The organism is Geodermatophilus sp. SYSU D00965 (assembly GCF_054050075.1).
This window is the reverse complement of record NZ_JBJGYQ010000006.1, coordinates 168,538-223,670: the sequence shown is the minus strand read 5'-3', so window position 1 is coordinate 223,670 and position 55,133 is coordinate 168,538. Positions and strand designations below refer to the sequence as shown.

At 75.8% G+C, this 55,133-nt stretch carries 60 protein-coding genes (2 of these 60 only partly in view); 22 read left to right on the top strand and 38 right to left on the bottom strand.

From position 1 onward, the window contains the following. Positions 1–1,181: the 5' portion of a hypothetical protein gene (locus ACI789_RS08190; protein ID WP_457007881.1), read on the bottom strand. The gene continues 727 nt to the left of window position 1, outside the view; only the first 1,181 of its 1,908 coding nucleotides appear in the window; it begins with the start codon at positions 1,179–1,181; its stop codon lies beyond the left edge, outside the window. A 25-nt stretch (positions 1,182–1,206) separates the two neighbouring features. Beyond that, a complete protein-coding gene (locus ACI789_RS08185; RefSeq protein ID WP_456918859.1) occupies positions 1,207–1,476 on the bottom strand; it encodes a hypothetical protein in 270 nt (89 codons plus the stop codon). 194 nt (positions 1,477–1,670) lie between these two features. Here ACI789_RS08185 and ACI789_RS08180 point away from each other — a divergent pair, with 194 nt between their 5' ends. The 3 genes from ACI789_RS08180 to ACI789_RS08170 all read left to right on the top strand — a co-directional run bounded on the left by ACI789_RS08180 (position 1,671) and on the right by ACI789_RS08170 (position 4,465). After that, positions 1,671–2,264 (top strand): hypothetical protein, encoded by a 594-nt coding sequence (locus ACI789_RS08180; RefSeq protein WP_457007879.1) that lies wholly within the window; start codon positions 1,671–1,673, stop codon positions 2,262–2,264. Then, positions 2,261–3,292 carry a M23 family metallopeptidase gene (locus ACI789_RS08175; protein ID WP_457007877.1) on the top strand — a complete coding sequence of 344 codons (1,032 nt, stop codon included), beginning with the start codon at positions 2,261–2,263 and terminating at the stop codon, positions 3,290–3,292. Before ACI789_RS08180 ends, ACI789_RS08175 begins: the two co-directional genes overlap by 4 nt. Before the next feature lie 75 nt (positions 3,293–3,367). Then, positions 3,368–4,465, top strand: coding sequence for a spore photoproduct lyase family protein (locus ACI789_RS08170; protein ID WP_457007875.1), 1,098 nt, complete (start codon positions 3,368–3,370; stop codon positions 4,463–4,465). Between the two features lie 87 nt (positions 4,466–4,552). Here the strand turns inward: ACI789_RS08170 and ACI789_RS08165 are convergent, their stop codons facing one another. After that, positions 4,553–5,242 carry a DUF6766 family protein gene (locus ACI789_RS08165; RefSeq protein WP_457007873.1) on the bottom strand — a complete coding sequence of 230 codons (690 nt, stop codon included), beginning with the start codon at positions 5,240–5,242 and terminating at the stop codon, positions 4,553–4,555. Positions 5,243–5,327: 85 nt separating this feature from the next. Further along, complete coding sequence (locus ACI789_RS08160; protein WP_457007871.1) at positions 5,328–5,726, bottom strand: hypothetical protein; 399 nt, start codon at positions 5,724–5,726, stop codon at positions 5,328–5,330. 162 nt (positions 5,727–5,888) lie between these two features. Between ACI789_RS08160 and ACI789_RS08155 the strand changes: the two genes are divergently transcribed. After that, positions 5,889–7,391 carry a phytoene desaturase family protein gene (locus ACI789_RS08155; protein ID WP_457007869.1) on the top strand — a complete coding sequence of 501 codons (1,503 nt, stop codon included), beginning with the start codon at positions 5,889–5,891 and terminating at the stop codon, positions 7,389–7,391. 72 nt (positions 7,392–7,463) lie between these two features. Here the strand turns inward: ACI789_RS08155 and ACI789_RS08150 are convergent, their stop codons facing one another. The 5 genes from ACI789_RS08150 to ACI789_RS08130 form a co-directional block, all read right to left on the bottom strand. Then, on the bottom strand, positions 7,464–8,054 hold the full coding sequence (locus ACI789_RS08150) for a carboxymuconolactone decarboxylase family protein (RefSeq protein WP_457007867.1): 591 nt from the start codon (positions 8,052–8,054) through the stop codon (positions 7,464–7,466). Positions 8,055–8,262: 208 nt separating this feature from the next. Next, positions 8,263–9,729 (bottom strand): hypothetical protein, encoded by a 1,467-nt coding sequence (locus ACI789_RS08145; RefSeq protein WP_457007865.1) that lies wholly within the window; start codon positions 9,727–9,729, stop codon positions 8,263–8,265. Continuing rightward, a complete protein-coding gene (locus ACI789_RS08140; protein WP_457007863.1) occupies positions 9,729–11,240 on the bottom strand; it encodes a leucyl aminopeptidase family protein in 1,512 nt (503 codons plus the stop codon). Before ACI789_RS08140 ends, ACI789_RS08145 begins: the two co-directional genes overlap by 1 nt. Positions 11,241–11,329: 89 nt before the next feature. Next, positions 11,330–11,497 (bottom strand): DUF3117 domain-containing protein, encoded by a 168-nt coding sequence (locus ACI789_RS08135; RefSeq protein ID WP_012947303.1) that lies wholly within the window; start codon positions 11,495–11,497, stop codon positions 11,330–11,332. A 164-nt stretch (positions 11,498–11,661) separates the two neighbouring features. Next, positions 11,662–12,198: a DNA-3-methyladenine glycosylase I gene (locus tag ACI789_RS08130; protein ID WP_457007861.1), complete on the bottom strand. Its 537-nt coding sequence runs from the start codon at positions 12,196–12,198 to the stop codon at positions 11,662–11,664. A gap of 77 nt (positions 12,199–12,275) precedes the next feature. On the opposite strand from ACI789_RS08130, the gene ACI789_RS08125 reads away from it, so the two are divergent. Beyond that, on the top strand, positions 12,276–13,772 hold the full coding sequence (locus ACI789_RS08125) for a glycosyltransferase family 39 protein (RefSeq protein ID WP_457007859.1): 1,497 nt from the start codon (positions 12,276–12,278) through the stop codon (positions 13,770–13,772). 16 nt (positions 13,773–13,788) lie between these two features. Here ACI789_RS08125 and ACI789_RS08120 read toward each other — a convergent pair whose 3' ends face one another. Beyond that, positions 13,789–14,718: a DMT family transporter gene (locus ACI789_RS08120; protein WP_457007857.1), complete on the bottom strand. Its 930-nt coding sequence runs from the start codon at positions 14,716–14,718 to the stop codon at positions 13,789–13,791. Positions 14,719–14,770: 52 nt separating this feature from the next. Between ACI789_RS08120 and ACI789_RS08115 the strand changes: the two genes are divergently transcribed. The 4 genes from ACI789_RS08115 to ACI789_RS08100 are packed head-to-tail and all read left to right on the top strand — an operon-like array spanning position 14,771 to position 16,957. Then, complete coding sequence (locus ACI789_RS08115) at positions 14,771–15,391, top strand: LysE family translocator (RefSeq protein WP_457007855.1); 621 nt, start codon at positions 14,771–14,773, stop codon at positions 15,389–15,391. Between the two features lie 42 nt (positions 15,392–15,433). Beyond that, positions 15,434–15,889 (top strand): DUF2243 domain-containing protein, encoded by a 456-nt coding sequence (locus ACI789_RS08110; protein WP_457007853.1) that lies wholly within the window; start codon positions 15,434–15,436, stop codon positions 15,887–15,889. Continuing rightward, entirely contained in the window at positions 15,886–16,623 is a 738-nt protein-coding gene (locus tag ACI789_RS08105; protein ID WP_457007851.1) for a cytochrome c oxidase assembly protein, read from the top strand. The genes ACI789_RS08110 and ACI789_RS08105 overlap by 4 nt, the downstream gene beginning before the upstream one ends. Before the next feature lie 4 nt (positions 16,624–16,627). Next, on the top strand, positions 16,628–16,957 hold the full coding sequence (locus ACI789_RS08100; protein ID WP_457007849.1) for a hypothetical protein: 330 nt from the start codon (positions 16,628–16,630) through the stop codon (positions 16,955–16,957). Between the two features lie 9 nt (positions 16,958–16,966). Here ACI789_RS08100 and ACI789_RS08095 read toward each other — a convergent pair whose 3' ends face one another. The 6 genes from ACI789_RS08095 to dapE are packed head-to-tail and all read right to left on the bottom strand — an operon-like array spanning position 16,967 to position 21,299. After that, positions 16,967–17,791 carry a MerR family transcriptional regulator gene (locus ACI789_RS08095; RefSeq protein ID WP_457007847.1) on the bottom strand — a complete coding sequence of 275 codons (825 nt, stop codon included), beginning with the start codon at positions 17,789–17,791 and terminating at the stop codon, positions 16,967–16,969. 46 nt (positions 17,792–17,837) lie between these two features. Then, on the bottom strand, positions 17,838–18,533 hold the full coding sequence (locus ACI789_RS08090; protein WP_457007845.1) for a DNA alkylation repair protein: 696 nt from the start codon (positions 18,531–18,533) through the stop codon (positions 17,838–17,840). After that, positions 18,530–18,988, bottom strand: coding sequence for an SRPBCC family protein (locus ACI789_RS08085; protein WP_457007843.1), 459 nt, complete (start codon positions 18,986–18,988; stop codon positions 18,530–18,532). The genes ACI789_RS08090 and ACI789_RS08085 overlap by 4 nt, the downstream gene beginning before the upstream one ends. Continuing rightward, a complete protein-coding gene (locus ACI789_RS08080) occupies positions 18,981–19,343 on the bottom strand; it encodes a DivIVA domain-containing protein (protein ID WP_457007841.1) in 363 nt (120 codons plus the stop codon). Before ACI789_RS08080 ends, ACI789_RS08085 begins: the two co-directional genes overlap by 8 nt. 11 nt (positions 19,344–19,354) lie before the next feature. Then, positions 19,355–20,188, bottom strand: a complete 834-nt coding sequence (locus tag ACI789_RS08075) for an LOG family protein (RefSeq protein ID WP_457007839.1) — start codon at positions 20,186–20,188, stop codon at positions 19,355–19,357. 10 nt (positions 20,189–20,198) lie between these two features. Next, positions 20,199–21,299, bottom strand: coding sequence for a succinyl-diaminopimelate desuccinylase (gene dapE / locus ACI789_RS08070; protein ID WP_457007837.1), 1,101 nt, complete (start codon positions 21,297–21,299; stop codon positions 20,199–20,201). Positions 21,300–21,438: 139 nt separating this feature from the next. Between dapE and dapD the strand changes: the two genes are divergently transcribed. After that, entirely contained in the window at positions 21,439–22,413 is a 975-nt protein-coding gene (gene dapD, locus ACI789_RS08065; RefSeq protein ID WP_457007835.1) for a 2,3,4,5-tetrahydropyridine-2,6-dicarboxylate N-succinyltransferase, read from the top strand. 74 nt (positions 22,414–22,487) lie between these two features. Here the strand turns inward: dapD and ACI789_RS08060 are convergent, their stop codons facing one another. Further along, positions 22,488–23,621 (bottom strand): alpha/beta fold hydrolase, encoded by a 1,134-nt coding sequence (locus ACI789_RS08060; protein ID WP_457007833.1) that lies wholly within the window; start codon positions 23,619–23,621, stop codon positions 22,488–22,490. A gap of 99 nt (positions 23,622–23,720) precedes the next feature. Between ACI789_RS08060 and ACI789_RS08055 the strand changes: the two genes are divergently transcribed. The 3 genes from ACI789_RS08055 to ACI789_RS08045 all read left to right on the top strand — a co-directional run bounded on the left by ACI789_RS08055 (position 23,721) and on the right by ACI789_RS08045 (position 25,699). After that, positions 23,721–24,398, top strand: coding sequence for a hypothetical protein (locus ACI789_RS08055; protein WP_457007831.1), 678 nt, complete (start codon positions 23,721–23,723; stop codon positions 24,396–24,398). Between the two features lie 62 nt (positions 24,399–24,460). Further along, complete coding sequence (locus ACI789_RS08050) at positions 24,461–24,919, top strand: DUF2231 domain-containing protein (RefSeq protein WP_457007829.1); 459 nt, start codon at positions 24,461–24,463, stop codon at positions 24,917–24,919. 9 nt (positions 24,920–24,928) lie between these two features. Beyond that, positions 24,929–25,699 carry an FkbM family methyltransferase gene (locus ACI789_RS08045; protein WP_457007827.1) on the top strand — a complete coding sequence of 257 codons (771 nt, stop codon included), beginning with the start codon at positions 24,929–24,931 and terminating at the stop codon, positions 25,697–25,699. Here ACI789_RS08045 and ribA read toward each other — a convergent pair. From ribA to ACI789_RS08015, 6 genes are read right to left on the bottom strand one after another with little or no spacing between them, the layout of a single operon-like run. Beyond that, complete coding sequence (ribA, locus tag ACI789_RS08040; RefSeq protein ID WP_457007825.1) at positions 25,660–27,006, bottom strand: GTP cyclohydrolase II; 1,347 nt, start codon at positions 27,004–27,006, stop codon at positions 25,660–25,662. The two genes, ACI789_RS08045 and ribA, sit on opposite strands and share 40 nt — an antisense overlap. Continuing rightward, positions 27,003–28,034 carry a lysylphosphatidylglycerol synthase domain-containing protein gene (locus ACI789_RS08035; RefSeq protein WP_457007823.1) on the bottom strand — a complete coding sequence of 344 codons (1,032 nt, stop codon included), beginning with the start codon at positions 28,032–28,034 and terminating at the stop codon, positions 27,003–27,005. Before ACI789_RS08035 ends, ribA begins: the two co-directional genes overlap by 4 nt. Continuing rightward, positions 28,034–28,837, bottom strand: a complete 804-nt coding sequence (locus ACI789_RS08030; protein ID WP_457007821.1) for a hypothetical protein — start codon at positions 28,835–28,837, stop codon at positions 28,034–28,036. The genes ACI789_RS08035 and ACI789_RS08030 overlap by 1 nt, the downstream gene beginning before the upstream one ends. Before the next feature lie 41 nt (positions 28,838–28,878). Further along, complete coding sequence (locus tag ACI789_RS08025; RefSeq protein ID WP_457007819.1) at positions 28,879–29,970, bottom strand: glycosyltransferase family 4 protein; 1,092 nt, start codon at positions 29,968–29,970, stop codon at positions 28,879–28,881. Further along, the gene (locus ACI789_RS08020; protein ID WP_457007817.1) at positions 29,967–30,371 is read right to left on the bottom strand and encodes a 6-pyruvoyl trahydropterin synthase family protein; all 405 of its coding nucleotides are present in this window, start codon (positions 30,369–30,371) and stop codon (positions 29,967–29,969) included. Before ACI789_RS08020 ends, ACI789_RS08025 begins: the two co-directional genes overlap by 4 nt. Then, positions 30,368–31,348 carry a zinc-dependent alcohol dehydrogenase gene (locus ACI789_RS08015; protein ID WP_457007815.1) on the bottom strand — a complete coding sequence of 327 codons (981 nt, stop codon included), beginning with the start codon at positions 31,346–31,348 and terminating at the stop codon, positions 30,368–30,370. The genes ACI789_RS08020 and ACI789_RS08015 overlap by 4 nt, the downstream gene beginning before the upstream one ends. Before the next feature lie 92 nt (positions 31,349–31,440). Here ACI789_RS08015 and ACI789_RS08010 point away from each other — a divergent pair, with 92 nt between their 5' ends. Continuing rightward, a complete protein-coding gene (locus ACI789_RS08010) occupies positions 31,441–33,774 on the top strand; it encodes a CDP-alcohol phosphatidyltransferase family protein (RefSeq protein ID WP_457007813.1) in 2,334 nt (777 codons plus the stop codon). Here ACI789_RS08010 and ACI789_RS08005 read toward each other — a convergent pair. From ACI789_RS08005 to fdxA, 3 genes are read right to left on the bottom strand one after another with little or no spacing between them, the layout of a single operon-like run. Continuing rightward, positions 33,771–34,730 carry an aminoglycoside phosphotransferase family protein gene (locus tag ACI789_RS08005; protein ID WP_457007811.1) on the bottom strand — a complete coding sequence of 320 codons (960 nt, stop codon included), beginning with the start codon at positions 34,728–34,730 and terminating at the stop codon, positions 33,771–33,773. The two genes, ACI789_RS08010 and ACI789_RS08005, sit on opposite strands and share 4 nt — an antisense overlap. 24 nt (positions 34,731–34,754) lie before the next feature. After that, a complete protein-coding gene (gene dapC, locus ACI789_RS08000) occupies positions 34,755–35,840 on the bottom strand; it encodes a succinyldiaminopimelate transaminase (RefSeq protein ID WP_457007891.1) in 1,086 nt (361 codons plus the stop codon). 32 nt (positions 35,841–35,872) lie between these two features. Next, positions 35,873–36,199 (bottom strand): ferredoxin, encoded by a 327-nt coding sequence (gene fdxA / locus ACI789_RS07995; protein ID WP_344689634.1) that lies wholly within the window; start codon positions 36,197–36,199, stop codon positions 35,873–35,875. Between the two features lie 158 nt (positions 36,200–36,357). Here fdxA and ACI789_RS07990 point away from each other — a divergent pair, with 158 nt between their 5' ends. Next, positions 36,358–37,110 (top strand): GNAT family N-acetyltransferase, encoded by a 753-nt coding sequence (locus ACI789_RS07990; protein ID WP_457007809.1) that lies wholly within the window; start codon positions 36,358–36,360, stop codon positions 37,108–37,110. Here the strand turns inward: ACI789_RS07990 and ACI789_RS07985 are convergent. The 7 genes from ACI789_RS07985 to ACI789_RS07955 all read right to left on the bottom strand — a co-directional run bounded on the left by ACI789_RS07985 (position 37,067) and on the right by ACI789_RS07955 (position 44,282). After that, positions 37,067–37,471 (bottom strand): hypothetical protein, encoded by a 405-nt coding sequence (locus tag ACI789_RS07985; RefSeq protein ID WP_456918821.1) that lies wholly within the window; start codon positions 37,469–37,471, stop codon positions 37,067–37,069. The two genes, ACI789_RS07990 and ACI789_RS07985, sit on opposite strands and share 44 nt — an antisense overlap. Beyond that, on the bottom strand, positions 37,468–38,358 hold the full coding sequence (mshB, locus tag ACI789_RS07980) for an N-acetyl-1-D-myo-inositol-2-amino-2-deoxy-alpha-D-glucopyranoside deacetylase (RefSeq protein WP_457007807.1): 891 nt from the start codon (positions 38,356–38,358) through the stop codon (positions 37,468–37,470). The genes ACI789_RS07985 and mshB overlap by 4 nt, the downstream gene beginning before the upstream one ends. A 101-nt stretch (positions 38,359–38,459) precedes the next feature. Continuing rightward, on the bottom strand, positions 38,460–39,590 hold the full coding sequence (locus tag ACI789_RS07975; RefSeq protein WP_457007805.1) for an ABC transporter ATP-binding protein: 1,131 nt from the start codon (positions 39,588–39,590) through the stop codon (positions 38,460–38,462). After that, on the bottom strand, positions 39,583–40,635 hold the full coding sequence (locus tag ACI789_RS07970) for an ABC transporter ATP-binding protein (protein WP_457007803.1): 1,053 nt from the start codon (positions 40,633–40,635) through the stop codon (positions 39,583–39,585). Before ACI789_RS07970 ends, ACI789_RS07975 begins: the two co-directional genes overlap by 8 nt. Then, complete coding sequence (locus ACI789_RS07965; RefSeq protein ID WP_457007801.1) at positions 40,632–41,603, bottom strand: ABC transporter permease; 972 nt, start codon at positions 41,601–41,603, stop codon at positions 40,632–40,634. The genes ACI789_RS07970 and ACI789_RS07965 overlap by 4 nt, the downstream gene beginning before the upstream one ends. Next, the gene (locus ACI789_RS07960; RefSeq protein ID WP_457007799.1) at positions 41,596–42,519 is read right to left on the bottom strand and encodes an ABC transporter permease; all 924 of its coding nucleotides are present in this window, start codon (positions 42,517–42,519) and stop codon (positions 41,596–41,598) included. Before ACI789_RS07960 ends, ACI789_RS07965 begins: the two co-directional genes overlap by 8 nt. 143 nt (positions 42,520–42,662) lie before the next feature. Beyond that, positions 42,663–44,282 (bottom strand): peptide ABC transporter substrate-binding protein, encoded by a 1,620-nt coding sequence (locus ACI789_RS07955; protein ID WP_457007797.1) that lies wholly within the window; start codon positions 44,280–44,282, stop codon positions 42,663–42,665. A 353-nt stretch (positions 44,283–44,635) separates the two neighbouring features. On the opposite strand from ACI789_RS07955, the gene ACI789_RS07950 reads away from it, so the two are divergent. After that, positions 44,636–44,806: a CsbD family protein gene (locus ACI789_RS07950; protein WP_456918814.1), complete on the top strand. Its 171-nt coding sequence runs from the start codon at positions 44,636–44,638 to the stop codon at positions 44,804–44,806. Positions 44,807–44,921: 115 nt separating this feature from the next. Here ACI789_RS07950 and ACI789_RS07945 read toward each other — a convergent pair whose 3' ends face one another. Then, a complete protein-coding gene (locus ACI789_RS07945) occupies positions 44,922–45,683 on the bottom strand; it encodes a (deoxy)nucleoside triphosphate pyrophosphohydrolase (RefSeq protein ID WP_457007795.1) in 762 nt (253 codons plus the stop codon). A gap of 26 nt (positions 45,684–45,709) precedes the next feature. On the opposite strand from ACI789_RS07945, the gene ACI789_RS07940 reads away from it, so the two are divergent. The 5 genes from ACI789_RS07940 (at position 45,710) to ACI789_RS07920 (ending at position 49,954) form a co-directional block, all read left to right on the top strand. Beyond that, on the top strand, positions 45,710–46,192 hold the full coding sequence (locus ACI789_RS07940; protein WP_457007793.1) for an RrF2 family transcriptional regulator: 483 nt from the start codon (positions 45,710–45,712) through the stop codon (positions 46,190–46,192). A 44-nt stretch (positions 46,193–46,236) separates the two neighbouring features. Further along, positions 46,237–46,788, top strand: coding sequence for an adenylyl-sulfate kinase (gene cysC, locus ACI789_RS07935; RefSeq protein ID WP_457007791.1), 552 nt, complete (start codon positions 46,237–46,239; stop codon positions 46,786–46,788). 236 nt (positions 46,789–47,024) lie between these two features. Continuing rightward, on the top strand, positions 47,025–48,695 hold the full coding sequence (locus tag ACI789_RS07930; RefSeq protein WP_457007789.1) for a nitrite/sulfite reductase: 1,671 nt from the start codon (positions 47,025–47,027) through the stop codon (positions 48,693–48,695). Positions 48,696–48,863: 168 nt separating this feature from the next. Beyond that, positions 48,864–49,574: a phosphoadenylyl-sulfate reductase gene (locus ACI789_RS07925; protein WP_457007787.1), complete on the top strand. Its 711-nt coding sequence runs from the start codon at positions 48,864–48,866 to the stop codon at positions 49,572–49,574. 86 nt (positions 49,575–49,660) lie between these two features. Beyond that, positions 49,661–49,954: a 4a-hydroxytetrahydrobiopterin dehydratase gene (locus tag ACI789_RS07920; protein WP_457007785.1), complete on the top strand. Its 294-nt coding sequence runs from the start codon at positions 49,661–49,663 to the stop codon at positions 49,952–49,954. A gap of 21 nt (positions 49,955–49,975) precedes the next feature. On the opposite strand, the gene ACI789_RS07915 is transcribed toward ACI789_RS07920, so the two are convergent. Next, positions 49,976–51,619, bottom strand: coding sequence for an endonuclease/exonuclease/phosphatase family protein (locus tag ACI789_RS07915; protein ID WP_457007783.1), 1,644 nt, complete (start codon positions 51,617–51,619; stop codon positions 49,976–49,978). Positions 51,620–52,071: 452 nt separating this feature from the next. On the opposite strand from ACI789_RS07915, the gene ACI789_RS07910 reads away from it, so the two are divergent. After that, positions 52,072–52,647 carry a hypothetical protein gene (locus tag ACI789_RS07910; RefSeq protein WP_457007781.1) on the top strand — a complete coding sequence of 192 codons (576 nt, stop codon included), beginning with the start codon at positions 52,072–52,074 and terminating at the stop codon, positions 52,645–52,647. Between the two features lie 8 nt (positions 52,648–52,655). On the opposite strand, the gene ACI789_RS07905 is transcribed toward ACI789_RS07910, so the two are convergent. The 3 genes in view from ACI789_RS07905 to ACI789_RS07895 are tightly spaced (at most 20 nt apart) and all read right to left on the bottom strand, a layout consistent with a single transcriptional unit that may run on beyond the window. Further along, positions 52,656–53,048: a DUF3037 domain-containing protein gene (locus tag ACI789_RS07905; RefSeq protein WP_457007779.1), complete on the bottom strand. Its 393-nt coding sequence runs from the start codon at positions 53,046–53,048 to the stop codon at positions 52,656–52,658. Next, positions 53,045–53,899: a HipA family kinase gene (locus tag ACI789_RS07900; RefSeq protein ID WP_457007777.1), complete on the bottom strand. Its 855-nt coding sequence runs from the start codon at positions 53,897–53,899 to the stop codon at positions 53,045–53,047. The genes ACI789_RS07905 and ACI789_RS07900 overlap by 4 nt, the downstream gene beginning before the upstream one ends. A 20-nt stretch (positions 53,900–53,919) precedes the next feature. Next, positions 53,920–55,133 carry the 3' portion of an ABC transporter permease gene (locus ACI789_RS07895; protein WP_457007775.1) on the bottom strand. Its footprint extends 409 nt past the window's final position, so only the last 1,214 of its 1,623 coding nucleotides appear in the window; its start codon lies off the right edge, out of view; it ends in the stop codon at positions 53,920–53,922.

The window sequence follows — 55,133 nt, the reverse complement described above, 5'->3', positions numbered from 1 at the left end:
TGCTGGAGCGCCAGCAGCTCGGTCAGCCCGCCCTCGACGTCGCCGGTCGCGCGTTGCAGCACCCACACCGAGAACGCGTCCGCCGCCGTGACCAGCAGCGTGACCCCGGTGAGGCTGGCGCCGCCGACGAGGACCAGGGTCAGCAGGCCCCGCAGCAGGTCGGCCACCGGCTGGCTGCGCCGCTGCCACACCATGCGCGCGGCCGCGATGAGCACGGCCACGACCGCGACCGCGGCCGAGTACCAGGCCAGCGACCCGGCCAGCAGTGAGGCCGCCTCGGACGGCGCCGCCGTCCCGCCGGGGCCGATCGAACCGATGCCGGGGGACGGCGGGTCGGCCCACAGTCGCGCCACGGCGCCCAGCGCGTCGCCGGCCGCCTCGACGATTTCCCGCGCCAGGTCACCCAAGGCGTCTCCTCCTCCACTCTGGTCGAGCACGCCGATCCCCGCGGCCGGGATGGCCGGGTCGAGGAAGGCGTCGCCCAAGGTCCCGGCGGCCGGGTCGACACCGCTGACGTCCGCGGTGGCGCTGATCGAGTCCCCCGGGCCGAAGCCGGCCAGGCCGCCGAGGTCCCTGGCGTCGGAGACGGTGTCGAGCGGGATCCGGTCGACCTCCACCGCCTGCTGGTCGGCGCCGGACAGCACCGGCACGACGGAGTCGTCGACGAAGGCGGCCGGGATCCGGTCGTCCGTGACGGCGACCTCCGCCGGTGTCGGCTCAGCCGGTGGCGTGGTCGGGGTCTGCTCCGCGGGGGCCTCGCCGCCCGCCGCGGGGGCCTCGCCGCCCGTCGTGGGGGCCTCGCCGCCCGTCGTGGGGGTCGGCGTGGCCGTGTCGGTCGGTGTGGGCGTCGCCGTCCCCGTCGGCGTCGGCGTCCCCGTCTCCGTCGGCGTCGCGGTCTCCGTCGGCGTCGCGGTCTCCGTCGGCGTCGCGGTCTCCGTCGGCGTCGCGGTCTGGGTCGGCGTGGCCGTCTCGGTCGGCGTGGCCGTCTCCGTCGGCGTGGCCGTCTCCGTCGGCGTGGCCGTCTCCGTCGGCGTCGCGGTCTGGGTCGGCGTGGCCGTCTCCGTCGGCGTCGCCGGCTGGGCCGGCGCCACCGTGGTCGCGGCGGGCGTCGCAGCAGGCGGCGTCGTCGTCGGGACGGCCGGGTCGGTGGTCACTCCCGCCGTCGGCGTCGCCTCGTCCACGTCCGCTCCCCCGCTGCCCGGTCGCTCAGACCAGGGCCGCGATCAGCCCGGACGCCGACCCGACGAGGACCGCACCACCCAGGACGTAGGCCAGGCTCACCGCGTGCTCGGCCCCCTCGCCGCGGCGGTGGGCCACCGCCATGCGCGCGCCGACGAGCAGCACCCCCAGGACGCAGACGGCGAGCACCGTCCAGGCGACCCACTGGACGATCGTGACGATCCCCTCCGCGCCCGGCGGGGCGACGCCCTGACCCGGGTCGACCACGGCCAGGGTCAGCGGGGAGGTGAGCGCCATCGGTTCCGTCCTCGGTCCGTCGTCCACGGCGAGGCGCTGACACCCCCGCCGTTCGTGTCGGCCTCCACGGTCGGTCGCGGCCCCGAGGTGCGGCAATGCCCGAGATTGGGGGGTCCCGCCTCCGCGGCAGCCGGGTTCTACTCGGGTCGCACCGGCGTGGCGGGGGTCCGGCCGGGTGACAGGAGGGCACGGGCATGTCCGGCTCGGGACGGCGCCTCGCGGCTGCGGCCGCGCTCGGCGCTGCCCTGGTGGCGGGCGGCTGCGCGGCGCCGACCGAGCAGGCGCAGCCCGAGCCGACAGCGCAGTCCGCGGCCCCTGCCCCCGAACCCGGCGACGCGGACGCAGCGCTGCCCGCGCCCCCTCCCCCGCCCACGGAGGACGACGCCTCGCAGCAGGCCGCCCTCGACGCCGCCACGGCCGCGGTCACCGCCTTCGCCCGGCCCGCCCTGGAGCCCGGGCAGTGGTGGGCCGAGCTCACCCCTCTACTCAGTCCCGCGGCCGCGGTGGCCTACGAGGGCACCGACCCGCAGGCGGTCCCGGCGACCGCCGTCACCGGACCGCCCCGGCCCACGCCGTCGGTGAGCGCCTACCTGTCCACCGTGCTGGTGCCGACCGACGCCGGGGAGTACGCCGTGCTGCTCGTGCGCGAGGGCGACGGCAGCCCCTGGCTGGTCGAGCGGTTCACGCCGGTCGACGCGACCGCCCCCTCCGCCCCCTCCGCGGCCCTGACCCCGCCTGCGGAGAGCACCACGGCGACCACGGCGACCCAGGCGGAGCCGGCACCGTGAGGCGGCTCGGCGTCCTCGCCGCGCTGGTGCCGGTGCTCGTCGCGGGCGGCCTGGTCACCGCGGCGCTGGTCACGGAGGAGGACCCGCAGGCCGGCGCGTGCTCGCCGGTGGGCGCCGCGGTGAGCGTCGCGGGGGTGCCCGACGGACCGGTCGCCGGCTGGTCCGGCGAGCAACTGGTCAACGCCGCACTGATCGTGGAGGCCGGCGAGGCGCTCGGCGTCGACGCCCGCGGCCAGGTCATCGGGGTGATGACGGCGATGGGCGAGTCCTCCCTGACCGTCGTCGACCACGGGGACGCCGTCGGCCCGGACAGCCGCGGGCTGTTCCAGCAGCGGGCCAACGGCGCGTGGGGCAGCTACGCGGACCGGATGGACCCGACCACCTCGGCCACCAACTTCTACCGGGCGCTGCTGCAGGTCGAGGGCTGGCAGACCCTGCCGCCGACGATCGCCGCGCACCGCACCCAGCGCAACGCCGACCCGTACCACTACGCCCGCTGGTGGGACGACGCCCTCGAGGTCACCGCCGCCCTCGCCGGCGCCACGGTCACCGGCCTGGCGCCGGGCACCGGATCGGTCTCCTGCACCGGCGCCAGCCCGTTGCTCCGCAGCGTCAGCGGCGACTGGGCGACGCCCACCGAGGGCCCGCTGACCAGCGGCTTCGGTCAGCGGGACGACCCGACCGGCGGAGGCGTCCGGCTGCACGCGGGGCTGGACCTCGCGCCGGGGTGCGACGCGCCGATCGTCGCGGCGTCGGCCGGGGTCGTCGTCCGGGCCGGGGTCTCGTCGGGCTACGGCAACCTCGTCGTCGTCGACCACGGCGGCGGGGTGGTCACCCGGTACGCGCACATGGAGGACGACGACCTGCTCGTCGTCGTCGGCCAGCCCGTGGTCGCCGGCCAGCAGATCGCGCGGGTCGGCACGAAGGGCGACTCGACCGGCTGCCACCTGCACTTCGAGGTGCTGCTGGACGGCACCCCCACCGACCCCCTCGCCTTCCTCGCCGACCGGGGCCTCGACCTGCGCTGACGGTGGGGCGGGCAGGGTGGTGCACGGCGCACCCGCAGGTGGAACAGGCAGCCGCCGCGGGCCGCTGTACCCGGCGTGGGAGCCGCCGCCTCGCCGTCCCCCGTCCCCCCCGACCTCGACCGTCTCCTCCGGGTCCGCGAGATCCACGCCGAGCCGGCCGCGCTGGAGTCGCCCCGCGGCCAGCAGGTGCTGGCCCGCTTCCCCGGCGCCGAGGTGGTGGAGGTCCCCTCGCACTGGCAGATCCCCGACCTGCACGGGAACGCGGGCAACGTGGAGCGCTGGGTGCGGGTGAAGACCGAGACGCTGGTGCTCGGCGTCAAGAAGTCGCTCACCGCCCGCCCGAACGGCCGCTCGGCGAACTGGATCGCCCCGTCGACGGCCAACGGGTGCGCGATGGCCTGCGCCTACTGCTACGTGCCGCGGCAGAAGGGCTACGCCAACCCGATCACCGTGTTCACCAACATCGAGCAGATCACCGGCTACCTGCGCCGGCACGTCGCCCGGCAGGGCCCCAAGACCGAGCCCGACCAGTGCGACCCGCACAGCTGGGTGTACGACATCGGCGAGAACAGCGACTGCTCGGTCGACGCGCTGGTCAGCGACAACGTGGCCGACCTGGTCGCCACCTTCCGCGAGCTGCCGACGGCGAAGGCGTCGTTCGCGACCAAGTACGTCAACCGGCAGCTGCTGGAGCTCGACCCGCGGGGCCGCACCCGGATCCGCTTCTCGCTGATGCCGGACGCCGACGCCCGGGTGCTCGACGTGCGCACCAGCCGCGTGCCGGAGCGGATCGCCGCCGTCGACGACTTCGTCGAGGCCGGCTACGAGGTGCACCTCAACCTCTCCCCCGTCGTCCTGCGCGAGGGCTGGGAGGCCGACTGGGCGCAGCTGCTGACCCGGCTGGACGACGAGCTCTCCCCCGCGGCCAAGGCGCAGGCGGCGGCCGAGGTGATCATGCTGACCCACAACCGCGACCTGCACGAGGTCAACCTCGGCTGGCACCCTAAGGCCGAGGAGCTGCTCTGGCGGCCGGACCTGCAGCAGCCCAAGCGCAGCCAGAACGGGCAGTGGAACGTGCGCTACCGCAACGACGTCAAGCGGCTCGGCGTCACCCGCCTGCAGGAGCTCATCGCGGCGCACGCGCCGTGGCTGCGCGTGCGGTACGCCTTCTGAAGGAGGACCCTCCTGCCCCCACCCCTCGCTGGCGCTCGGGGCGGGTCCCTGCAGGAGGGCCGTTCCAGGACCTCACCGAGGGGTCCGTCAACCGGTCTGACCGGTGTCGGCGTGCGCGGCGCCGACCGGCTTGGACTCCGGTGAGCCCCGCTGGCGGAGGTACACGGCGAAGATCGCCATCGAGCCGACGGCGAGCATCTCCGACTGCCAGTTCTGGAAGGACCGGTTCCAGAAGTCGGCCTCGCCGAGGTAGCCGACCCAGCTGACCGGGTCCTGCCTGTCGGCCAGCTGCTCGGAGTTGTAGGCCGCCCAGCCGGCCACCGAGGAGGCGGCCCAGGTCAGCAGGAACAGCGCCCCCATGAGCAGGCCGAGCGAGCGCGAGTACAGCGTCGTCCGCCAGTTCCCGGGGCTCGCCCACTTCGGCGCCCCGGGACCGGCGTGCCGGCCGACCTGCTGCTCCTCGTCGGACTCCGTGCCCTCCTGACCCGGTTCCTTCGACTCCGACGAGCCCCGCTGGATGAACCACACGGTGGCGAAGACGTAGAGGAAGAACTGCAGGTACTCCGACTGCCAGTTCTCCATGACGTCGACCCCGAAGGACGACGAGGTGACGTAGTCCAGGAACGACACCGTGGGCAGGCCGTTCGTGACCTGCTGGGCGTTGAAGTCCGCCGTGCCGGAGATCGCCTGGCCGACGAGGGTGACCAGGAACAGCGCGCCGAAGGCCAGGCTCAGTGCGTTGGCGCGGAGGAAGCCGTAGCGGTCAGGTGCGCTCATCGGCCCATCAACCCCAGCGCGGTGACGTAGACGATCCCCAGCAGGATCACGACCAGGAAACCGATGAAGACCCCTCGGACGCCGTTCACGGCCCGTCCACCTCGCAGTCGTAGGGGGCCTCGCCCCGGCGCTGGCACGCCGCGGCGGTGACCAGCCAGCCGGCGTCGCTCTCGGTGAGGAAGACGGTGTCCCCGCTGAGCCGGACCTGCGCGTCCCCACCCCAGACCTCGACGGACTCCACCGTGCCGCCCTGCAGCGGGATCTGCTCCAGCGCGTCGGCGCACGGAGCCGACTCGTCGGACTCGAGGGCCGCTCGCGTCGCGGGGGCCAGCAGCTCGCACCGCTGCGCCGGGTCTCCCGAGGCGTCCTCGAACACGCGGGCCACCGTGCCGACGTCGTCGGCCTCCAGGCCGGCGCAGCCGCCCAGCAGCGCCACGGCCGCGAGCCCGCCGGCCGCCACCACTCTCCTCGCCGAGGTCGGCACCGGCGCCCTCCTGTCTCCCCCCGTCCGTGTCCGGCGGTGCTGGCCGGACAACCCGCCTACCCCCGCGCGACGCCCCGCCAAACGATCACCACCCGCTCGGGGGAACGGGGGGTTGCCCTCGGCCGGGACGGCCCGCCCGTCGCGCCCGGTTACCGTGGCGGCGTGGCGCGGGTGGCGGTGGTCGGCGCCGGGCTCGGGGGGCTGGCGGCGGCGGCGCGGCTGGCCGGGCTCGGCCACGCGGTGACCGTGCTGGAGCAGGCGCCGCAGGTCGGCGGCAAGCTCGGCTGGTACGCCCGCGACGGGCACGGCTTCGACACCGGACCGAGCCTGGTCACGCTGCCCGGCCTCTACCGCGACCTGTTCGCCGCGACCGGCGGCCCGCTGGAGGACGCCGTCGACCTGGTGCGCCTCGACCCGGCGGTCGCCTACCGCTTCGCCGACGGGACCCCGCTGGTGGTGCCCGGCTCACTCGACACCGTGCCCGAGGCCCTCGACACGGCGCTCGGACCGGGCGCCGGCGCACAGTGGACGGCTCTCCTGACGCGGGCCGCGGCGATGTGGCGGGTGACCGAGGGGCCGTTCCTCCGCTCGCCACTGGCCGGGGCGGCCACCCTGGCGCGGCTGGCCCGCAGCGCCTCCGACGTCGGCACGGTGGCGCCGTGGCGCACCCTGCGCGGCCTGGGGACGACGCACCTGCGCGATCCGCGGCTGCGCACCCTGCTCGACCGCTACGCCACCTACTCCGGCTCGGACCCGCGGCGGGCGCCCGCGGTGCTGGCCACCGTCCCCTACGTGGAGCAGGCGTTCGGCTCCTGGTACGTGCGGGGCGGGCTGCGCCGGCTGGCCGAGGCGGTCGCGGCCCGGGCGGTCGAGCGAGGCGCCGTCGTGCGCACCGGGTGCGCCGTCGAGCGCGTGCTGGTGGAGAGCGGGCGCGCGGCGGGGGTGCGCCTGGCCGGCGGCGAGGTGCTGCGCGCCGACGTCGTCGTCTCCGGCGCCGACGCCGCGTCGCTCTACGCCGACCTGCTGCCGCCGGCGCCCGCCACCCGCCGGGTGCGGCGGGGGCTGACCCGCAGCACGCCGTCGCTGTCCGGCGTCGTGCTGCTGCTGGCGCTGCACGGGCGGACGCCGGGTCTGGCCCACCACACCGTGCTCTTCCCGGACGACTACGACGCCGAGTTCGACGCGGTCTTCGGGGTCGGCTCGTGCCGGGGGGTCCCGCAGCCGGTGGCCGACCCCACCGTCTACGTCAGCGCCCCCGACGACCCGGCCACCCGCCCGGACGACGACAGCGAGTCGTGGTTCGTCCTGGTCAACGCCCCGCGGCACGACCCCGCGGGCGGCGTCGACTGGGACGCACCCGGCCTGGCCGACCGCTACGCCGGACACGTGCTGGAGGTGATGGCGCGGCGCGGGCTCGACGTCCGCGACCGGGTGCGCTGGTGCGTCGTCCGGACGCCGGCCGACCTCGAGCGCGACACCCGCAGCGCGGGCGGCTCCATCTACGGGACCTCGAGCAACGGCGCGCGGGCCGCGTTCCTCCGGCCGGGCAACGCCTCGCCCGTCCCGGGACTGTTCCTGGTCGGCGGGTCCTCGCACCCGGGTGGCGGCCTGCCGCTCGTCGCGCTGTCGGCCGAGATCGTCGCGGGCCTGGTCGGGCCGGCCTGAGTCCGGGGTCCGGCTTCCGCGCTCGACCGCGCGGGGGCCCGGACGGGCCGGAGGAGCCGGGCCGACCGCGGCTCAGGACTCGGCGATGGGGCGGCCGACGGTCAGCGCGTCCCGGACGGCGGCGTCCAGGGACTGGAAGGCTGCGTCGGGCTCGGCGCCCACCGCGTCCAGCACGCTGCTGAAGAAGCAGCGGGCCGCCGCAGCCAGGACGACGTCGAAGATCTCCGTGTCGTCGACCCCGAGCGCACGCAGTTCGGCGAGGTCGTCCTGGGTCATGTGGGCTGCTCCGGCGGCCACCTTGTCCGCGAGCGCCATCACCGCCCGGTCGACCGGCGTCACCGGCGCCGCCGCGGGGTCGGTCGCGATGGCGGTGACGGCTGCCGAACCGTCGAACTGCTCGGCCAGCAGCTTGCCGTGGGCGAGCGAGCAGTAGCTCGACCGCAGCCGGAGGGCGGCAGCGACGGTGGCCAGCTCGTAGCGGCGCAGGTCCATCGATGCCTTGATCGCGCCGTTGAGGGCCCGCCAGGCCTCCAGCACGGCCGGCCGGTTGGCGAAGACCCGCGTGTAGTTGGCGACGTAGCCGAGAGTCTCCCGGTCACGGTCGTACGCGGCCGACACCGCGCCCGCTGCCCCCTCCTCCGACGGGGTCCGGATCCAGGTCACCGGCCGACCGTAGCCCCGGACCGCGGCGCCACGTACTGATCCGGCACCACGAGGTACGGGCCGCGCGAGCGCCCCGGCTTCCGCACGGCCTCGCGCACAGGTCAGCAGGGCGGCGGGTCGTCGTCCGGCGGCGGGGACTCGTCCGCCGGCGGTGCCGCCGTGGGGTCGGGGTTCGGGTCCCGGTTGCCGCAGGCCGGGCGGGCGGCCGTCAGCTGCGGGCGGCTCCGTAGCCGAGCAGCGCGGCCAGGCCCAGCGCGCTGCGCGGGGCGTAGGCGGTCCGCCAGAGGCCACCGTGGGCGGCGGCGCAGGCCTCGTCCTGCCACGGCTGCTCGTGCGCCGGGCCGCCGCCGGTGTGCAGGTCGTGGACCAGCAGCGCGGCCATCAGCACGTTGGACGTCGCCGGCTCGAACACCTCGACGCCGAACCGGTGCGCCCCGGCGTAGGCCGCCGCCAGCGCCCGGTTCTTGACCACCGAGCGGGTGCGGGTCGGGGGCGCGACGTTCATCGACACCGTGGTCCCCGCGGCCCGCGCCACCGTCGCGCGCCAGCGCTGCAGCCGCTTGGCCAGCGCGTAGTTCGGGCCCTGCTGGGCGACGAGGCTGTCGGCGATGCCGGGGGCCGTGCCCGGCACGTGGGCCCGCTGCAGCAGCCGGCCGGCCGACAGGGTGCGCAGCGGCCGGCCCAGCAGCTTCGCCGTCCGCGACCGGCCGGCGTAGGCGCGCACCGAGTGCTCCACCGCCTCGGCCGGGACGGCGAAGACGTCGGTCGGCGTGGCGAGGAAGGCCAGCGCCAGGTCGGGGCGGGCCGCGGCCAGCCGCACGGTGAGCGCGTCGACCGCCGTCGACACCCGCACGTTGGTGGCGCCGTCGGCGTACACGTAGTTGCCCAGCACCGGCCGGCCGGGCAGCCCGGCGACCCACTCGGCCACGGCCGGCACGTCGGCGATGAGGTCCGCGCCGGCCCGGGCGGCGTCGGCGGGGCCCTCCCCCTCGACCGGCAGCAGCAGGGTGCCCGCGCCGCGCCGGGCGGTGTCGAGCACCCGCTCCCACAGCGGTGCGCGCGGCAGGTCGACGCCGGCCACGCGGGCGCCCCAGCGCAGCAGCGCGGTCAGCGGCCCCATCTCCGCGCCGGCCCCGAGCACGACGACGGTGGTACCGGGCAGCGCCAGCCACCCGGGGTTGGCGGCCACCGTGCGCACCGCCTCGGCGCACGACGGCTCCACCACGCCGGCCGCGATCCAGCTGTCCAGCTGCGCCAGCAGCGCGTCCCCGCGCAGGCGGCGGCCGTGGAAGGGCAGGGAGAGCTCCCGTTCGGGCTCGGCGGTGCCGGTCACCTCGGCCGTGGCCAGGGCGCGCCCGGCCGGGGCGGTGAGCAGCGCGTCCAGGCCGGTCTCGGCGCCGTCGGCCCCGGCGACCCGCATGCGGGCGTGCAGCGAGGCCAGGCCGCACTCGGCGATGGTGAGCGCGGCCTGGCGCGAGGACAGCCCCGCCTCGACCAGCCGGCGGAAGTGGGTGAGGTAGCCGGCCCGCCAGTTGGTCTCCCGCTCCGCGGCCGCCGCGCCGGTGGGGTCGACCGGCCGCAGCGCGTCGGCGACCACGCCCCGCCCCAGCGCCGCGGTGCTGCGCCGCCCGTCCGGACCGGCCGGGAAGACGACGCCGCCGTCCTCGGCCGCCATCAGTCGGCGGTCATCGGGGCGTCGACCGGCGCACCGGCCTCCAGCCAGCGCAGCAGCGTGCGCGCACCGAAGCCGGTGCCGCCCTTGACGACCTCCGCGTCGTCCCCCTGCGCGCGGGCGGGGCCGGCGACGTCGAGGTGGGCCCAGGGCAGGTCGCCGGCGAACGGCCGCAGGAACAGCGCGGCGGTCGTCCCGCCCGGGTTGCCCGGCGCGTTGTTGGCGTCGGCGACGGTGCTCTCCAGCAGGTCGGCGTACTCCTCGGCCAGGGGCATCCGCCACACCGGCTCGCCGGCGTGGGCGGCGGCGGTGCGCAGCGCGTCGGCCAGGCCGTCGGTGGTGGCGTAGAGGCCGGCGGTGCGGGTGCCGAGCGCGACCTTCATCGCGCCGGTCAGCGTGGCGACGTCGACCAGCACGGTCGCGCCGAGGCGCAGCCGGGCGTGGGCCAGCCCGTCGGCGAGCACCATGCGGCCCTCGGCGTCGGTGTTCTGCACCTCCGTCGTCCGCCCGCCGACGTGCCGGACGACGTCGGCCGGCCGGTAGGAGGAGCCGGACACGGCGTTCTCCGCGGCCGGGACGACGGCGGTCACGGCGACCGGCAGCCCCAGCCGGGCGGCGGCGTCGAGCGTGGCGAGGACGGCGGCACCGCCGGCCATGTCGGTCTTCATCTCGCGCATGCCCGCGTTGGGCTTGATGGACAGGCCGCCGGTGTCGAAGGTGATGCCCTTGCCGACCAGCACCGGGTGCCCCACACCCGCGGACGGGGGGCGGTAGGAGGCCACGATGACGCACGGCGGCGTGGCCGAGCCCCCGCCGACGGCGAGCACGCCGCCGAAGCCGCCGGCCCGCAGGTCGTCGGTGTCGAGCACGTGCACGGTGACGTGGTCGAGCCCGGCCAGCCGCTCCCCCACCTCGGCGGCGAGCCAGGCCGGGTTCTTGGTGTTGCTGGGCGTGTTGACCAGGTCGCGCGCCCAGGCGACGGCGCGGCCGGTCACCTCCCCGGCACGGGCGGCGGCGGTGACGGCCGGGTCGGCGGCGTCGGTGGCCACGACGGTGACGGTGGCCAGCCGTGGCGGGTGGGGCTTGGAGGTCTCGCGGAAGCGGTAGCCGGCCAGCAGCGCGGCCTCAACAGCGGCGCGCACCTCCTCCGCCCCGGCGGGCGCGGCGGCGTCGTCCACCGGCAGCACCAGCCGGGTGGCGCCGTGCTCGGCGAGGGTCTGGCCGCGGCGGACGGCGACGCCGACGTAGCTGCGCAGGTCCGGCAGCGTCGCGTCGCCGACCCCGACGGCGACCACGCTGCGCGGGCGGCGGCCGGGCACCGGCAGGTTGGTGACCGCCCCGGGGCGGCCGGTGTTGCCGGTGTCGCGCAGTGCACCGGCCAGCAGGTCGGCGTCGACCGGCGCACCGGGGCCGGACAGCCAGCCGGGCAGCGCGCCGCCGGACCCGACCGGCACGGCCAGGACGTCGTCCTCCCCCAGCGCCGGGAGGGTGGACAGGACCTCGACCCGCGGCAACGGCGCGGCCCCGGTCGCCGGCGTGCTGCCGGCGGCCGGGGCCGCGTCGTCCTGCGCGGGGCTGCCCGGGGGCAGGCTCGCGGGGCTGTTCAGCTGGTCGCGCCCTTCAGTGCCTCGGAGAGAGCCGCGGCCTCGTCGGGCGACAGCTCGACGACCAGGCGTCCGCCGCCTTCGAGCGGTACGCGCATGACCAGGCCGCGCCCCTCCTTGGTGACCTCCAGGGGACCTTCACCCGTGCGCGGCTTCATGGCCGCCATGCGTGCCTCCTTCATCGGCCACCCACAACCTCTGCTGGCTGCGGTGTGACGTCTCGTCGATGCCGTGAGCTCTGCTCCCCATGATCCCGTATCCGGCGCTGAGGTCCAACACGAGCCCCCGTCCGTGGGAGGACGGGGCCCTGCACGAGGGCCGTTCCGGCACGTCACTGCGCCCGGAAGCAGTCGGCGACGTGGTCGTCGACCATCCCGGTGGCCTGCATGAGGGCGTAGGCGGTCGTCGGGCCCACGAAGACGAACCCGCGGCGCTTGAGCTCCTTGGCCATCGCGGTCGACTCCGGGCTGGTCGCCGGGACGTCGGCGAGCGTGGCCGGCCGGGGCCGCGGCGTGGGAGGCGCGAACGACCAGAGCAGCTGCGAGAGCCCCTCGGGGACCCGCTGGGCCGCCTGCGCGTTGGCGATCGCCGCCCGCACCTTGGCGCGGTTGCGCACGATGCCCGCGTCGGCCATCAGCCGCGCCTCGTCCTCGTCGGTGAAGGCGGCGACCGCGTCGATGGCGAACCCGGCGAACGCCGACCGGAACGCCGGGCGCTTGCGCAGGATGGTCAGCCACGACAGCCCGGACTGGAACGCCTCGAGGCAGAGCCGCTCGAACAGCGCGTCGTCCCCGTGCAGCGGGGTGCCCCACTCCTCGTCGTGGTAGGCGACGTACTCCGGGGCGCTGTCGCCCCACGCGCACCTCACCAACGGGGCGCCTCTGACCAACGGGTCCACGGCGCGGAACGGTAGCCCCGCCCACCGACAGCCCTACGGTCGTCGCCGTGGCGACCACGACGACCCGCTCCCCGGTCACGGCCCGGCCCGGCCTCGCGCTGCGGCCGCTCACCGGGCTGGCCGGCGCGCTGGTGCTGCTCCTGGTCGCCCTCGCCGGTCGCTACGGCTACCACCGCGACGAGCTGTACTTCCTGCGCGCCGGGCGGGAGGCGGCGTTCGGCTACGTCGACCAGCCGCCGCTGACCCCGCTGCTGGCCGCGGCGGTGGACGCGCTCGCCCCCGGCTCCCTGGTCGCCCTGCGGGTGCCGTCGGCGCTCGCGGCCGGGGCCGTCGTCGTCCTCACCGGCCTGCTCGCCCGGGAGTTCGGCGGCGGCCGGGCCGCCCAGCTGCTGGCCGCCGCGGCGATGGCGGTGTCGGCCCTGCTGCTGGCCGTCGGCCACCTGCTGTCGACGTCGACGCTGGACCTGCTCGCCTGGACGGCGCTGTCCTGGCTGCTGGTGCGGGCGCTGCGCGACGGCGGGCGGGTCTGGCTGGTCGCCGGCGCGGTCGCCGGCCTGGCGCTGCTCAACAAGGTGCAGCCGGCGTTCCTGCTGGCCGCCGTGCTGGTCGGCGTCCTCGCCGTGGGGCCGCGGTCGGTGCTGCGCAGCCAGTGGCCCTGGCTGGGCGGCGCCCTGGCGCTGGTCGTGTGGTCGCCGAACCTGGTCTGGCAGGCGGCGCACGGGTGGCCCCAGCTGGAGCTCGCGCAGGCGATCGCGGCGGGCAGCTCGGGCACCAGCGAGCCCTGGTACCTGTTCCTGCCCTTCCAGCTGGTGCTGGTCAGCCCGCTGCTCGTGCCCGTCTGGGCGGTCGGCTGGGTCCGGCTGGCGCGCGACCCGGCGCTGCGGCAGTGGCGGGCCTTCGCCGTCGCCTACGCCGTCCTCGCGGTCGTGTTCCTGGCCACCGGCGGCAAGCCCTACTACCTGGGCGGGCTGTACCCGCTGCTGCTGGCCGCCGGGGCGGGACCGGTGGTGGCGTGGGCCCGGGGCAGCCGGCCGCGGACCGCCGCCGTGGCGGGCGCCCTGGCACTGAGCCTGCTCGTCGACGCGTTCCTCATGCTGCCCGTGGTCCCGGTCGGCCGGCTGGCCGCCACCCCCGTGGTCGACGTCAACTACGACGCCGGGGAGACCGTCGGCTGGCCGGCGTTCGCCGCGACCGTCGGCCGGGCCCGCGGGCTGCTCCCGGCCGACGAGCCGGTCGCCGTCCTCACCCGCAACTACGGCGAGGCCGGCGCGGTGGACCGCTACGCACCCGGGCTGGCCCCCGCGCACAGCGGCCACAACGCCTACTGGGACTGGGGCCCGCCGCCGGAGTCGGTGACCGCGGTCGTCGCCGTCGGGCTGCCGGAGGAGGAGCTGCGGCGCTGGTTCGGCCGGGTGGAGCTCGCCGCGCGCGTCGACAACGGCGTCGGGCTGGACAACGACGAGCAGGGCGTGCCGGTGTGGGTCGCCGAGCAGCGGCAGGTGCCCTGGTCGCAGGTCTGGCCGCAGCTGCGCCGGCTCGGCTGAGCCGCCGGCCCCCGGGTCAGGGGACGGCGGCGTCGACGTCGGGCAGCTCGGAACCGCGGCGGCGCGCCGGGGAGCGCCGGGTGGCCAGGACGCAGCCGGCGACGACCAGCGGCAGGCCGACGGCCAGGCCGAGGGTGAACGGCTCGTCGAGCAGCAGGACGCCGAGCAGGACCGCCACCGCCGGGTTGAGGAAGGTGATGACCAGCGCCCGCTGGGGGCCGACCTCGCGGATCAGCGCGAAGAACATGGCCAGCGCCACGGCGGTGCACAGCACGCCCAGGGTGACCAGGGAGAACAGCGCCGGCGCCGGCGCCCGCACCGCCTCGTCCAGGTGCGGTGCGGCGACGGGCAGGTAGACCACCGCGGTCACGGTGAGCGCGATCGCGCTGGCCGCGACGCCGGGCACCTCGGGCAGGGCCCGGCTCACCACCAGCGGGCCGGTGGCGTAGCCGACGACGACGAGGGCCACCGCCAGCAGCGGCAGCAGGGCGATCCCCTCGACGTCGAGCCCCAGCAGGACGGCGATCCCGACGACGCCCAGCCCCATGCCGGCCAGCCGCACCGGGGTGAGCCGGTCCTCCTCCCCCGCCAGCCGCCCGGCCACGGCCGCGACGAACGGGACGCCGGCGACCAGCAGCCCGGTCAGCGAGCTGGACAGCGTCTGCTCGGCGTAGGAGAGCAGCAGCCAGGGCCCGGCCATCTCCAGGACGGTGAACAGCAGCAGCGCCTTCCAGTGCCGCAGCGCCGGGCGGACCTGGCCGCGGGCGATCGTCCACGGGAGCAGCACGGCGGCCCCGAGCAGGCAGCGGACGGCGACCACGACGACCGGCGGGACCTCCTCGACGGCCACCTTGATGAGCAGGTACGGGACGCCCCAGATGACCGACATGGCGAGGAACAGCGCCCAGCCCCGCCGGCTCATCGCTCCCTGCGTGCCACGCTGCACGACCTCACGATGGCCATCCTGCCCGACCCTCCCGACGACCTACCGTGGGAGCGTGTCCGACTACGCCACGTTCGTCCTCTTCGCGGCCGTGCTCGTCCTGGTGCCGGGCGCCGACTTCGCGGTGGTCGTCAAGAACACGCTCACGGGCGGACGGCGGCGCGGCGCCTGGGCGGCCGGCGGTGTCACCGCGTCCAACGTGGTGCAGGGCGCCGCCGCCGCGACCGGCCTCGGGGCGCTGGTCGTGCGCGTGGAGCCGCTGTTCCAGGCGATCCGCTGGATCGGCGTGGCCTACCTGTGCTGGCTCGGGGTGCAGGCGCTGCGCTCCGCCGTCCGCGGCCGGTACCCGGCGCTGTCCGCGGGCGAGGCGGTCCCCGGCCAGGCGCTGGCCGGCTGGCGGCAGGGCTTCCTGTCCAACATCACCAACCCCAAGGTGCTCGCCTTCTACCTCGCGGTGCTGCCGCAGTTCCTCGGTCCGGGCACGCCGGTGAAGGTGTTGGCGGCCTACGCCCTCACCCACGCCGTCCTGGGGCTGGGCTGGCTGCTGCTGCTCGTGGCCGGGCTGGACCGTGCCCGGGCGGTGCTCGCCCGCCGGCCGGTCCGCCGCTGCCTGGACGCGTTCACCGGCTGCGCCCTGCTCGGCTTCGGCGCCCGCCTGGCGACCGAGCGGGCCTGAGCCGCCGCGTTTCCCGGTCCCCGCGGCGGGCACCGGTCGGCGGTGACCGCTGCGCCTCCCGCGCCGGGCCGGCGCCTCGCGGCCTCCGGGCTGCTGGTCGGCGCCGGCCTCATGGGCGCGGTCGACGAGATCGTCTTCCACCAGCTGCTGCACTGGCACCACCTCTACGACCGGGCCTCCGGCGCGGTCGGGCTGGTCTCCGACGGCGTGCTGCACGCGCTCACCCTGTCTGCGGTGGTCGCCGGGCTCGCGCTGACCGCCGACCTGCGCCGCCGCGGCGCCTTCGACAAGGGGCGCTGGTGGGCGCTGGTCCTGCTCGGCGCCGGCGGCTTCCAGCTGTGGGACGGCGTCGTGGACCACAAGCTGCTGCGGCTGCACCAGGTGCGCTACGGCGTGGACCTGACCGGATACGACCTCGCCTGGAACGCCGGGGCGGTGCTCCTGCTGCTCGCCGGGACCGTCCTGCTGCTCCGCGCCCGCCGGAGGCCGGCCCGGTGACCGCGCTCGCCGCGCTGGCGGCCGCCGCCGTGTACGTGGCGGCGAGCGGGCGGTGCCGCGCGCCGTGGCCGCTGGCCCGGACGGCGGCGTTCCTGCTCGCTGCGGGCGCGGCCGCGGCCGGCGCGCAGCTGGCCGGCGACCACGGCGACCTGCACACCCACATGGCCGGGCACCTGCTGCTCGGGATGGTGGCGCCGCTGCTGCTGGTGCTGGCCGCGCCGGTCACCCTGGCCCTCCGGGCGCTGCCGGTGACCGCGGCACGGCGGTTGACGGGGGTGCTGCGGACGCCGCTGCCGCGCTGGGCGACCGACCCGCTGGTCGCCGTCCCGCTGCACGCCGCGGGACTGTGGCTGCTCTACGCCACCGGCCTGCACGCGGCCGCGGCGCACCGGCCCGCGCTCGCGGCGGTCGTGGCGGTGCACCTGCTGGTCAGCGGCACCCTCGCGACGGCGTCGGTGCTCGCCGTCGACCCGGTGCCGCACCCGCGGGGTGTCGGGGTGCGGGCCGGCGCGCTCGCCGCGGGCGCCGCGGCGCACGACGTCCTGGCGCGGTGGCTGTACGCGCACCCGCCGGCCGGGGTGCTGCACGGCGCGGAGGGCGCGCAGCTCATGAACGACGGCGGCACGGTGGTGACCGTCGCCGTCGCCGCGGTGCTGTGGCGGCGCTGGTACGTCAGCCGCGCCGCCGTCCGCGCGGCCGTCCGCCCCGCGCCGGCCGCTGCCGCGCCAGCATGAGCCCGTGCAGACCGCTGACCGCTTCGCCGCCCTGGTCGACGCCCTCGCCGGCGAACCCGACGTGACCCCGCCGGACACCGCCGGCCCGCGCCGGTTCGGCTCCCGGGCGCTGAAGGTCGACGGCGCGGCCTTCGCCATGGTGGTCGGCGACGCGGTGGTGCTGAAGCTGCCCGAGGAGCGGGTGTCGGCGCTGCTGGCCGACGGCACGGGCGGCCCGTTCGGCACCGGCCGCGGCCGGGCCTACCGCGAGTGGGTCAGCCTCCCCGAGGGCGAACCGGGCACCGACCTGCCGCTGGCCCGCGAGGCGCTGGAGTTCGCCCGCGCCCGGCGCTGAGCGCCGGCGTCAGGCGACCGGCCAGACCACCTCGAGGTGCGGCTGCTCCGGATCGACGTCCCGGCCGGTCAGGTAGACCTCGGCGGGGCTGCCCGCCCGTCGCAGCCCTTCGGCGTCGCACCAGCGGGCGACCGCGTCGTAGGCGTCGAGGATGCGCGGGAACTCCGCCTCGCCACGCGAGAGCACGGTGACCGCCTCCCGGCCCGCCGGCTGCCGGCGGACCTGCAGGTCGCCGGCCGGGTCCACCGATCCGGTGAACGGCACGGCGGCCTCGACCGGGCCGTCGCTGTCCTCGGTGACCAGGCCGTGGTAGACGACCCGCAGCGCGCCGGCGCGGACGGCGCCCGAGGCGTCGAGGTGGGCCTCGATCGCCTCCCGGGCGGTGGTGATGAAGGCGTCGAGCCCGTCGACGGTCGTGGCCCGCCGGGTGCTCAGGAAGGTCGTCTCGTCGGTGGTGCGCAGGGTGACGTCGTGCACGGTGTCCTCCGGGGTGTCGGTCCCGCCGGCCAGCCGGCGGTGCAGGTGGGTCACGAGCTCCCGCCGCCGGGCGAGGTCGGCCTCGACGCCGTCCCACCAGCGGTCGACCGCGGCGAGGCGGTCGGCCGGGGGCCGGTCGAGGACCGCCCGCACGTGCGCGAGGGGCATGCCGGCCTGCCGCAGCAGCCCGATCAGCCGGGCCCGCTCCACCTGTGCCGGGGCGTACCAGCGGTAGCCGGTGCGGGCGTCGATCCGGACGGGGACGAGCAGGCCCTGGGCGCCGTACAACCGCAGGGCCTTGGGTGACAGGCGGGTGCGGGACAGGAACTCCCCGGCCCGCAACAGGTGCTCGTCCACACCGGCAGCCTGCGGCCGGCCCCAGGGGCGGGGTCAAGCCGGGCGCTCAGACCTCGCCGGCGAGGTAGGCGCGGCGCCGGTCGGGCGGGTACCGCTCGATGGCGTAGCGCAGCATCGTGCGCGGCATGCGGCGGTAGCGCGGGGCGAGGAACTGCTCGGCCACCGCCCGGTCGCGGTTGCCCACCTCGCGCAGCATCCACCCGACGGCCTTGTGGACCAGGTCGTGCGGGTCGGCCAGCAGCCGGTCGGCCAGGTGCAGCGTCGGCCCGAACCGCCCGGCGCGGATCCCGGCGAACGTGGCCATGACCGCGATCCGGCGGTCCCACACCGACGCGGACGCCGCCAGCTCGTCCAGGACGGCGGGCTCGACGTCGCCCAGCAGGTACGGCGCCGAGGCGTCGACGAGGTCCCAGTTGTCCACGTGCGCCCGGCACCTCAGGTAGAGGCCGACGACCTCCCGGCGCTCGTCGGCGCCGGCCCTGCCGAACCGCTCGACCAGCACGAACAGCGCGGTCAGGCGCTCCTCGTGCAGCGGACTGCGCAGCAGCGCCTCGACCTCGGCCAGGGACGTCGTCGCCGCGTGCCGGCGGGCCACCCGTCGCTGCACCGGGACGCCGATGCCCAGGAACCGGTCCCCCTCGCCGTACCCGCCCGGCCGCGCCTGGAAGTACCGGGCCATCCCCTCGGCCCGCTCCGGGTCGGCCGCCGCGGCCAGCTCGCCGCGGATCACCGCCGCGGTCATCCCGGGTGGCGGACGGCGAAGGCGGCGAACCGGCGCAGCGACCGGCGCACCCCGGCGACCACGAACGGCCGCGCCAGCGGCCAGCCGAGCTGCCCGAGCAGGCCGAACGGCAGCCACAGCTGCTCGGTCCACACGAAGGTGGTCCCCGCGCCGCGCGGGGTCACCTCGAAGATGCCCGGCCCGCGGACGACCCGCCCGGTGTGCTGGACGACGACCCGCCGCGGCGGCTCCCACTCGGTGATCACCATGGTGTCCACGACGCCGAGGTGCCGGCCGCGCCGCCACGGGAGGCCGGTGCGCGCCACCAGCCGCCCGCCGACCCCGGTGGCCGGGCCGCCGACCGTCTCGACGTCGGTGAGCACCATCCACTCGCCCTGGCGGGTCCAGTCGGTGAGCGCGGCCCACACCCGCTCGGGCGGGGCGTCGACGTCGACTGTCTCGGTCAGCTCACGCATCGGCCGGCGCCCCGTTCTGGTGGCCGGGCGGCGCCGCGTCGGCCCGGGCCGCGTCGGCCGCGGCCACCCGGGCCCGCAGCTCGGCCAGCTCCGCGTCGCGCTCCTCGAGGGTCTGCGCGAGCTGCTCGAGCAGCCAGTCCACCTCGGTCATCCGGTAGCCGCGGGCGGTCACCGAGATCCGCAGCCCCCGGACGTCGGCGGCGGTCACCGGCCGGTCGTCGGGCAGCTCGACCGGCGAGCGGTCCAGGTCGGCGGGCGGCTGGGTCTCCCCCCGGCCGAGCAGCAGCGCGCCGGCGAGGAACACCAGCGCACCGACCACCAGGACGGTGAGGACGAAGACGGCGACGGAGACCACGGGCGGCGACCTCAGGCGTCGCTGGGGGCGTTGTCGACCGGTGCGGCGCGCATGCCGCCGAGCCCCTCGCCGGCCTGGCGCGCCGCCTCGGCCTCCTGGATGACCCGGACGACCTCGTCGACGTCGTCGGTGACGGTGAACAGGTCCAGGTCGGAGGCGTGGATGGTGGCCGCCGGGACCATCGTGTCGCGGATCCAGTCGACCAGGCCCGACCAGTACTCGCTGCCGTACAGCACCACGGGAAAGCGGGTGACCTTGCGGGTCTGGACCAGGGTGAGCGCCTCGAACAGCTCGTCGAGGGTGCCGAACCCGCCGGGCAGGATGACGAACGCCTGCGCGTACTTCACGAACATCGTCTTGCGGACGAAGAAGTAGCGGAACGCGATGCCGACGTCGACCCACTCGTTGAGCTCCTGCTCGAACGGCAGCTCGATGCCCAGGCCCACCGACAGCCCGCCGGACTCCGACGCCCCCCGGTTGGCCGCCTCCATCGCGCCGGGCCCGCCACCGGTGATCACCGCGTACCCGGCCCGGGCCAGCGCCGCCCCGATCTCGACACCGGCGGCGTAGTGCGCGGAGTCCCGCGGCGTGCGGGCGCTGCCGAAGACGCTGACCGCGCGCGGCAGCTCCGACAGCAGTCCGAAGCCCTCGACGAACTCGCTCTGGATCCGCAGCACCCGCCACGGGTCGGTGTGCACCCAGTCGGTCGGGCCCCGCCGGTCCAGCAGCCGCTGGTCGGTCGTCGTCCCCTGGGTCCGCGGGTCGGGCTCCCCGCCCCGCAGCATGATCGGCCCGCGGTGGCGGGTCGGGCGGGGACGGCGTCCCCCGTTGGCCTCGACGGTCATTCGGAGCTCCTCAGGGCGTGGAGAGGTAGGCGACCAGGGCGTCCTCGGCCGGCTGCAGGCGGTCGATGACGACGTGTTCCTCGCGGGTGTGGGCCAGCTGCGGGTCGCCGGGGCCGTAGTTGACGGCGGGGATGCCGAAGGCGGCGAACCGGGCGACGTCGGTCCAGCCCAGCTTGGCCCGCGCCGGCCGGCCGACCGCGGCGACGAACGCGGCCGCGGCGGGCTCGGCGAGGCCGGGCAGCGCACCGCCGGCGTTGTCGACGACGGTCAGCGTCACGCCGGCGGCGATCGCGTCGGCGAACACCTCGCGGACGTGCGCCTCGGCGGCGGCCTCGTCCCGGTCGGGGGCGTAGCGGAAGTTCACCGTGACGGTGCAGGCGTCGGGGATGACGTTGCCGGCGACGCCGCCCTCGATGCGGACGGCGTTGAGCCCCTCGTGGTAGGTGCAGCCGTCGATCTCGACCTCGCGCGCCCGGTAGCCGGCCAGGGTGGCGAGGATGCCGGCCGCGCCGTGGATCGCGTTCACGCCCAGCCAGCTGCGCGCGCTGTGCGCCCGGCGGCCCGGCACCTCGAGCACCGCCCGCAGGGTCCCCTGGCAGCCGGCCTCGATCTCGCCGTCGGTGGGCTCGAGGAGGATCGCGAGGTCGCCGTAGAGCCAGCCGCGGCGCTCGCGGGCGACCCGGCCCAGGCCGTTCTTGACCGCCTCGACCTCCTCGTTGTCGTAGAAGACGAAGGTCAGGTCGTGGGCCGGCTGCGCGCCGGGGACGCCGAACCGGCCGGCCAGCCGCAGCATCACCGCGTCGCCGGCCTTCATGTCGCTGGTGCCGCAGCCGTAGACCCGCCCGTCCTCGACCCGGCTGGGCAGGTTGTCGGCGATCGGGACGGTGTCCAGGTGCCCGGCGAGCACCACCCGGCTGGGCCGGTCGAGGTTGGTGCGGGCGAGGACGGCGTCCCCGACCCGCTCCACCTCCAGGCCGCCGAGCCGGCGCAGCGCCGCCTCCACCGCGTCGGCCAGCGCACGCTCGTCCCCCGACACCGAGGGCGTGTCCACCAGCGCGCGGGTGAGCGAGAGGACGTCGGTGGACAGGTCCAGCGCGGGCAGGTCACTCACGGCCACCGAGCCTACGGGCGGCGTGGTCGCCGGGCCGCCGCAGCGCGCTCCGTCACCGGAAGGTTGCGCACCGTTCACCCCCTGGTGCGCCCCGCCGCCGCCGACCGGGGCCGCCCGTGCGCTGGGTAGCGTCGTCCCCGTGACGAACGCCGCCCCGCTCTCCGCCGTCGCCGCCGGCCTGGCCACCGTGACCCCCGCCGGCACGGTGCTCGACACCTGGTACCCCGAGCCGCGCCTGGGCGCCCCCGAGGGCTCGGTCGCCGGCACCACCCGCCTGGGGGCGCTGGAGCTCGCCGGCGAGCTGGGGCCCGACTACGGCGGCCTGGTGCGCAGCGACGAGGCCCGCGGGGTCGAGGTGATCGCCGTCCGCACCGTCATCCCCGACCTGTCCGCGCCGCCGGTCGACACCCACGACGTCTGGCTGCGGCTGCACCTGCTCTCGCACCGCCTGATCCGCCCGCACGGCGCTGACCTGACCGGCGTCTTCGGCCTGCTGACCAATGTCGCGTGGACCAGCGCCGGCCCCGTCGAGGCCGCGTCGTTCAACCCGCACCGGCTGCGCGCGGCGTACGGGCAGGTGACCGTGTACGGCGTCGACAAGTTCCCGCGGATGGTCGACTACGTCATCCCCTCCGGCGTGCGGGTCGCCGACGGCGACCGGGTGCGGCTGGGCGCGCACCTGGCCGAGGGGACGACGGTCATGCACGAGGGCTTCGTCAACTACAACGCCGGCACGCTGGGCCCGTCGATGGTCGAGGGCCGGATCAGCGCCGGCGTGGTGGTCGGCGCCGACAGCGACGTCGGCGGCGGCGCCTCGATCATGGGCACCCTCTCCGGCGGCGGGAAGCAGGTCATCTCGATCGGCTCGGGCTGCCTGCTCGGCGCCAACGCCGGCATCGGGATCTCCCTCGGCGACAGGTGCGTCGTCGAGGCCGGCTGCTACGTGACCGCCGGCTCGCGGGTGACCCTGCCCGACGGCTCGGTCGTCAAGGCCGTGGAGCTCTCCGGGCGCGACGGGCTGCTGTTCCGCCGCAACTCGGTGTCCGGCGCGCTCGAGGCGCTCCCCCGCGACGGCGACTGGGGCGCCCTCAACGCCGAGCTGCACAAGAACTGAGGCCGCACCCCCGTCGGTTTCCGCGGAAACCGACGGGGTGCCGGGGTCGGTTTCCGCGGAAACCGACGGGGTCCTCAGCCGATGTCGCCGGGGCCGGGGGTCTCGGGGGTGTTGGACGGCGCGGCCGCGGGGTGGGCCAGGTGCTCCAGCAACGCGACGACGAACTCGCGCGGCCGCTCCACGTGCGGCGAGTGGCCCACGCCGGGGAGGACCACCTCGCGGTACGCGCCGCCGTCCGCGGCGTAGCGGTCGAGGACGGCGCGGGTCTGGGCGACCATCGGCTGCGGCGGGCAGACCTCCTGACCCGGCCAGCCCGGCACCGCGCCCAGCGCGCCGAGCTGGGCCAGGTCGAACATCGACGCGTCGGAGACGATCGCGTCGGCGTCCCCGCGGATCCAGAGCACCGGCGGCTTCCCCGGCAGGTCCACGACCCCCGAGACGTCGAACACCGTCGGCGCCATCGTGTTGAGCACACCGCGCCGCCCGGGCGCCACCCCCGGCCAGGTCGCGCAGGTGGCGGGCTCGCCGGGGTAGTGGTCCTCGCCGGTCCGGGTGCTGAGCATCGCGGCGACGAAGACGTCCTCGAGCTGCGGGTCCAGCGGCAGCGAGCCCGGGGCGACGTAGAAGGTCCGCAGGATCGACCGGGGGCTGGTCGGCTCATCGGCGGTGGTGTCGCCCGCGGCGAGGGCGGCGACGAACCCGGGGTTGGCCGCGCCGGCACCGGCACCCGCGCCGTCCTCGGACAGCCGCCGTCCCTCGGGGCCGACGGTGCCGCCGAACCCGTACGGGGAGACCGGGGCGACCAGCGCCACCGAGGCGACCCGCTCCGGGGCGTCCAGCAGGTACTGCAGGACGACGCCGGCCCCCATGCTCCAGCCGACCAGGTGCACCCGCTCCAGCCCGAGCGTCGTGACCAGCGCGGCGAGGTCGTCGGCCCAGTCCCGCACGCCACGGCCGGCGTCGATCGGCAGCGGGTCGGTGTCGCCGTAGCCCCGCAGGTCCACCGCGAGCGGTCGCACCCGGCCGGTCTCGGCGAGGGCCAGCATCGGCTGCTGCCAGAACAGCGACGAGCTGACGTTGCCGTGCACGAACAGCACCGTCTCGCCGGGGCCGGCCGGGTCGACCCCGTCGGGGTGCAGCACGTTCTGGGTCAGCCGCCCGGTCGGCACGCGGGTGGCGGTGATGCCGGGCAGCAGGACGTCGCTCATCGGATCTCCTCACAGGGCGTCGGCGCGCCGACACGCTAGCGACGGACACCTCGCCGCGACACCGCCGCGCGCCCAGGTCGGGCACCTACAGTCGACCAGATGACCAGTGGGCGCAGCGCGACGGTGCAGCGGTCGCCGGCGGCCCGCCGGCCGGCCCGGCGCCCGGCGGCGGCCCGTCGCCCGAACCGCCGGGTGGCCGGACGGCGCCCCTCGTCCGGCCGGCGGGCACCGGCCCGCCGGGCGGCGCGGCGGACCGCGGCCGCCTGGGCGTGGCTCGCTTTCCTTGTCGCCGTGGTGGTGCTCGTGGTGATCGCCGCGACCGCCGACCGGGAGGAGACCGCGCTGTCGACCGCGGAGTGCCGGCTGCCGGCCACCGGGCTGACCCTCACCGGCGAGCAGGTCGCCAACGCCGCGACGATCGCGCAGGTGGGGTACGACCGCGGCCTGCCCCAGCGGGCCGTCGTCATCGCCCTGGCCACGGCCATGCAGGAGTCGGGGCTGCGCAACCTCGACTACGGCGACCGCGACTCCCTGGGGCTGTTCCAGCAGCGGCCGTCGCAGGGCTGGGGCACGCCGGCGCAGGTGCAGGACCCGGTCTACGCGGCCGGCAAGTTCTACGACGGCCTGGTTCAGGTGCCCGGCTGGGAGGACCGCCGGCTGACCGACGCGGCGCAGCTCGTGCAGCGCAGCGGCTTCCCCGAGGCGTACCAGAAGCACGAGGGCATGGCCGTCGAGCTCGCGGCCGCGCTGGGCGTCGACGACTCGCCCTGCGGCTGAGGTCGCGACCCGCGGACGTTCGACCGTGGCGGGACCCGGTCCCCGGGGACCACGATCCAGGGGTGCCCATCACGGTCGCGGGCCTGCCGGCCCACCCGTTCCTCGTCCACGCGGTCGTCGTCCTGGTCCCGCTGGCGGCACTGGGCGCCGTCACGATCTCGGTCCGCCCGGCGTGGAACCGGCCGTACGGCCCGCTCGTCGCGGCCGCGGCCCTGGCGGCGGCCGGCGCGGCGACGCTGGGCTACTTCGCCGGGGGGCAGCTGCGCGACGCCATCGAGATCACCCCCGGGTTCGTGCCCGTGATCGACGAGCACGCCCGGCGCGGGCTGTGGGCCCTCGTGGCGGTGTGGCCGTTCGCGGTGCTCGCGGTCGCCACGGCGGTGCTGGCCCTGCGCTCGAGCCGTCGGGCGGGGCGGGTCGTCGGGGTGCTGTCGGCGCTCGCCGGGGTCGCGGCGCTGGTCACGACGGTGCTCGCCGGGCACTCGGGCTCGTCGGCGGTGTGGGGCGCCGTCACGGGCTAGGGTCGGCACGTGCTCGGCCGCGCCCGGGGCATCGGGCGGTCCCTGGTCCTGTACCACGGCGTGCCCGGCCGGCTCCGGCGGATGGTGCGGTTCTACGGGCAGTTCCTCGGCCCGGGCGACGTCGGCTTCGACATCGGCGCCCACGTGGGCAGCCGCGTGCGCGCCTGGCGCCGGCTGGGCGCGCGGGTGGTGGCGGTCGAGCCCCAGCCGGACTTCCAGCGCATCCTGCGGCTGTTCTTCGGCCGCGACGACGGCGTCACCCTCGTCCCCGGCGCGGTCGGGGCCCGCCCCGGGCGGGCGCGGCTGGGCATCTCGACGGCGTTCCCGACGGTGTCGTCGATGTCGCCCGACTGGATCGAGTCGGTGGCCACCGACCGGAGCTTCGCCCGCGTCCGGTGGGACCGCTCCGTCGAGGTGCCGGTGGCGACCCTCGACGACCTGATCGCCGTCCACGGCGAGCCGGCCTTCTGCAAGATCGACGTCGAGGGCTTCGAGGTCGAGGTGCTGGAAGGGCTCACCCGCCCGCTGCGCGCGCTGTCCTTCGAGTACCTGCCCCCCGCGCACGACGCAGCCCTCACCGCGCTGGACCTGGTGGAGCGGCTCGGGGCGGGTGCGGGCGGCTACCGGTACAACTACTCGCCCATCGAGACCATGCGCTTCGCCGCCGACCGCTGGCTCGACGCGGGTGACCTGGTGCGGGTGCTCGAGCGCTTCCGCCCGCTGGGCCGCTCCGGCGACGTCTACGCCCGGCTGGCCGGGGCGCCGACGGCGGCGTCGTAGCTGACGTCCCAGGCGGTGACCACGTCGTCCGCGGTGAGGTGCACGAACCGGTTGCGCAGCACGATCCCCTCGGCCACTCGGCCGATCCCGAGGTCGCCCACCGCCTCCTTGCCGGCGCCGATGATCTTCGGTGCGGTGCCGATGACGGCCCGGTCGACGAGTCCGCCGCCGAGCAGGGACGTGATCACCCGAGCGCCGCCCTCGACCAGCAGGCTGCGCACCCCGCGCTCGCGCAGCGCCCGCAGGCCGGCGACGAGGTCGACCCCGCCCGGCCCGGTCGGGAGGACGCACACCCCCGCGCCGGTCGCCTGCACGCGCTGCCGGTCCTCCTCGGGAGCGCGGTCGGTGGTGAGCACGAGCGTGGGTGGTCCGCCCTCCAGCAGCAGGGCGCTCGACGGCGTGCGCAGCGTGGAGTCCAGCACCACCCGCAGCGGCGAGGCACCGGGGACGAGCCGGACGGTGAGCCGGGGGTCGTCGCACAGCACCGTGCCGACGCCGACCATCACCGCGTCGCAGGCCGCCCGCAGCGCGTGGGACAGCGCCCGCTCCTCCTCGCCGCTGATCCACTTCGAGTCGCCGCCGGCGGTCGCGATCCGCCCGTCGAGGGTCTGGGCGTACTTCAGGACGACGTAGGGGCGGTCGGGCGGCGGGTCGACGTCCCCGAGCAGGGCGACGGCGTCCGGCGGCGACGTCGGCTCCGGCGCCAGCTCCTCCCCGGCCGGCCGGACGTGGCCCAGCCGCTGCTCCTTGGTGCGCAGGTAGCCGGTGTTGCGGCTGTGCGCCGCCGTCCTCAGCGGCTCGGTCCCCGCGATCGTGATCCCGGCCGCCCGCAGCTGGCGCACCTTGTCCGGGTTGTTGGTCAGCAGCCGGACGGCGTCGACGCCCAGCAGGCGCAGGACCGCGGCGCCGTCGTCGTAGCGGCGGTCGTCGACCGGGAGGCCGAGCCGCAGGTTGGCGTCGACGGTGTCGGCGCCCTCGTCCTGCTCGACGTACGCGCGCAGCTTGTCGACCAGCCCCACGCCGCGGCCCTCGTGCCCGGTGACGTAGAGCAGCAGGCCCCGCCCCTCGGCGGCGATGCGGCGCAGCGCGAGCCGCAGCTGGATGCCGCAGTCGCAGCGCAGCGACGTGAGCGCGTCCCCGGTCAGGCACTCGGAGTGCAGGCGGGTCAGCACCGCTCCCCCGCCGGCGACCTCGCCCATGGTCAGCGCGAGGTGGACCAGCTGCGGGCGCACCTCGAACGCCCGCACCTGGAACTCACCGAACTGGGTCGGCAGCGCCACACGGACCAGCTCACGCGCGCCGTTCACCCAGGCCTCCTCTCCCCGTCCCGGGTGGAGTCCTCCCGAGTAAAGCGAGGGGCCGTGGCCACGGACAAGGGGAGCCGCGGCGGCGGGTCCTCGCCCGCCGCGGGACCGGCGGGACGTCGCAGCAGCAGCACCGCCGCTCCGGGCAGGCAGGAGACCAGGCTGAGGACGCCGTAGACGAGCGCGACGGTGAACCCCGTCGTCGCGCCGAGCCCGGTGGCGCCGAAGCCGAGCGCGGCGACGGCCTCCCGCGGGCCCCAGCCGCCGACGCTGAACGGCAGCGCCATCGCCAGCAGCGCGAGGACCAGCAGCGGCAACAGGTCGCCGAGCCCGGCCCGCGCTCCCGCGGCGCGCGCGGCGACGACGAACAGCGCGAGGTGCGCGGCCGTCGCGGCGGCCGACGCCACGACCACCCCCGGCCAGGTGCCGAGGGACAACACCCCGCTGCGGACGGCGGCCAGGCCGGTCCCCAGCGCGGCCCGGGCCCGCGCGGCGCGGCCGCCACGCACCGCCGCGATCCCCAGCACCGCGACGACGGCGAGGACGACGGCCAGGGTCGCAGCGGCCCCGCGGCCGGGGACCAGGGAGCCGACCGCGGCCACGAGCAGCTCGGGCCGGGTGAGCAGCACACCGACGGCGACGACCACCGTGACCACCAGGCCGGCCGACCGTTCCAGCGCCACCGCTAGGACGCCCCGCCCGACGTCGCCCGCCCGCCGGCCGGAGCTGACCGCCCGGTGGACGTCGCCGAGCACCCCGCCCGGCAGCACGGAGTTGAGGAACAGCGCCCGGTAGCAGTCCGCGACCGCTCCCGGCAACGGCAAGGTCAGCCCCAGACCGCGGGCCACCAGGCACCACCGGCACGCGCTGAGCACCGTGGTCAGCAGGCCGATGCCGAGCGCGGCGAGCACCGCCCCGGCCCCGATCCCGCGGAACCCCTGCACGACGGCGTCGCTGCCGAGGCGCACGAGCAGCGCCGCGACGATGCCGGCGCCGACGAGGAGCCTCAGGTACGGCCACAGCCGGCGCATCACGGCGTCCGCGCCGGGAGGGCCAGCACGTCGACGTGGCCGACCTGCACCCGCAGCCGCCCGGCGGCGCAGGCGTCGAGCCGGCGGCGCAGGTAGGCGCCGGCGACCCGCGCCAGGTCCGGCTGCTGGGCGCAGGCGGCGCCGATCCACCCGCGCAGCCACTCCTCGGCCAGCGCGGCCCGGTCGGCGCCGAGCAGCCACGGGCTGGGGCGGCTGACCACGGCCGTGCCCCGCCGGGCGAAGGCGTCGACGGCGGCCGGGCCGGCGTCGGGCCCGAGCAGGCGGCGGCCGCCGGCCTCGCGCCGCTGGTGGGCGTCGAAGGCGGCGGCGAACGCGGCGTCCAGCGGATCGGCCGGGGTCAGCTGCACGCGCCCGGTCACCGTCAGGGTGAGGAGGGCGGCGGCGCCCGCCTGCGCGCACGCGGCGGCGAGCGCGTCCACCTCCGCGGCGGTCAGCAGGTCCAGCAGGGCGGAGGCGGTGACCAGGGCCGTGCCGGCCAGGTCGGACCCGCGCAGGCCGGTGAGGTCCCCCCGCTGCGTCCGGACGGTGACCGGGGCGCCGTCGGCCGCCGGGCCCGGCGGGCGCGTCGCCGCGGCGGCGAGCAGGTCGGGGTCCCGGTCGTGCAGCACCCACACCTGCGGGCCGGGCAGCCGACCGGCGAGCCAGCGGCCCATCGAGCCCGTGCCGCAGCCGAGGTCCCGGACCAGCACGGGAGCGCCGGGCCGGGCCGCGGCCGCCAGGTGTGCGCCCAGCGTCGTGACCAGGTCCGCCGCGCGGGCCGCGGCGTCGGCTTCCTCGCGCAAGGCCAGCCAGGCCGGCGCGCACTCGGGTGCGCCCGGACGGCTCAGCCGGGCGTCCCACGCAGCCGTTCCAGCACCCCGATCAGGCATCCGACCGTCGCCTCCCACCCGTCCAGGCCGGCGCGGCGTGCCCCCGCGGCCGAACGCAGTTCCTCCCGCAGGCCCGGCTCCCTCAGCCAGCGGCGCACGCCGGCCGCCAGGGCCGCGACGTCGGCCGGTGGCACGAGCAGGCCGGGCACCCGGCCGTCCGGGTCCCGGCCGAGCGACTCCGGCACCCCGCCGGCGGCCGCGGCCAGCACCGGGACACCCCGCGCGAGCGCCTCGGTCACGACCATCCCGTAGGACTCGGCGCGCGAGGGCAGCACCAGCAGGTCGGCGCCGGCGTAGGCAGCCGCCAGGTCCGCCCCCGTCCGCGGCCCCGCCAGCCGCACCCGCCGGTCCAGCCCGGCGCGGTCCACGGCGCGCCGGACGGCGGCCACGTGCGCCGGGTCCCGGCGCAGCGACCCCACCAGCTCGCAGGTCCAGGGCAGGTCGGCGGTGGCGGCGAGGGCCTCGACGAGCAGGTCCTGGCCCTTGGTCGGGGTGATCGCGCCCACGCACAGCAGCCGGCCGCCGCCGTCGGTGCCCGGAGCCGGCGGCGCGGGGTCGACGCCCGGCGGGGCGACGCAGACCCGCCCGGCGTCGAGCCCGTGCTGCTCGACGAGCCGCTGCGCGGTCCACCGGCTGGGCGTCACCACCGCGGCGGCGGCCCGCAGCGTCCGCCGCTCCAGCCCCGCGAGCTCCGCCGCGGACCCGGCCGACTGCCCCACCTCGTCGCCGAGCGGCAGGTGCACGAGGACGGCGAGGGCCAGCCGGCGGGCCTGCGGGACGACGACGTCGGGGACCCCGCAGCCGACCAGCCCGTCGACGAGCACGGGCGCGCCGTCGGGCAGGGCGGCCAGTACGCCGGCCAGCGCCGCCCGCGCGGCCGCGTCCGGCCGGGGCCACGTCCCGGGGACGGCGCGCTCGTCCACCGACCAGCCGGCGGCGGCCAGTCCGCGGCAGGCGCGGCGGTCGTACACGTTGCCGCCGCTGGGCACCTCCCCGTCGTCGACGTCCCCCGGGACGACGACGCAGACCGAGCGCGGCGCGGTCACAGTTCGCGCTCGTAGCTGGCCCACGCCAGGTGCGACTCGTGCAGCACGACGGTGATCCCGGCCAGGGCGCGCGCCCCCTCCCCGAGGGCGCCCGCGTGCACCCTCTCGGCGAGCCGGTCGGCGACCACCCGGGCGAGGAACTCGGTGGACGTGTTGACCCCGGCGAAGGCCGGCTCGTCGTCGAGGTTGCGGTAGTCGAGGTCGGCCAGCACGGCGCGCAGCTGCGCGGTGGCCAGCCCGATGTCGACGACGATGCCGTCGGCGTCGAGGTCGGCGCGGCGGAACGTCGCGTCCACCACGTACGTGGCGCCGTGCAGCCGCTGGGCCGGGCCGAAGACCTCGCCCCGGAAGCTGTGCGCGATCATGACGTGGTCGCGAACGGTGATCCCGAACACCGTCACCCCTCCCCGTACGTGACCCGCACGCACAGCGCCCGGAGCCCGCCGTCGGCGAGGCGGGGCATCAGCGCGGGCAGGTCCTCGAACCGGCACTCCTCGCTGATCAGCGCGCCGAACGCCGGCTCGGCCAGCAGGCGGAGGGCCAGCGCCAGCCGGTCGCCGAGGCTGCGCCGCGCCCGCCGGGCGGGGGCCACCGCACCGACCTGGGTGCTGCGCACCGCCAACCGGCGGGAGTGGAACGCCTCGCCCAGCGGCACGGCCACCCGGCGGTCGCCGTACCAGCTCAGCTCGACGACCTCGCCCTCGAAGGCGAGCAGCTCCAGGGACCGGGCGAGCCCGGCCTCCGTGGCGCTGGCGTGCACCACGAGGTCGCACTCGCCGGCCGCCTCGTCCGGGAGGGCGAAGCGGACGCCGAGGGCCTCGGCGACGGCCGCCCGCGCGGGGTCGACGTCGACCAGCTGCAGCTCGACCCCCGGGAAGCGGGCCAGCAGCGCGGCGACGCTGCACCCCACCATCCCCGCACCGACGACGGCGATCCGGTCGCCGACCCGCGGAGCGGCGTCCCAGAGCGCGTTGACCGCGGTCTCCACGGTCCCGGCGAGGACGGCGCGCTCCGGTGGCACCCCGTCGGGGATCGGCGTCACCGCCGCGGCCGGCACCACGTACCGCGTCTGGTGGGGGTACAGGCAGAAGACCGCCCGGCCCCGCAGGTCGGCGGGGCCGTGCTCGACCACGCCCACGTTGAGGTAGCCGTACTCCACCGGCCCCGGGAACTCGCCGACCTGGAACGGCGCCCGCATCGCCGTGTGCTGGCTCTCCGGGACCCCGCCGCGGAAGACCAGCGTCTCGGTGCCCCGGCTCACCCCCGACCACAGGGTCCGCACCTCGACGTCGCCGTCCCCGGCCGGGGGGACGGCGACGGTGCGGATCTCGCCCTCGCCGGGGGCCCGGAGCCAGAAGGCGCGCGCCGTCCGATCCACGTCACTCCTCCCCGGAGGGGTCGTGGACCCACGCCTCGGATCCGTGTCCGGCAGTGTGTCCGTGCCGACGCGCTGTGACTAGAGTCACACCGATGATGCCCGGCCGGGTGCGGACGGAACTGCAACTGTCCGCCGCGGCCGGCGCCCTGGGGGTCCTGCTCGCCGCGCTCTCGGCCGGGGCCGGGCTCGGGCCGGCGGGGTGGGTGGCCGGCGGCGTGTACGGCACCGGTCTGTGGGTGCTGCTGGCCGCCGCCGCACGGCGGGCCGGCACCGCCACGCTGGGACCGGCCGACCTGGTCACGCTGGCGCGCGCGGTGCTGGTGGGGGGCGCCGCCGCCCTGGTCACCGACGGGCTCCGGGACGGCGACGTCGCTCGCGCGGCCCTCGTCCTCGTCTCCTCGGTCGCGCTGGCCCTCGACGCGGTGGACGGCCGGGTGGCGCGGCGCAGCGGGACGACGTCGGCCCTCGGCGCCCGCTTCGACATGGAGGTCGACAGCGTCCTCGTCCTGGTCCTGAGCGTCGTCGTGGCCACGGCGCTGGGCCCGTGGGTGCTCGTCATCGGCGCGATGCGCTACGCCTTCGTCGCGGCGAGCTGGGCCGCGCCGTGGCTGCGGGCGCCGCTGCCGACGCGGCGCTCCGCCAAGGCCGTGGCCGCGCTGCAGGGCGTCGTCCTGGTGACCGCCGCCGCCGACGTGCTCCCCCGTCCGGTCGCGGCCGCGCTGGTGGGGGTGGCGCTGGCGCTGCTGGTCTGGTCCTTCGGCCGGTCGGTGCGCTGGCTGCGGCGGCACACCCGCTCCCCGGCACCCGCCGAGGACCCGGGGCCCGCGGTGTGGCGCCGGTTCCTGGCGGTGGCGGTCACCGCGCTGGCCGGCGGCCTCGTGCTCGTCGCCCTGGTCGCCCCGCCCGAGCCGGCGTCGCTGACCCCCGGCGCCTTCGTGCGCATCCCGGTCGAGGGGCTCGTCGGCGCCGCCGTCCTGCTGGTCGTGCCGGGCCGGTCCCGGCGGGTCGTCGCCGTGCTCGGCGGGCTCGCCCTCGGTGCACTGGCCCTGCTCAAGGTCCTCGACGCGGGGTTCACCGCGTTCCTCGGCCGGCCGTTCGACCCGGTCGTCGACTGGACGACGATCGGCCTGGCGGTGGCCTACGTCGACGGGGCGAGCGGCCGCGCCGCGGCGACCGGCGCCGTGGTCGCCGCGGTCGGCACCGCCGCCGCGGTGCTCGTGCTCCTGCCGGCCGCGGTGCTGCGGCTCTCGCGGCTGCTCCGCCGGCGGCGGTCGGCCGCGGCGCGGACCCTGGCCGCGCTGGGCACCGCGTGGGTGGTCTGCGCCGTGCTCGGCGCCCAGCTGGTCCCCAACGTGCCCGTCGCGGCCGCCACCGCGGCGGCCATGGTCCACGACCGGGTGGCGCAGGTGCGGGCGGACCTGCGGGACCGGCAGGCCTTCGCCGCGCAGGTGGGGGTGGACGCCTTCGCCGGCGTGCCCGGCGAGCAGTTGCTGACCGCGCTGCGCGGCAAGGACGTCGTCCTGGCCGTCGTGGAGAGCTACGGGAGGGCCGCGGCCCAGGACCCCGGCGTCGGCGCCGCGCTGGACGAGGGCACCGGGCGGCTGGCCGCGGCCGGGTTCTCCGCCCGGAGCGCCTTCCTCACCTCACCCACCACCGGCGCCTACAGCTGGCTGGCGCACTCCACGCTGCAGTCCGGCCTGTGGGTCGACGACGAGGAGCGCTACCGCACGCTGGTGGCCGCCGACCGGCTCACGCTGACCCGCGCCTTCGACCGCGCCGGCTGGCGCACCGTCGCGGTGATGCCGGGGACCACCCGGGCGTGGCCGGAGGCGGCGTTCTACGGCTACGACCGCGTCTACGCCGCCGCCGACCTGGGCTACCGCGGCCCGGACCACGGCTGGCCGACCATCCCCGACCAGTTCACCCTGGCCGCCTTCGAGCGCCTGGAGCACGCCGCGCCGGACCGCCCGCCGCTGATGGCGGAGGTCGTCCTCACCACCAGTCACGCGCCCTGGCAGTTCATCCCCCGGATCGTCGGCTGGGACGAGGTCGGCGACGGCTCGGTCTTCGACGGCATGCCGGCCGAGGGCGAGCCGGACGCCCTCTGGCGGGCCGACCGGTCCCGTCTGCAGGACGCCCACCGCCGGTCGGTCGAGTACACCCTCGGCTGCCTCGTCTCCTTCGTGACCGCCCGCGGGGACGACGACCTCGTGCTCGTCGTCGTCGGCGACCACCAGGCCCCGCTGGTCACCCCCGCCGACGCCGGCGCGGACGTGCCGATCACCGTCGTGACCCGGGACCGGGCCGTGCTGGACCGCGTCGCCGGCTGGGGGTGGCAGGAGGGGCTGCGCCCGGGGCCGGGCGCGCCCGTGGCCCGGATGGACACCTTCCGCGATCGGTTCCTCACCACCTTCGGCCCCGGCTAGTCGAAGGACCCCGTCCGCCCCACCCCTCGCAGGCCCGGGGCGGTGCCCTGGACGGGGCCACCACCGCGCCGGCTCAGCGCACCGGCCAGGGCCGCCAGGTGCGGGTCGGCCCGGCGGTGGTCCTGCGCGGTCCACACCAGCCCCACCGCGGCGCTGACCAGCCCCCAGTCCCGGGCCCGCTCCGCCGGCACCCCCAGCGCCGCGGCCAGCAGCGTCACCCGGCGGTCCACGAGCCCGGCGAGGCCGGGCAGCGCGGCCCACGGTCGCGGCGGGTTGAGCAGCGCCGTCCCCGCGTCCAGCGCGGGTTCGGCCCACACGCCGTGCGGGTCGACCGCCACCCAGTCCTCCCCGTCGCGCAGCACGTTGGCGGGGTGCAGGTCGCCGTGGCAGAGCACCGGGGCGGCCGCGGTGGCCAGCAACCGCTCGAGCGCGTCGGCCGCCCGCGCGGTCAACCCCGCGGGCACCAGCGGGTGGCCGTCGCGCAGGAGGGCGATCCGGCGCCGGCCGTCGGGCACGCCGTCCGGGCGTGCCGCACCGCTGCCGTGCAGCCGGCGGGCGACCGCGGCCAGCACGGGCAGTGCCTCGTCGTCGGGCAGCCCGCACAGGTCCGTGCCGGGCCGGGCGGCGCGCAGCAGCAGCGCCGCGGTCCCGCCGTCGTCGGGCACGGCGGCCAGCAGGTCGACCGCGCCGCAGCCGCGCCACGCGGCCAGCGTCGCCGCCTCCGAGTCGAGCGCACCGGCCGGGGCCAGCTTGAGCACGACCGCCGCGCCGTCGGACCGGACGGCGGGGGCCACCCAGGCGGAGGTCGCCGGGAAGGGGAGCCCCACGTCGAGCGCCCAGCGCGCCGCCGCCCGCTCGACCGCGGCGGGCAGGCCGGCGAGCCACGCGCGCCCGACCGCACCGTGGACGTCGCCCACCGCCGCGGACAGCGCGGGCGGGACCACGACGGCGGTCATGCCGTCAGGCTCGCCCCACGGAGCTCAGCCCGCCAGGCGCTCCACCGCGGCGGCGATGCGGTCGTCGGTCGCGGTCAGCGCCATGCGCACGTGGCGGGCCCCGGCCGGCCCGTAGAAGGTGCCCGGGGCGGCGACGATCCCGAGACCGGCCAGCCAGTCGATCGTCGTCCAGCAGTCCTCGTCCCGGGTGACCCAGAGGTACAACCCGGCCTCGGAGTGGTCGATCCGGGCACCGGCCCGCCGGAGCGCGGCGGCCAGCTGCTCCCGGCGCGCCCGGTACCGCTCCCGCTGCGCGTCGACGTGCGCGTCGTCGGCCAGCCCGGCGGTCATGGCGACCTGCACCGGGGTGGGCACCAGCAGGCCGAGGTGCCGGCGGACCTCCCACACGGTTCGCACCAGCGTCGGGTCCCCGGACAGCAGACCGGCCCGGTACCCCGCCGCGGTGGACTGCTTGGACAGCGAGTGCACCGCCAGCAGGCCGGTGTGGTCGGGCCCGGCGACGTCGGGGTGCAGGATCGAGCGCGGCGCGACGTCCCAGCCGAGGGTGATGTAGCACTCGTCGGCGACGACCGGGATGCCGTGCGCCCGGCCCCACGCCACCCACGCCCGCAGCTGGTCGTCGGTCAGGACCCGTCCGTGCGGGTTGCCCGGGGAGTTCAGCCAGGCCAGCACGATGCCGGTCGCGTCGTCCGGCGGCGTGTCGGTGCGGCGCACCGCGAGGCCGGCCAGCACCGCGCCGACCTCGTAGGTCGGGTAGGCGACCTCGGGGACGACGACGGTGCCCCCGCCGCGCAGGCCCAGCATCGTGGGCAGCAGCGCGACCAGCTCCTTGGAGCCGATGGTGGGGATCACCGACGGGTCGGCACCCAGCGGGTCGGCCAGGTGGACGCCGAGCCGGCGCCGCAGCCACTCCGCCGCCGCCGTCCGCACGTCGGTGGTGCCCAGCGCGGTCGGGTAGCCCGGGGCGTTGCCGGCACCGGCCAGCGCCGCGGCGAGCACGTCAGGGGTGTCGTCGACCGGCGTCCCGATGGAGAGGTCGACGACGCCGCCCGGGTGCCGGGCCGCCTTGGCCCGCGCCCCGACCAGGGAGTCCCAGGGGAAGTCCGGCAGCCGGCCGGCCGCCGTCCCCTCGACGGTGGTCGTCAGTGCCCTTCCGCCTGGGGCGGCAGCGCGGCCACGAGCGGGTGGTCCTTGGCGATCTTGCCGGTCTTCGCGGCGCCGCCGGGGCTGCCCAGGTCGGAGAAGAACTCCACGTTGGCGTTGTAGAAGTCCTTCCACTTGTCCGGGACGTCGTCCTCGTAGTAGATGGCCTCCACCGGGCACACCGGCTCGCAGGCGCCGCAGTCCACGCACTCGTCGGGGTGGATGTAGAGCATCCGGTCGCCCTCGTAGATGCAGTCCACCGGGCACTCGTCGATGCACGCCTTGTCGAGGACGTCGACGCAGGGCTGGGTGATGACGTAGGTCACGGTGGTTCCCTCCCGGGGACGCGCAGGCAGTGACCGCCGGATCGCCGGGGTCGTCGTTCGCGAGATCAGTATGGCGCGTCGCCCGCGTGCCGGGCGCGACGGGTGGCCCGCCGCACCCCCGCGGGGGGAGGCCCGCCGCGGGGCAGCAGGATCGGGCCATGGGACAGAGCCGCTCGCCCCTCGACGTCGCCGACCTCGAACGCCTCGCGGCGCGGGGCTGGCGCGCGCCGGAGGAGGCCGCGCTGGGCCAGTGGCTGCTCCGCGCCGCCGGCGGGTTCACCGGGCGGGCCAACTCCGCCCTGGTCGTGGGCGACCCCGGCCTGCCCCTGCCCGACGCCGTGGCCGCCGTCGCCGCCTGGTACGCCGAGCGGGGCCTCCCCGCGGTCGCGATGCTGCCCGGCCGCCAGTCCCGGGCCGCCGACGCCGCGTTCGCCGAGGCCGGCTGGGACCGGGACGAGGACGTGCTGGTGCTCACCGCGCCGCTGTCGGTCCCCCCGGCGGACGGCGTCCCCGTCGACCTCTCCCCCGTGCCCGACGACGCGTGGCTGGCCGGCTACCGGCACCGCGGCCGGCCGCTGCCGCCGTCGGCCCCCGCGGTCCTCACCAACGCCGAGGACGTCGTCTTCGCCTCGGTCCGGCTCGACCCCGCGCCGGCACCGCTGGCCGCCGTCGCGCGCGGGGTGCTCACCGACGGGTGGCTGGGGGTCTCCGCGGTCACCGTCGAGGAGGAGCACCGCCGCCGCGGCCTGGCCACGGCGGTCATGGCCGCCGTGCAGCGCTGGGCCGCCGGGCGCGGCGCGCAGTGGGTGTACCTCCAGGTCTCGGCGGACAACGCCCCCGCCCGGGCCCTCTACCGGAAGGCCGGCTTCATCGAGCACCACCGCTACCACTACCGCTCCGCGGCCGGCTGACCGGCGCAGCGAGCACCCGGCCCACGGCGAAGGCGGCGGCGACCACGCCCAGCAGCAGGAAGGCGAGGTTGACGAAGCCGGAGAACCCGCCGCCGGTGATCAGCAGGTCGCCCTCGGGACGCCGGATGCTGGCCGCGACGGCGACGGTGAGCCAGACCAGCGCCGGCAGCGCCGCGAGGACCCGGGACCCGGTGAGCCGGGCGGCCAGCGGCACGAGCAGCAGGTTGCCCGCGACGGCGGCGGCGACCGACACGGGCACCAGCACCCCGGCCACCCGCAGCGGCAGCCAGAAGACCTCGACCAGCGCCAGCCACCCGGCGAGCACCGCGACCAGCAGCGCACTCCCGGTGCGGCGGATCATCCGGGGAGACCGGCGAACAGGTCGTCCTCCCAGCCGTCGGGTCCGACCGGGCCGCGCTCCCCGCGGACCAGCCGGTAGTACTCGGTGCCCAGGACCTCCTGGCCGAGGTTGTTCGACAGCGCGAAGAACGGGCCGTCGACGGTGATCTGGGTGGCGTGCGCGCGCATCGCGGCGTCCTTGCGGTCGGCGTACGCCTTGCCGTCCACGGCCGCGGCGACCAGCTCGTCGGGGACGGCGAACGGGATCTCGTCGACCTCACCGAGCGAGTCGAACGGGGACGCCTCGCCCAGCGCCCGCATCGCCTCGATGCCCTGGCGCAGCACCGAGCGCGGCATGCAGCACCAGTAGACCTTGGTGACCTCCCACGCGGGGCCGAGGTCGGGGCGGAAGCCGGGGTCGGCGGCGGCCTCCACCGCGCGCATGGCGACGCGGTGGGCCTGGATGTGGTCGGGGTGGCCGTAGCCGCCGTTCTCGTCGTAGGTCACCACGACCTGCGGCCGCACCTCCCGGACGACGGCGACCGCGTGCCCGACCGCCTCGTCGAGGTCGGCCCGCCAGAAGGCGCGCGGCTTGTCGTTCGCCGGCGTCCCCATCATCCCGGAGTCCCGGTAGCGCCCCGGGCCGCCGAGGAAGCGCCAGTCGGTCACCCCGAGGGCCGCCATCGCCGCGCCGAGCTCGCTGATCCGGTACCCGCCGAGCTGGTCGGCGTGGTCGGGGGCCAGCAGCTCGAGCTCGGGGACGAGCACCTCGCCCTCCTCGCCCAGGGTGCAGGTCAGCAGCGTGACCGCGGCCCCCTCGGCGACGTAGCGGGCCATCGTGGCCCCGTTGTTGATCGTCTCGTCGTCGGGGTGGGCGTGCACGAGCAGCAGGCGTCGGTCAGCGGTCACGGTCGGCCATTCTCCCCGGGTCCTGACGAGCCGCGATCATGGCCCCGGGACCACCCCGGGCACCCCGGGAGTGGATCCGGCCCCGTGATCGTCGGGTACTGCTACTCCGCGTCGACGGGGACGACCGTGCGGGCCTCGGCGAAGTGGCACGCCGACGGGTGGCCCTGGCCGCGATCGACCAGCGCCGGGGCCTCCTCCGCGCAGATGTCCTGGGCCTTCCAGCAGCGGGTGCGGAACCGGCAGCCCGAGGGCGGGTTGGCCGGGCTGGGGACGTCGCCCTGCAGCAGGATCCGGTCCTTCTGCCCGCGCAGGGCCGGCTCGTGCAGCGGCACCGACGACAGCAGCGCCTGCGTGTAGGGGTGCGACGGCGAGGTGTAGACCTGCTCGTCGGTGCCCTCCTCGACGATGCTGCCGAGGTACATCACCGCGACCCGGTCGGAGATGTGCCGCACCACCGACAGGTCGTGCGCGATGAACAGGTAGGACAGGCCGAAGTCGTCCTGCAGGTCCTCGAGCAGGTTGACCACCTGCGCCTGCACCGAGACGTCGAGGGCCGACACCGGCTCGTCGCAGACGATGATCTCCGGCTGCAGGGCGAGGGCCCGCGCGATGCCGATGCGCTGCCGCTGGCCACCGGAGAACTGGTGCGGGTAGCGGTTGACGTAGTCGGGGTTGAGCCCGACCCGGTCGAGCAGCTCCTGGGTGCGCTGCAGCCGGCCCTTGCGCGGGGCGACGTCGGAGTGCACGGCCCAGCCCTCGGCGACGATGTCGCCCACGGTCATCCGCGGGTTCAGCGACGCGTACGGGTCCTGGAAGATGATCTGGACCTCGCGGCGGTAGTCCTTGAGCGCACGGCCGCCGAGCTTCGCGACGTCCTTGCCCTTGTAGACGATCGACCCGGCGGTCGGCTTCTCCAGCGCGACCAGCAACTTCGACACCGTCGACTTGCCGCAGCCCGACTCCCCCACCAGGCCGACGGTCTCGCCGCGGCGCATGGTCAGGTTGACGCCGTCCACGGCGCGGACGTGACCGATGGTCCGCTTGAAGACCACGCCCTGGGTGAGCGGGAAGTGCTTCTTCAGGTCACGGATCTCCAGCAGCGTCTCGCCGATGGCGCCGCGCCGGCCCGCGGTCGTGGCGGCCGTGCTCCCGGAGCCGTCGTCAGGCACCGCGCGCCGGTGCGCTCCTCGCTCGTTGCTCGCCGCGGTGCTCCCGGAGCTGTCGTCAGGCACCGAGGACCTCCTCGCTGTAGTGGCAGGCCGCCTCGCGGCCCGGGACGACCAGGCGCAGCGGCGGGACGTCGGTGGCGCACTCCCGGCCGGGGGCCGCGTCGGCACCCAGCCGGCGGCGCGAGCACCGCGGGTGGAACGGGCAGCCGCTGGGGATCGCGGCGAGGTTCGGCGGCTGGCCGGCGATCGGCAGCAGCCGCCCGCCCTTGGCCTCCACCTGCGGCACCGAGCTCATCAGCCCGTCGGTGTAGGGGTGCGCCGGGTCGGAGAAGACGTCGTCCACGGTGCCCCGCTCGACGATCCGCCCGGCGTACATGACCGCGACGTTGTCGGCCACCTCGTTGACCACGCCCAGGTCGTGGGTGATGAGGATCAGCCCCATCCCGGTCTCCCGCTGCAGGTCCTTGAGCAGGTCCATGACCTGCGCCTGCACGGTGACGTCGAGGGCGGTCGTGGGCTCGTCGGCGATGAGCACCCGGGGGTCGAGGGCGATCGCCATGGCGATCATGACCCGCTGGCGCATGCCGCCGGAGAACTGGTGCGGGTAGTCGTTCACCCGGGAGGCGGCCGCCGGGATGCGCACGCGGTCCATCAGCTCGACGGCGCGCTTCTTGGCGTCCTTCTTCGACATCCCGCGGTGGGCGCGGAACATCTCGCCGATCTGGTAGCCCACGCTGTACACGGGGTTCAGCGACGACAGGGCGTCCTGGAAGATCATCGAGATCCCCGGGCCGCGCACCTTCCGCTGCTCCTCGGGGGACTGCTCGAGCAGGTCCTTGCCGTCGAACCAGATCCCGCCGCCGGTGATCACCGCGGGCGGGGTGTCGAGGATGCCCATGATCGCCTGCGCGGAGACCGACTTGCCGGACCCGGACTCGCCGAGGATGGCCAGCGTCTCCCCCGCCGCCAGGCTGTAGCTGACGCCGTTGACGGCGCTGACCACGCCGGAGCGGGTGCGGAACTCGACGTGCAGGTCGTCGACCTCGAGCACCGGGGCCCCCGCCTCGGGCGCCGGGGCGGTCGCGTCGGACAGGTCGGGGTGGGTCATGCGCGCTGCCTCGGGTCCAGGGCGTCGCGCAGGGCGTCGCCCATCATGATGAAGGCCATCACGGTCAGGGTCAGGACGATGCTGGGGAACAGCACCAGGTGCGGGGCGCTGCGGATGGAGTCCTGGCCGGTCGCGATCTGCAGCCCCCAGGAGATCGCCGGCCGCTGCAGCCCGACGCCGAGGAAGGTCAGTGTCGCCTCGGCGGCGATGAGCACCCCGATGGTGATGGTCGTGTAGACGAGCACCGGGGCGACCGCGTTCGGGAGGATGTGCCGGACCAGGATCCGGCTGTTCGACGCCCCCATGGCCCGGGCCGCGGCGACGTAGTCGGAGCTCTTCACCGCGATCACCTGCGAGCGCACCAGCCGCATGGCCGTCATCCAGCCGAACAGCGCCAGGGCCAGCGCCACCGCGCCGGGACCCCGGCTGTTGATGATCGGGATGCTCGTCTCGGGGCCCACCCGCAGCAGCACCAGCGCGCCGAGGATGAGCGGCAGCGCGTAGAAGATGTCGGCGATCCGCGACAGCACCCCGTCGGTCACCCCGCCGAAGTAGCCGGCGATGGCCCCGACGACGACGCCGAGCACCAGGACGACGAGGACGGCGAACACGCCGATGATCAGCGAGTTGCGGGCCCCGTAGACGACGTTGGCCAGGTAGTCGCAGCCCTGCACGTCGTAGCCGAACCAGTGGTCGGCCGAGGGCAGCGCCTTGGAGTTGGCCAGGTCGCAGGCCCGCGGGTCGACGCCGCGGGCGAACAGCTGCGGCACGATCGCCATGAGGACGAAGACCAGGCACAGCACGGCGCCGATCCAGAACAGCGGGTTGCGCTTGAGCTCGCCCCAGGCGTCGCTCCACAGGCTGTTCTGCCGCGCCTCGGTGACGTCGACCGACGGCGCGGCCAGCCCGGTGGTGGTGCCGGCCTCGACCTCGTCGTGCCGCAGGTCCATCTGCTGCTGATCAGTCATAGCGGATCCTCGGGTCGAGGACGGCGTAGAGCACGTCGACCACCAGGTTGAAGAAGATGAAGAAGAAGACCATCAACGTCACGATGCCGACGACGACCGCGCCCTCCTGGGAGCGCACGGAGTCGAAGACCTCGCGCCCGATGCCGGGCAGGTTGAAGACCGTCTCGGTGACGATCGCGCCGCCGAGCAGCGTGCCGATGTCGGCGCCGATGAAGGTGACCACCGGGATCAGGCTGTTCCGGAGCGTGTGCCGGACGATCACCGTCCGGTTGGGCAGGCCCTTGGCCTTCGCCGTCCGGACGTAGTCGGCGCGCAGGTTCTCCGCGACGCTGGTGCGGGTCAGCCGGGCCACGTAGGCCAGCGAGCCGGAGGCGAGCACCAGGCCCGGGAGGATGTAGCTGTAGAGGCCCTCGCGGGTGCCGGCGATGGGGAACCAGCCGAGCTTGAGGCCGAACAGCAGCTGGGCGATGAAGGCCAGCACCAGGATGGGGATCGAGACCACCAGGGTGGTGGACACCAGCACCAGGTTGTCGAAGAAGCTGTTGCGGCGGATGCCGGCGAGCACGCCGGCGACGAGACCGATGACCGCCTCGAAGACCACGGCGACGAGGGCGAGCTTGACGGTGACCGGGAGGGTCCGCTCGATCGTGTCGAGGACCGGCCGACCGCGGAAGTCCGTGCCCAGGTCGCCCTGAAAGAGGCCCTTGAGGTACTCCCAGTACTGCACCCACAGCGGGTCGTTGAGGTGGAACCGCTCACGGAGGACCTCGACGACCGCGGGTGAGACGGGGCGGTCCCCGGCGAGGGCCCGGATGGGGTCGCCCGGGAGGGCGTACACCATCCCGAAGATCAGGAAGGACGCGCCGAGCAGTACCGGGATGGTGAGCAGCAGGCGGCGCGCGACGTAGCGGCCCATGGTCCCCCTCGGGTCGTCGTGCCAGCGCGGGATCGGCCGGTGGCACGGAGTCCATCGTGCCCGGTACGGGGCACGTGCGCCGCCGGGGGCGACCGTCCTGCTCGGACGGGCGCCCCCGGCGGGTGGTGCGGTCCTGCTCGGCGTCAGCCGGTGACGGTGACCTCCGACCACACCGGCCGCTGGAACAGGTCGATCCGGACGTTGTCCACGTTCTCGGTGTGCACCGTCTGGATCTTGGTGAAGAACATCGGGATGTTCGGCATGTCCTCGGCGATGAGGTCCTCGGCCTGCTGGTAGGCGGCGATGGCCTCGTCCTCGCTGGCCGCCGAGTCACCCTGCGCGATCAGGGCGTCGACCTGCGGGTTGGAGTAGAAGCTGTAGTTCGAGCCGATGGGCGGGAACGACGACGGCGAGAAGAGCGGGGTCAGGTAGCTCTCCGCAGCCGGGTAGTCGAAGCTCCAGCCGTACCGGAACGGACCGGTGAAGCCCTTCTGCTCACCCAGCGGCAGGTACTGGGAGAAGTCCAGGTTCCCCTGCAGCTGGAAGTCCACGCCGAGGTTCTGCCGCAGCTGGTTGCCCACCGCCTCCATCCACGCGTCGTGGCCGGCACCGGCGTTGAACCACAGGTCGACCGGCTGGCTGCGGTCGAACCCGGCCTCGTCGAGGAGCTGGTTGGCCCGGTCGACGTCGAAGGTGCAGTAGGCGCAGGCGCCCTCGCGGTAGCCGTCGACGACCGGCGAGACGAACGAGTCGGCCGGGGACCGGGTCCCGGAGAAGATGGCGTCGGAGATCGCCTGCCGGTCGACGGCCATCGAGATGGCCTGGCGGACCCGCTTGTCGGCGAAGCGCGGGTCGTAGGTCGGCATGCCGAGGTAGGTGATCTGCGAGACCTCGGTCTCGATGAACCCGTCCCCGAAGGAGTCCCTGGCCGACTCGATGACGTCCGGCGGGATGACGTCGACGATGTCGACGTTGCCGTCCTGCGCGTCGGTGTAGGCGGTGGCCGAGTCCGCGTAGACGACGAACTCCATGCCGTCGGCCTGGGCCTTGTCGTCACCGGCGTAGTCGTCGTACCGGGTCAGGGTGATGCCCTGGCCGGGGACGTACTCGCTGTCGGCCTGGAAGGGGCCGTTGCCGATCGGGCGGGTGCCGAAGGCCTCCGGGTCCTCGAAGAAGGCGTCCGGCAGCGGGTCGAACGAGCTGTAGCCGACGACCGCCGGGAAGAGCCGGAACGGTGCGCCCAGCGCCACCGTGAAGGTGCGCTCGTCGACGACCGCCAGCCCGCTCAGCTCCTGCGCGGCGCCGTCCTGGAGCTCCTGGAACCCGGCGATGCGGGACAGGTAGGAGCCGCCGTCCTGCGCGTTGGCGGGGTTGGCGGTGTAGTTCCAGGCGTCGACGAAGGACTGCGCGTCGACCGGCGTCCCGTCGTGGAACGTCCAGCCGTCCTTGAGCGTGATCGTCCAGTTCTGGTTGTCGTCGGACTCGATCGACTCCGCGACGCCGTTGTACTCGACCTCACCCTCGGCGGAGTACGTGACCAGGCCGGTCCAGAGCGCGGCGATGACCTTGGCGCCCTCGCTCTCGGTGGTGTTGCCCGGCACGAGGGGGCTCTTCGGCTCACCGATGTAAGCGGTGAACGTGCCGCCGCCCGCGCCGCCATCGCCGGATCCGCCACCGTCGTCGCTGCCGCCACAGGCGGACAGGACCATCGCGCCGGTCAGACCGACGGCGATGAGCGCAGCAGAGCGCTTGCTCAACTTCACGTGCAATGCCTCCCTCGTCCCGCTGCGCGGGGGGAACGGACTGGTTCTCCAGCAGCCAGCGCCTGAGGCCGGCCGCCGGGGGTCGTGCTGACAGGTACCGAGAGTCTGGCCGGTACGTCGCCGGACCCTAGGCGGGCCTCGCGAAGAGCGTCCACGACCGTCATCGACTTGTGACCTCTGCTCAGGATCTCACAGGGTGGAATGCCACTTGCAGAGACCAACCCCCCCCTCCACCCGCAGGAGTTGCGGCCGAGGACCCGCACCGCCGCAAGACTTACGCCGCGCAGGCGCCCGGGTGTCGGGATCGCCCGGTCGGGGTACCACCCCCACTCGACCGAGGAGAGGAGACCGACATGAGCGGCATGGACAAGATGAAGAACAAGGCCGAGGAGCTGTCCGGCAAGGGCAAGGAGGCCGTCGGCAACGCGACCGGCGACCGCGACCTCCAGGCCGAGGGCCAGGCCGACCAGGCATCGGGCAACCTCAAGCAGGCCGGCGAGAAGGTCAAGGACGTCTTCAAGTAGTAGAAGGGCCCCGCTGCCCCCCACGCCTCGCAGGCTCGGCGCGGGTCCCTGCAGCGGGGCCGTTCCAACACGTCACCAGGGCGCCGTTCCTCACCGGGATGGCGCCCGCGGCGTGTCATAGGCGGGCGAGGAGGGCGCGGACGGCGGGCAGCAGCGGGCGGTCGGCCGGGATCCAGTCCAGCCCCTCGAGCTCGCCGGCGGTCAGCCAGCGCAGCTCCGCGTGCTCGTGCGCGGTGAGCTCCTGCCCCTCGGCGATCCGGCCCCACCACACCCGCAGGGTCGACGCCCCCGGCAGCCCGCCGGCCACCACGCCGTCGAGGACGACCTCGCCGAGGAACGCCTGGGGGACGACGGCCACCCCCAGCTCCTCGGCGATCTCGCGCACCAGCGCCGCGAGGTCGTCCTCCCCCGGCTCCACCTTGCCCCCGGGGAACTCCCAGAAGCCGTCGTAGGGCCCGCCGGAGCGCTGAGCCACCAGGACCCGGTCGCCCTCGACCAGCGCGGCCCCGACCACCTGGACGACGTCGAGCGCCCGCCGGGCCGCCGCGGCCGCGTAGGCGTCGAGGTGCGCCTGCATCGCGCGCAGCACCCGCCGCCGCAGCAGCCGGTCGAGCACCCAGCCCAGCGGCCCCGGCAGCGTGGTCGCCCAGTCGACCTGCTCGTCGACGAGCGTGCCCGCGCCGGTCGCGGTGAACCGCCGGGAGTGGGTGAGCCAGCGCCAGCCCCGGTCGGGGGCCGCGGCGTACACGTCCCGCAGCGGCCGGACCGAGACGACCTCCTCCAACGGCTCGCGCCACGGGCGGCCCAGGGAGCGGGCGACGTCGAACGCCACGGTCAGCGGCGCCTCCACCAGGGTGGTGAATCGCAGCTGGGACACGGGTCAACACTGGCAGACAGGGCAGGATGGCCCTCGTGCGCATCACCGCCCGGGTGGACTACGCCGTCCGCGCCGCCGTCGAACTGGCCGCGGCGGCGCCCGGCGCCCTCACCTGCGACCGCATCGCCACCGCGCAGGACATCCCCGGCCGCTTCCTCCAGTCCATCCTCGGCGACCTGCAGCACGCCCGGCTGGTGACCAGCCAGCGGGGCCGGGAGGGCGGCTACCGGCTCGCGCTGCCGCCGCAGGAGATCTCCATCGCGCGGGTCATGCGGGTCGAGCAGGGGTTCCTCGCCGAGGTCCACGGTCAGCGGCCGGAGGACGTCGAGTACCCGGGCCACGCCGCGCCGCTGGCGTCGGTGTGGGTGGCGGCGCGCGAGGCCTACCGGCGGGTGCTGGAGGAGGTCACCCTCGCCGACGTGGTCGCCGGCAAGCTGCCCGGGCCGGTCGCCGAGCTGGCCGCCCTGGAGGAGGCGTGGCGGTCCTTCGCCCAGGACCGCCCCGAGTGAGCCCGGGTCCACGGCCCTCCCCGCGCCTGGGTGAGACTGACGGCATGGCAGGCACGCAGCAGCGCGGCGTCACCGTGTTCCTCACGGGGCTGTCCGGCGCGGGGAAGTCCACCATCGCCGACGCGCTCGTCGCCGACCTGGAGGCCGAGGGCCGACCGGTGACCGTCCTGGACGGCGACGTCGTCCGCACGCACCTGTCCAGCGAGCTGTCCTTCTCGCGCGAGCACCGCGACCTCAACATCCGGCGGATCGGCTTCGTCGCCGGCGAGGTCGTCAAGCACGGCGGGACGGTCGTCGTCGCGGCCATCGCCCCGTACGAGGCGGCCCGTGAGGAGGCCCGCGCGCTCGTCGAGGAGCACGGCCGCTTCGTGCTCGTCCACCTCGCCACGCCGCTGGAGGTGTGCGAGGGCCGGGACGTGAAGGGCCTGTACGCGCGCGCCCGGGCCGGGGAGATCCCGGGCTTCACCGGGATCGACGACCCGTACGAGCCACCGGTGCGCGCCGAGGTGGTCATCGACACCTCGGTGACCCCGCTGGCGGAGTCCGTCGCCCGCATCCGTGCCGCCCTCGACGAGACGACCGCGGCTGTCTCCTGAGTCACACTCCTCCGGTCCCGCCGGGTGTGGGACCATGGAGCGCGTGACCGATCGCCGCCTCCTGCTCGTGGCGCGCCGTCACATCGATCTGGCGCTGGTCAGCAGCGCGGTCTGTCGCCTCGCGCGCTGACACCCGGCTCCCCGCGCAGCGATCGGCTGCGCCCCCCGATCTGGCAGCGCCCCCTCCCCGTCCCGGTCCCGGCGCCCGGACGGACGGCGCAGAAGGAAGTGCCCTCGTGACCACCCCCCGCACCAGCAACCGCCCGCAGCGTGGCCAGGGCCAGTGGGCGCTGGGCTACCGCGAGCCGCTCAACCCCAACGAGCGGATGAAGAAGGACTCCGACGGCCTCGAGGTCCGTCAGCGCATCCTCGACATCTACGCGCACACCGGCTTCGGGGGCATCGACCCGAGCGACCTGCGCGGCCGCATGCGCTGGATGGGGCTCTACACCCAGCGGGCGCAGGGCATCCCCGGCGGCAAGACCGCCGTGCTGGAGCCCGAGGAGCTCGAGGACTCCTACTTCATGATGCGGGTGCGCACCGACGGCGGATCGCTGACCAGCGCGCAGCTGCGCACCATCGGGGGCATCAGCACCGAGTTCGGCCGCGACGTCGCCGACGTCACCGACCGGCAGAACATCCAGTACCACTGGATCCGCATCGAGGACGTGCCGGAGATCTGGCGCCGGCTCGAGGCGGTCGGCCTGACCACCACCGAGGCGTGCGGCGACACCCCGCGCGGGATGCTCAACTGCCCGCTGGCCGGCGTCCTCGAGGACGAGGTCATCGACGCGAGCGACGTCATGGCGCAGACCGTCGCCAAGTACGTCGGCAGCCCCGAGTTCAGCAACCTGCCGCGCAAGTGGAAGACGTCGATGTCCGGCTGCGTCGACCACTGCACCGAGCCGGAGATCGACGACGTCTCCTTCGTCGGCGTCCGCAACGAGGCCGGCGAGGCCGGCTACGACCTGTGGGTCGGCGGCGGCCTGTCCACCAACCCCATGTTCGCCCAGCGGGTCGGCGTCTTCGTCCGGCCCGACCAGGTGACCGAGGTGTGGGCCGCGTGCACCTCGATCTTCCGCGACTACGGCTACCGCCGGCAGCGCAACCGCGCGCGGATCAAGTTCCTCATGGCCGACTGGGGCCCGGAGAAGTTCCGTCAGGTGCTGGAGGACGAGTACCTCCACCAGCCCCTCCCCGACGGCCCGGCGGCCGCGGCCCCGAAGCACGCCACCCGCGACCACGTCGGCGTCGCCCGGCAGAAGAACGGCCTCAACGCCGTCGGGTTCGCGCTGCGCACCGGCCGGATCAGCGGCAGCCTGCTGACCCGCATCGCCGAGCTCGCCGACGAGCACGGGCAGGGGCGGACCCGGACGACGACGCAGCAGAAGATGGTCATCCTCGACGTGCCCGACGAGCGCGTGGAGGACCTCGTCGCCTCGCTGGCCGAGCACGACCTGCTGGTGCGGCCGAGCGCCTTCCGCCGCGGCACCATGGCCTGCACCGGCCTGGAGTTCTGCAAGCTCGCGATCGTCGAGACCAAGCAGCACGCCCAGGACCTGTACGCGGAGTTGGAGAAGCGGCTGCCGGACTTCGACGAGCCGATCGGCATCAACGTCAACGGCTGCCCCAACAGCTGCGCCCGGTTCCAGACCGCCGACATCGGGTTCAAGGGCTCGATGGTGCGCGACGACTCCGGCGAGATGGTGGAGGGCTTCCAGGTGCACCTGGGCGGCCACCTCGGCGTCGGAGCCTCCTTCGGCCGCAAGTTCCGCGGCCACAAGGTGACCAAGGCCGAGACCGCCGACTACTGCGAGCGCGTGCTGCGCGGCTACCTCGAGCGGCGGGAGGACGGCGAGACCTTCGCCGCCTACGTCGCCCGTGCAGAAGAGGCCTGGCTGCTCTGAGATGGAGGAGCAACCGCGGGAGGGAAGGACACGGGACCTGCCCGTGTTCTTCTGCCCGTACTGCGGGGACGAGGAACTGACCCCGCACGGGGACGGGAGCGAGTGGCACTGCGCCGCCTGCCTCCGGACCTTCACCGTCCGCCTCACCGGGACAGGAGTGCACCACCCATGACGACCGCCGTCCGGCCCACGCCGGAGCTCGCCGCCGAGGCCGACGCCCGCTTCGAGGGCATCGCCGACCCGGTCGAGCAGGCGCTCGCCGTGCTGCGCTGGGCCGGGGAGACCTTCGGCGACGACTTCGCCGTCACGTCGTCCATGGCCGACGGGCTGCTGGCCCACCTGGCGAGCCGGGCCTTCCCCGGGGTGCACGTGGTCTTCCTCGACACCGGCTACCACTTCGCCGAGACGATCGGCACCCGCGACTGGATCAGCGCCGTCCTGCCGATCACGCTGGTCAACGTCACGCCGCCGCAGACGGTCGCCGAGCAGGACGCCGAGCACGGACCGCGGCTGCACGAGCGCGACCCGGACCTGTGCTGCTCGCTGCGCAAGGTCGCGCCGCTGGCCCGGGTGCTGGCCGGGTACACCGCGTGGGGCTCGGGCGTGCGCCGGGACGAGGCGGCCACCCGCGCGGACACCAAGGTGGTCGACTGGGACGCCAAGCGCGGCATGGTGAAGGTCAACCCGCTCGCCGCCTGGACCCAGGACGACGTGGACGCCTACATCGCCGAGCACCAGGTGCCGGTCAACCCGCTGCAGGAGATCGGCTACGCCTCGATCGGCTGCGCGCCCTGCACCCGTCCGGTGGCCCCGGGAGAGGACCCGCGCGCCGGTCGCTGGGCCGGCCGGAACAAGACGGAGTGCGGCCTGCACCTCTGACGAAGGACCTCGTTCCACCCCGCGCCACGCTCCGCGCGCCGCGGGACCCTGTAACGAGGCCCTTCCAGCACGGCAGACTGACCGGCGTGCCCCGACCGCCGCGCCTGTCCCCCGACGAGCTCACCGCCGCGCTCTCCGCGCTGCCGCTGTGGAGCGGGGACGGCGAGGGCATCCGGCGCAGCGTCGAGCTGCCCGGCTTCCCGGACGCTGTCGCCGCGGTCGTGCGCATCGGCTTCGTGGCCGAGCAGATGGACCACCACCCGGACGTCGACCTGCGCTGGCGCACCCTGCACCTGACGCTGGCCACCCACTCCGTCGGCGGGGTGACCGAGCTCGACCTCGAGCTGGCCCGCCGGATCGACGCGCTCTACCCCGGCTGAGGGCCGATTCCCCGCGGGGCGTCAGCGGATGCCGACCTCCGCCCACTGCAGGTTGTGGTCCGACCCCTGGTAGGCGCGGTCGAAGCGGCCGTCGACGAGCACCAGCTGGTTGCTGTACCTCCACGCGCCCGGCGAGTTCTTGATCATGATGTAGTCGATGCGCGGCGCCGGGTACTGGTAGACGTAGGGCCGGGTCGGGTAGCCGCGGATGCCCAGGTTGTCGACCTGCCGGGTGATGTTGGCGGTGCTCACGCGCGGGTTGGCCCGGCTGGGCGCCGCCGAGGTGTCGTAGTAGCCGCGGGCGCGCAGCTGCTGCTCCGGACCGGTGGTGATCTCGGCGAAGCTGGAGTTGAGGTCGCCCATGAGCAGCACCGGCCGGCCGCCCGCCAGCCCCGTCAGGTAGCGGTCGATGGCCACGGCCTCCCGGTTCCGCAGGGCGGCGTAGCTGGTGGTCCCCGCGTCGGCCGGCAGGTGCACCGCGGCGGCGTAGAAGGTCGCACCGGTCGCCTTGACCCGGAACCGGGCCCAGGAGAAGTACCGGTCGGTCAGGCCGGACGGCCACGCGATGTCCAGCTTGTCCCGCGGCGAGACGAACCCGCCGGCCTCCCGCGTCACGACGTCGGGGTCGTAGAACAGGTGCGCGCCGACGGTGGTGTTCTGCGCGCCGTTGCGGGTCGCGCTGGTCACGCTGTTGGCGATGGCGTAGCCGCCGTTGGCGGGCTTGGCCAGCAGGTCGCGCAGGTCCTCCCACTGCCGGAGACCGTTGCCCAGCCCGGCGTCGGCCGTGGTGGCCTCGAGGGCCGCGACGACGGAGGCACGCGAGTAGGCGATCTCCGCCGCGACCCGGCCGCGCCGGTCCTTCCAGGTGTAGCCCCGCAGCGACGCGCTGGCCGCCACGCTGTGCACGTTCAGCGACGCCACCCGGAGCCGCGCCCCGGTCGGGGTCGTGGTGCCCGCGTAGGCGTACGTGCCGGCCGGCGAGAGCCGGTAGGAGGCGGCCTCGTTCTTGACGGTCGGCATCGCGGTCCCGGCCGTCATCGAGTTGTAGACGGCGACCTTCACGAAGATCGGGTTCCCGGAGCCGGTGCCGAGCTCTTCGCGCAGGGCCGTGGGCACGGTGACCACGACCGACGTGGTGGTCGCGGGGTACCAGCCCGTGTGGAACGGCAGCCGCGTCAGGCTGCCCTCCGCCCCGGCCAGCACGCCGACCTTCGTCGCCCGGCCCTGACCGGTCCAGCTGACCCGGACGGCGTGGGCGCCCGCCGGGACCGCGGTGACCTCCAGCTCGGCGGGGTAGCCGTCGTCCGGCAGCGCCGACAGCACCCGGCTCACGGCCTTGGCCGTCCCGGCGCGCGCGACGACGCGGGCGTAGTACCTGGTGCCGTTGCGCAGGTTCTTCACGAACAGCGACGAGCGGGTCCCGGCGTCGAGCGTGACCGGCCGGCTGAACGACGAGCTGGTGCTGTACTGGACCTGGTACCCGGTGGCGCCGGTGACCTTGCCCCAGGCCACGGTCAGCGAGCGGTCCCCGTAGGCCAGCTTGATCGACGGGGCCGCCATCGCCGCCGCCGCGGGGGGCGCGGTCGCCAGGGTGGCCGCACCGCCCACGACGAGCAGCACCAGCACCAGGCCGAGCCGGACCGCCACCTGTCGCAACCGGGTCATGACACTCCCTCACCGCACGAGACTCGTTCTCGGGTCTCGTCGGCACGCGAGGGCACCGACTGGAGCGCCGGCGGGCACACTCACCCGTTGGTGGGCCGCGGCCGTCCTCGGCCCCGTAGGGGTCCGGTGCCGATGACGCCACCGTCGTCCTCGGGACGACCACGGCCGAGCGCGGGGTGATGCCATCCTGCTGTTGGCAGCTGCCGCCGTTCGTCGGGCCGCCCGGACGGTCGTCCACCCGCCTGTCACCCGATCGGCGGAGTGTGTTCACCGGATCCCGGTCGACAGCGCCGAGCGCCGCCGCACCTGACTACCCTCCGTCAGATGCGACTCACGCCACACCTCGTCGACCCCGGTCCGACGTCGTGACGGAGCTCCCTCACCACGTGCAGCGGCGGACGGGCGTGACTCCGGCACGGCCGGCAGAGCGACAGCGGATCCGCTCGACCAGCATGACGGCACTCTGGAAGCCGGTCACCGCCGCCCTGGCGATCGGCGCCCTCGCTCTGATCGCAACGGTGCTGGCAGCCGAGCGGTTCGACGAGCCCGTGGGGACCTTCACCCGGGACGTGCAGGTGACGGCGGGCATGCCGTGGTACACCGGCGCGCTCAGCCTCTTCACCACCACGGTCTGGGCCGGCGTGACAGCACTGGCTGCCTTCGCCGCATGGCTCGAGGAGGACGAGCGGCGACGGCTGGGGGGACTGGCGGCCCTCGCCGCCCTCCTCATGGCCGATGACGCGCTGCAGGTGCACGACGAGGTCGGACCGCAGAACGGTGTCCCGCAGATCGCCTTCATGGTCGTGTACGCCCTCGCGGCCGCAGCGTTGTCGCTGGCCTTCCTCCGCCGGCCTCGGGCCGCAGCGACGGCGGCCTTCCTCCTCGGTGCCGTGTTCCTCGGGGCTTCGGTCTTCGTCGACCAGCTCCTGCGGCACGCCTTTCTACTCGAGGACGGCGCCAAGCTGCTGGGTGCGCTCGTCTGGCTGACCGTCCCGGTTCTCTCGGTACGCCGACCGGCGAACGGCTGATCGGGGGGTCAGCCCTCGATCGGGAGGACGAGCAGCCGAAGCAGCCGGTCGGCCTCGGCGGCCGGGTCCTCGGTCAGCCCGGTGTGCACCGGCCCCGGCTGGACGACGGTGCTGCGCGGCGCGGTCAGCCAGCGGAACCGCGACCCCAGCGCCTCGCGGCCGGCCGCACCGGACGCGGGGTCGGCCGCGCAGACGTCCGCGGCGGCCTGCAGCGCCCCGCGGATCGCATCGGCGTCGGCGGTGGGGTCCAGCGCGCGCAGCCGGTCGACGTCGAGGTGCACCCGCGACCCCAGGTAGTCGCGCTGCCGGCAGTAGACCAGCACCCCGGCGTTGAGCGACTCGCCCCGCTCCACGCGTGGGACCACCCGCAGCACCGCGTACTCGAAGGTCTCCCGGCTCATCGCTGGGTGACCCCCTCCGGCGGCGGCGGGCCCAGCCAGGACGGCCGGTTCTCCCCGCGCGGCGTCCGGCGGCGGGACCCGCCCGCGGCCGCGGTGGCCACCAGCGGCGGCAGCCAGGCGTCCCGGGCAGCCAGCCGCGCCAGCAGCTGGTCGGCGTAGCGGGCGCGGACGGCGTCCGGGCCCTCCTCCGGCGTCGGCCCCTCCAGCCACGCGTCGGGCACCTGGCCCAGCACCGCCTCGAGCACCGGCCGGGTGACCCGCGGCGCGAGGGCGGCGTCGGCGTCGGCCACCTGCGGCTCGCACTCGACCAGCGCGTGCTGTCCGGCGTCGTAGGGCCGGGCGACCGCGGCGGCGGCACCGGGCCAGTGGTGGTGGAAGGTGAGCGCGGCGCCGTGGTCGATCAGCTGCAGCCGGCCGTGCCAGAAGAGCATGTTGGGGTTGCGCCAGGAACGGTCGACGTTGCCGACGAGCGCGTCGAACCACAGCACCCGGCCGGCCAGCTCCGGCTCCACCGAGGCGACGCCGGCCTCGAAGTCCAGCGCGCCCGGCAGGTAGTCCAGGCCGAGGTTGGTCCCGGCCGAGCGCTGGAGCAGTTCCTGCACCTCCGGGTCGGGCTCCCCCACGGCCAACTCGGGGGCGACGTCCACGGTGACCAGCGCCGGCACCGGCAGCGACAGCGCACGGGCCAGCTCCCCGCACACCACCTCGGCGACCAGGACCTTCACGCCCTGCCCGGCGGCCCGCCACTTGACCACGTACGTGCCGAGGTCGTCGGCCTCCATGAGCCCGGGCAGCGAGCCACCCTCGCGCAGCGGGGTGACGTAGCGGGTGGCGGTGACGGCGGGCAGCACAGTGGGCCCAACCTACGGGATCACGCCGGGACGTCCCGGCGCCGGACACCGGCCAGCGCCGCGAGGCAGAGGACGGCGGCCAGCAGCACCAGCCCGATCGGTGCCGCGGCGCTCAGGGCCTCGGCCGGCAGCGCCGGGACCCAGTCGAACGGCGACACCCGGCGCAGCCACCCCGGGAAGCCGAGCAGCTGCCCGAAGAAGCCGGCGACGGCCACCCACGCGACGACCGCCCAGGCCAGCGCGGCCAGCCGGGGCACCGCCCCGACGAGGGCCGCGGCGAGGGTGGCGACGACGAGCACGGCCGGCAAGTGGGCCAGCAGCGCCCCGACCTGCGGCAGCACCAGCCCGGCGTCCCCGCGGACGGCGGCCGCCGCGAGGCCGGTGCCGAGCCCGGCGGCGGTCAGCAGCAGCGCCGAGGCGGCCGCCGTCACCAGGAGCCCACTACCCAGCCAGCGCGCCCGGCTCACCCCGCTCGCGAGGAGCAGTTCGACCCGCCCGGCCGTCTCCTCCCCGCGCAGGCGGAGCACGGAGGCGACCGCGAAGCCGGCCACGCACAGCGCGAGGTAGAGGGCGCAGGCGGCCAGGAAGGAGTCGGTGAGCGAGGCCCCGCCGCGGCTGCCCAGGACGGCGGACAGCTGCGCGTTCTCCTCCACCATCCCGGCGACCGCGTCGGCGAGGGAGCCGAAGACCACGCCGAGCAGCAGCAGCGCCGCGGCCCAGCCGGTGACCGTCGCCCGCTGGAGGCGCACGGCCAGCCCGGTGGCGCCGGAGAGCCGCGCGGAGGCGGTGGCCGGGCCCGGGCGGGACGGCACCAGCCCGGCGCCGAGGTCCCGGCGGGCGGCGAGCCGGGCGGCCAGCGCGGTCAGCGCCCCGAGCAGCGCGACCGACAGCAGCAGCGGCGTCCACCGCAGGTCGACGAAGGCGCGGGTCTGCTGGGCCCAGGCGATCGGCGAGACCCAGGACAGCGCACTGCCCCCGGTCCGCAGCAGGTCGCCCACGCCCCGCACGACGACGGCGAGCCCCAGCACGGCCAGCGCCAGCCCGGAGGCCGCGCGGGCGTGCACGGTCAGCTGGGCGGTGACCGCCGCGACGCCGCCGAACACCAGCCCGGTGAGCCCGATCCCCGCGCCCAGGGCCAGCGCGTCCAGCGCAGCCAGCCCCGAGCCGGCCAGTCCGGCGGTCACGACGACGGCGACCGCAGCGTCGGCCAGCCCGAGCAGCAGGGCCGCGGTGA

What these genes read in the sequence shown, in the direction of transcription:
- ACI789_RS08185 (WP_456918859.1), bottom strand. Translation starts at nt 1,476, where the DNA reads ATGGCGCTCACCTCCCCGCTGACCCTGGCCGTGGTCGACCCGGGTCAG.
- ACI789_RS08180 (WP_457007879.1), top strand. Translation starts at nt 1,671, where the DNA reads ATGTCCGGCTCGGGACGGCGCCTCGCGGCTGCGGCCGCGCTCGGCGCT.
- ACI789_RS08165 (WP_457007873.1), bottom strand. Translation starts at nt 5,242, where the DNA reads ATGAGCGCACCTGACCGCTACGGCTTCCTCCGCGCCAACGCACTGAGC.
- ACI789_RS08145 (WP_457007865.1), bottom strand. Translation starts at nt 9,729, where the DNA reads ATGGCGGCCGAGGACGGCGGCGTCGTCTTCCCGGCCGGTCCGGACGGG.
- ACI789_RS08135 (WP_012947303.1), bottom strand. Translation starts at nt 11,497, where the DNA reads ATGGCGGCCATGAAGCCGCGCACGGGTGAAGGTCCCCTGGAGGTCACC.
- ACI789_RS08090 (WP_457007845.1), bottom strand. Translation starts at nt 18,533, where the DNA reads ATGACCGCGGCGGTGATCCGCGGCGAGCTGGCCGCGGCGGCCGACCCG.
- ACI789_RS08085 (WP_457007843.1), bottom strand. Translation starts at nt 18,988, where the DNA reads ATGCGTGAGCTGACCGAGACAGTCGACGTCGACGCCCCGCCCGAGCGG.
- ACI789_RS08075 (WP_457007839.1), bottom strand. Translation starts at nt 20,188, where the DNA reads ATGACCGTCGAGGCCAACGGGGGACGCCGTCCCCGCCCGACCCGCCAC.
- ACI789_RS08060 (WP_457007833.1), bottom strand. Translation starts at nt 23,621, where the DNA reads ATGAGCGACGTCCTGCTGCCCGGCATCACCGCCACCCGCGTGCCGACC.
- ACI789_RS08055 (WP_457007831.1), top strand. Translation starts at nt 23,721, where the DNA reads ATGACCAGTGGGCGCAGCGCGACGGTGCAGCGGTCGCCGGCGGCCCGC.
- ACI789_RS08035 (WP_457007823.1), bottom strand. Translation starts at nt 28,034, where the DNA reads ATGCGCCGGCTGTGGCCGTACCTGAGGCTCCTCGTCGGCGCCGGCATC.
- ACI789_RS08010 (WP_457007813.1), top strand. Translation starts at nt 31,441, where the DNA reads ATGATGCCCGGCCGGGTGCGGACGGAACTGCAACTGTCCGCCGCGGCC.
- ACI789_RS08005 (WP_457007811.1), bottom strand. Translation starts at nt 34,730, where the DNA reads ATGACCGCCGTCGTGGTCCCGCCCGCGCTGTCCGCGGCGGTGGGCGAC.
- ACI789_RS07990 (WP_457007809.1), top strand. Translation starts at nt 36,358, where the DNA reads ATGGGACAGAGCCGCTCGCCCCTCGACGTCGCCGACCTCGAACGCCTC.
- ACI789_RS07985 (WP_456918821.1), bottom strand. Translation starts at nt 37,471, where the DNA reads ATGATCCGCCGCACCGGGAGTGCGCTGCTGGTCGCGGTGCTCGCCGGG.
- ACI789_RS07970 (WP_457007803.1), bottom strand. Translation starts at nt 40,635, where the DNA reads ATGACCCACCCCGACCTGTCCGACGCGACCGCCCCGGCGCCCGAGGCG.
- ACI789_RS07965 (WP_457007801.1), bottom strand. Translation starts at nt 41,603, where the DNA reads ATGACTGATCAGCAGCAGATGGACCTGCGGCACGACGAGGTCGAGGCC.
- ACI789_RS07960 (WP_457007799.1), bottom strand. Translation starts at nt 42,519, where the DNA reads ATGGGCCGCTACGTCGCGCGCCGCCTGCTGCTCACCATCCCGGTACTG.
- ACI789_RS07950 (WP_456918814.1), top strand. Translation starts at nt 44,636, where the DNA reads ATGAGCGGCATGGACAAGATGAAGAACAAGGCCGAGGAGCTGTCCGGC.
- ACI789_RS07940 (WP_457007793.1), top strand. Translation starts at nt 45,710, where the DNA reads ATGGCCCTCGTGCGCATCACCGCCCGGGTGGACTACGCCGTCCGCGCC.
- cysC (WP_457007791.1), top strand. Translation starts at nt 46,237, where the DNA reads ATGGCAGGCACGCAGCAGCGCGGCGTCACCGTGTTCCTCACGGGGCTG.
- ACI789_RS07925 (WP_457007787.1), top strand. Translation starts at nt 48,864, where the DNA reads ATGACGACCGCCGTCCGGCCCACGCCGGAGCTCGCCGCCGAGGCCGAC.
- ACI789_RS07915 (WP_457007783.1), bottom strand. Translation starts at nt 51,619, where the DNA reads ATGACCCGGTTGCGACAGGTGGCGGTCCGGCTCGGCCTGGTGCTGGTG.
- ACI789_RS07910 (WP_457007781.1), top strand. Translation starts at nt 52,072, where the DNA reads ATGACGGCACTCTGGAAGCCGGTCACCGCCGCCCTGGCGATCGGCGCC.
- ACI789_RS07905 (WP_457007779.1), bottom strand. Translation starts at nt 53,048, where the DNA reads ATGAGCCGGGAGACCTTCGAGTACGCGGTGCTGCGGGTGGTCCCACGC.